33 protein-coding genes are annotated in these 42,920 nt (G+C 49.3%); 13 read left to right on the top strand and 20 right to left on the bottom strand.

Features of this window, described 5'->3' with window-relative positions; genetic code table 11:
• On the bottom strand, positions 1-2,979 hold a 2,979-nt coding region (locus AACZ40_RS09295; protein WP_339674174.1), incomplete at its 3' end, for a cadherin domain-containing protein.
• A 918-nt stretch (positions 2,980-3,897) separates the two neighbouring features.
• On the opposite strand from AACZ40_RS09295, the gene AACZ40_RS09290 reads away from it, so the two are divergent.
• Positions 3,898-4,767 (top strand): hypothetical protein, encoded by an 870-nt coding sequence (locus tag AACZ40_RS09290; protein ID WP_291169265.1) that lies wholly within the window; start codon positions 3,898-3,900, stop codon positions 4,765-4,767.
• On the opposite strand, the gene AACZ40_RS09285 is transcribed toward AACZ40_RS09290, so the two are convergent.
• On the bottom strand, positions 4,768-5,961 hold the full coding sequence (locus AACZ40_RS09285; protein ID WP_291169268.1) for an enolase C-terminal domain-like protein: 1,194 nt from the start codon (positions 5,959-5,961) through the stop codon (positions 4,768-4,770).
• Positions 5,962-6,099: 138 nt separating this feature from the next.
• On the opposite strand from AACZ40_RS09285, the gene hpnH reads away from it, so the two are divergent.
• The 5 genes from hpnH to AACZ40_RS09260 all read left to right on the top strand — a co-directional run bounded on the left by hpnH (position 6,100) and on the right by AACZ40_RS09260 (position 14,543).
• A complete protein-coding gene (gene hpnH / locus AACZ40_RS09280; protein WP_291169270.1) occupies positions 6,100-7,260 on the top strand; it encodes an adenosyl-hopene transferase HpnH in 1,161 nt (386 codons plus the stop codon).
• A 244-nt stretch (positions 7,261-7,504) separates the two neighbouring features.
• Complete coding sequence (locus AACZ40_RS09275; RefSeq protein ID WP_291169273.1) at positions 7,505-9,172, top strand: DUF1559 domain-containing protein; 1,668 nt, start codon at positions 7,505-7,507, stop codon at positions 9,170-9,172.
• A 142-nt stretch (positions 9,173-9,314) separates the two neighbouring features.
• Positions 9,315-9,713 (top strand): BlaI/MecI/CopY family transcriptional regulator, encoded by a 399-nt coding sequence (locus AACZ40_RS09270; protein ID WP_291169275.1) that lies wholly within the window; start codon positions 9,315-9,317, stop codon positions 9,711-9,713.
• Positions 9,713-12,514 carry a DUF1559 domain-containing protein gene (locus tag AACZ40_RS09265; RefSeq protein WP_291169278.1) on the top strand — a complete coding sequence of 934 codons (2,802 nt, stop codon included), beginning with the start codon at positions 9,713-9,715 and terminating at the stop codon, positions 12,512-12,514. Before AACZ40_RS09270 ends, AACZ40_RS09265 begins: the two co-directional genes overlap by 1 nt.
• Before the next feature lie 655 nt (positions 12,515-13,169).
• A complete protein-coding gene (locus AACZ40_RS09260) occupies positions 13,170-14,543 on the top strand; it encodes a DUF1501 domain-containing protein (protein ID WP_291169280.1) in 1,374 nt (457 codons plus the stop codon).
• Positions 14,544-14,593: 50 nt separating this feature from the next.
• Here the strand turns inward: AACZ40_RS09260 and AACZ40_RS09255 are convergent, their stop codons facing one another.
• The 13 genes from AACZ40_RS09255 to AACZ40_RS09195 form a co-directional block, all read right to left on the bottom strand.
• Complete coding sequence (locus tag AACZ40_RS09255) at positions 14,594-15,754, bottom strand: hypothetical protein (protein ID WP_291169282.1); 1,161 nt, start codon at positions 15,752-15,754, stop codon at positions 14,594-14,596.
• Positions 15,755-15,783: 29 nt separating this feature from the next.
• Positions 15,784-16,272 (bottom strand): hypothetical protein, encoded by a 489-nt coding sequence (locus AACZ40_RS09250; protein ID WP_339674166.1) that lies wholly within the window; start codon positions 16,270-16,272, stop codon positions 15,784-15,786.
• Positions 16,273-16,452: 180 nt separating this feature from the next.
• A complete protein-coding gene (locus AACZ40_RS09245) occupies positions 16,453-16,653 on the bottom strand; it encodes a hypothetical protein (RefSeq protein ID WP_291169286.1) in 201 nt (66 codons plus the stop codon).
• 107 nt (positions 16,654-16,760) lie between these two features.
• On the bottom strand, positions 16,761-17,162 hold the full coding sequence (locus AACZ40_RS09240) for a F0F1 ATP synthase subunit epsilon (RefSeq protein WP_291169287.1): 402 nt from the start codon (positions 17,160-17,162) through the stop codon (positions 16,761-16,763).
• A gap of 101 nt (positions 17,163-17,263) precedes the next feature.
• Positions 17,264-18,715, bottom strand: coding sequence for a F0F1 ATP synthase subunit beta (atpD, locus tag AACZ40_RS09235; RefSeq protein WP_291169290.1), 1,452 nt, complete (start codon positions 18,713-18,715; stop codon positions 17,264-17,266).
• Positions 18,716-18,789: 74 nt separating this feature from the next.
• Positions 18,790-19,665 carry an ATP synthase F1 subunit gamma gene (atpG, locus tag AACZ40_RS09230; RefSeq protein WP_291169292.1) on the bottom strand — a complete coding sequence of 292 codons (876 nt, stop codon included), beginning with the start codon at positions 19,663-19,665 and terminating at the stop codon, positions 18,790-18,792.
• 54 nt (positions 19,666-19,719) lie between these two features.
• The gene (atpA, locus tag AACZ40_RS09225; protein WP_291169295.1) at positions 19,720-21,237 is read right to left on the bottom strand and encodes a F0F1 ATP synthase subunit alpha; all 1,518 of its coding nucleotides are present in this window, start codon (positions 21,235-21,237) and stop codon (positions 19,720-19,722) included.
• On the bottom strand, positions 21,188-21,841 hold the full coding sequence (gene atpH, locus AACZ40_RS09220) for an ATP synthase F1 subunit delta (RefSeq protein WP_291169297.1): 654 nt from the start codon (positions 21,839-21,841) through the stop codon (positions 21,188-21,190). Before atpH ends, atpA begins: the two co-directional genes overlap by 50 nt.
• A gap of 70 nt (positions 21,842-21,911) precedes the next feature.
• The gene (gene atpF, locus AACZ40_RS09215) at positions 21,912-22,538 is read right to left on the bottom strand and encodes a F0F1 ATP synthase subunit B (RefSeq protein WP_291169298.1); all 627 of its coding nucleotides are present in this window, start codon (positions 22,536-22,538) and stop codon (positions 21,912-21,914) included.
• Positions 22,539-22,641: 103 nt separating this feature from the next.
• Positions 22,642-22,929 carry an ATP synthase F0 subunit C gene (locus AACZ40_RS09210; protein ID WP_291169299.1) on the bottom strand — a complete coding sequence of 96 codons (288 nt, stop codon included), beginning with the start codon at positions 22,927-22,929 and terminating at the stop codon, positions 22,642-22,644.
• A gap of 83 nt (positions 22,930-23,012) precedes the next feature.
• The gene (gene atpB, locus AACZ40_RS09205; protein ID WP_291169302.1) at positions 23,013-23,873 is read right to left on the bottom strand and encodes a F0F1 ATP synthase subunit A; all 861 of its coding nucleotides are present in this window, start codon (positions 23,871-23,873) and stop codon (positions 23,013-23,015) included.
• A gap of 65 nt (positions 23,874-23,938) precedes the next feature.
• The gene (locus AACZ40_RS09200) at positions 23,939-24,334 is read right to left on the bottom strand and encodes a hypothetical protein (protein WP_291169305.1); all 396 of its coding nucleotides are present in this window, start codon (positions 24,332-24,334) and stop codon (positions 23,939-23,941) included.
• Positions 24,335-24,426: 92 nt separating this feature from the next.
• A complete protein-coding gene (locus AACZ40_RS09195; protein ID WP_291169307.1) occupies positions 24,427-24,711 on the bottom strand; it encodes an AtpZ/AtpI family protein in 285 nt (94 codons plus the stop codon).
• A 924-nt stretch (positions 24,712-25,635) separates the two neighbouring features.
• Here AACZ40_RS09195 and AACZ40_RS09190 point away from each other — a divergent pair.
• Positions 25,636-26,745 (top strand): DUF4912 domain-containing protein, encoded by a 1,110-nt coding sequence (locus AACZ40_RS09190; RefSeq protein ID WP_291169310.1) that lies wholly within the window; start codon positions 25,636-25,638, stop codon positions 26,743-26,745.
• Between the two features lie 48 nt (positions 26,746-26,793).
• Here AACZ40_RS09190 and AACZ40_RS09185 read toward each other — a convergent pair whose 3' ends face one another.
• The 3 genes from AACZ40_RS09185 to ilvN form a co-directional block, all read right to left on the bottom strand.
• Entirely contained in the window at positions 26,794-27,663 is an 870-nt protein-coding gene (locus AACZ40_RS09185; RefSeq protein WP_291169312.1) for a radical SAM protein, read from the bottom strand.
• 181 nt (positions 27,664-27,844) lie between these two features.
• A complete protein-coding gene (gene ilvC / locus AACZ40_RS09180; protein ID WP_291169314.1) occupies positions 27,845-28,849 on the bottom strand; it encodes a ketol-acid reductoisomerase in 1,005 nt (334 codons plus the stop codon).
• Positions 28,850-29,015: 166 nt separating this feature from the next.
• Positions 29,016-29,531 (bottom strand): acetolactate synthase small subunit, encoded by a 516-nt coding sequence (gene ilvN, locus AACZ40_RS09175; protein ID WP_291169316.1) that lies wholly within the window; start codon positions 29,529-29,531, stop codon positions 29,016-29,018.
• A 344-nt stretch (positions 29,532-29,875) separates the two neighbouring features.
• Here ilvN and recJ point away from each other — a divergent pair, with 344 nt between their 5' ends.
• Positions 29,876-31,639 carry a single-stranded-DNA-specific exonuclease RecJ gene (gene recJ / locus AACZ40_RS09170; RefSeq protein ID WP_339674154.1) on the top strand — a complete coding sequence of 588 codons (1,764 nt, stop codon included), beginning with the start codon at positions 29,876-29,878 and terminating at the stop codon, positions 31,637-31,639.
• Between the two features lies 1 nt (position 31,640).
• Here the strand turns inward: recJ and AACZ40_RS09165 are convergent, their stop codons facing one another.
• Together AACZ40_RS09165 and AACZ40_RS09160 are read right to left on the bottom strand one after the other, a co-directional pair.
• Positions 31,641-35,912: a PQQ-binding-like beta-propeller repeat protein gene (locus AACZ40_RS09165; protein WP_291169320.1), complete on the bottom strand. Its 4,272-nt coding sequence runs from the start codon at positions 35,910-35,912 to the stop codon at positions 31,641-31,643.
• Between the two features lie 165 nt (positions 35,913-36,077).
• On the bottom strand, positions 36,078-36,299 hold the full coding sequence (locus AACZ40_RS09160) for a hypothetical protein (protein ID WP_291169322.1): 222 nt from the start codon (positions 36,297-36,299) through the stop codon (positions 36,078-36,080).
• A 413-nt stretch (positions 36,300-36,712) separates the two neighbouring features.
• On the opposite strand from AACZ40_RS09160, the gene AACZ40_RS09155 reads away from it, so the two are divergent.
• From AACZ40_RS09155 to AACZ40_RS09135, 5 genes are all read left to right on the top strand, one after another.
• Complete coding sequence (locus tag AACZ40_RS09155; RefSeq protein ID WP_291169324.1) at positions 36,713-38,266, top strand: DUF1549 and DUF1553 domain-containing protein; 1,554 nt, start codon at positions 36,713-36,715, stop codon at positions 38,264-38,266.
• A complete protein-coding gene (locus AACZ40_RS09150) occupies positions 38,266-39,960 on the top strand; it encodes an EF-hand domain-containing protein (protein ID WP_291169327.1) in 1,695 nt (564 codons plus the stop codon). The genes AACZ40_RS09155 and AACZ40_RS09150 overlap by 1 nt, the downstream gene beginning before the upstream one ends.
• A 36-nt stretch (positions 39,961-39,996) precedes the next feature.
• On the top strand, positions 39,997-41,619 hold the full coding sequence (locus tag AACZ40_RS09145; RefSeq protein WP_291169329.1) for a hypothetical protein: 1,623 nt from the start codon (positions 39,997-39,999) through the stop codon (positions 41,617-41,619).
• Positions 41,616-42,659, top strand: coding sequence for an extracellular solute-binding protein (locus AACZ40_RS09140; protein ID WP_291169332.1), 1,044 nt, complete (start codon positions 41,616-41,618; stop codon positions 42,657-42,659). Before AACZ40_RS09145 ends, AACZ40_RS09140 begins: the two co-directional genes overlap by 4 nt.
• A partial coding sequence (locus AACZ40_RS09135; RefSeq protein ID WP_339674146.1) for a hypothetical protein occupies positions 42,656-42,920 on the top strand: 265 nt, incomplete at its 3' end. The genes AACZ40_RS09140 and AACZ40_RS09135, both read left to right, overlap by 4 nt.

The following is a 42,920-nucleotide window of genomic DNA, read 5'->3' as shown; positions in this document are numbered from 1 at the left end:
GTCCAGCCGCAGAATATTATTGCTGCTGTTGCCGGTAATCTGCACATCGGTCACATTCGCAAAATTATGAGCGGGAACGATTTCGTTGGAAGTCACTGTTTCCAGAATGCGTAGCAGACTGCCGTCTCTGATAATCGTAATATCATTGACTGACCAGTCTCCCGGATTAAAGACCAGCGTTTCAGCCAGGTCGTTCAGGTTGATCGTGATTGTGGCAGTGGCCGTAGCGCCGTTATTGTCATTAACAATGACATCGAGTGTGTAGGTGGGATTGGTTTCGAAGTTCAACAGACTCTGGTCAGCGACAATAATCTGACCGCTGGCAGTAATATCAAATGCGGCAGCGCCGGTGCCATCAGATTCGGTGAATGTGAGTGTATCACCGGGCAGATCGGCGTCGGTAGCCACGATCACAGCGCCGACACTGGTACCATTGGTCGAATTTTCATCAACCGAACGTATCTGATTTGCGATGACGGGAGCATTGTCATTCAAAGGATTCAGATTGATGGTAATTGTGGCGGTATCAGTCGCGCCTGCACTGTCGGTAACCAGGATTTCAAGGTCGTAGGATGTCGCTGTTTCGTAGTCAAGCTGCGTCTGATCCAGAACGGTGATTTCACCTATGGGACTGACAGCAAAAGCCGTCTGACCGGTTCCGCCCGTGACACTGAATGTGAGACTGTCTGGCGGCACGTCAACATCCGCAGCGATAATCGTTCCGACAGAAGTGGTGTTGCTGGTATTTTCATCCACATCGAAACTTTGATCACCGGCAACAGGGGGGCTGTTCACAATCAGGACCACATCGTTGCCGTCGCCTCCCTGGTAGGTGATATAAACCTGATTGCCATTAAAGGTAAACAGCGTTCCTTCCGCGCGATCGACAAATTCGCCTGTAACCGAATCTATGTCATCGTTAGCAATCAGCAGAAATTCGGTTCCTGCGGCAGCTGTAAAAGTGCTGGAGATATTGAGCGTCGCTCCGGTGAGATTGACCTCGCCGGTAACCTGCACCTGATCGTATTCAGAACCGGCGGTTGTGCCGTTGATTTCGACATCCAGTGAAGAACCAGCTTCCAGAGTCAGGTATTCCGTGCTGATAAAGCCGGGACTTGAACCAGGGGTAAAACTTCCATCGCTGTTGACCGTCACATCGGCATTGATTGTTCCCGAACCACCGAGAACCGCATCAGCAGAGACAATCACTTCGGCAGTCGTCAAGGAGCCTTCAATTTTCAGGATTCCATTTTGTACGCTGGTGGGACCGGCATAGGAATTCGTTCCGGACAGGATCAATTCCCCCTCGCCCGTTTTGATCAGACTGCCATCGCCGGAGATATCTCCAGCATAGGTTGCGGAAGTAGCCATTGGGGAATTCACGCTGAGTGTCCCTGTCGCACTTCCCAGCAGAACGTTTCCCGTGCCTGTCAGAGAAGTGATCGAAAGCTCGAAACCATCCAGGTCAAGAACGCTGGCAATCGAGGTAAGATCAACGCTTGAGGAGCCGGGGATGGCATTGGACTGTGCCAGCTTCAGGGTCCCCTCATTGATAATCGTCTGACCTGTGTAACTGTTGACGGCATCCAGCAGCACTGTTCCGGCACCGTTTTTCACCAGATCCGTCCCGCTCAATTGTGCCTGAACTGTTCCAGAGCGGAGATCCAGATTCGACTGGGCACTCAGCACGCCACTGGTGGCGATGACTGTTCCTTCTTCCAGAACAAAGTTGTTGACGGTTTCGTTATGGCTGTCCAGATCCAGAGTCGCTCCGCCAGTCAGCGTCAATGATACCGTATCGGCCAGTAGATCACTGGCCGTCAGCTGGTAGGTGTCCCCGGCATTTCCAGAGAGGATCAGATCGGCGGGAGCAAAAGAGACGTCAAAGGAATCCAGTTCAACGACGGAACTGCCACCGGACGTATTGATCTTCAGCGATTCGGAAGGGACCGCGAAAGTGGTCAGCTCAAACGCGGATGAGAGACTGCGGATCTGCATTTCACCTGGAATGGCTGAGTTTTCCAGAACGGCATCCAACGTGCCGGCTGGAAGATTGATGACAATATTATCTGCAGTGCTGTCTCCACCGAAAACAGGTTCCAGGCCACTATAACTGATCTCGGTAATTCCATTTCCACTGATGTCAATCGAACCTGATCCGGGACCAGTCAAATTATGCGTTACGGTATCAAAGGAGCCACCAATAAACTCCAGCGCATCATTACCGCCCGCTCCACCTGCGAACATCATGGCAATCTCGGTCAGTGCCGGGTTGCTGTAATCCAGGGTCAGCAGATCCGATTCTCCATCAGCGCCAATGAACTGGATGGAAGTCAAGCCCGCCGCCGGCGTCGAGAAGAGCAGGGGAGTTGTCTGGTCAGGATCCAGTATCTCCAGGTTTGAACCGTTGATCTGAACCACGAATGCATCATCGGCGTTCAGCTGGTTTGGCAGAATCACATTAAGCTGATCTCCGGTCAGTTCGAATTGCCCCAGATAAGTTACCGTGGATTCAGCGCTGAACTGGGGAGGCGTGCCGGGATCAACCTGCAGTTGAATCCCAATATTGACATCGCCCGAGAAGCCCGTGAGATCCATCGAACCCGATAACACGAGCGGTTCCTGTCCCAGGAACTGCACGGTCTGGGAAGGATCGGTGCCTGTTACCAGAATTGAGGAGATCTGCGTGAGATCGAACTTCAGAATGCTGTCAGGCATTCCCTCACCATTGTTAACCTGGAGAGTCTCGCCGCTATTGACCACAGAGACAGTGGCTTCGTCGTTGGCTGTATTCAGGTTCAGTTCAAGTACACCGCCAGAGGCAACGTCCAAGGCTGCAGTGACATTCAGAACAATACGATCTTCCAGGCGGATCAGTTCCAGATCCGCATTTCGGTCCTGCCTCAGACTGTTAAACTCAAGATTGGGAGAAGGGTGAGATTTGCCCAGGCATCGATTCAGCCATTTTATAAATCGCACGTTTAAGATGCTCCTTTGAGTTTTCGCCTGTGACCAGGTTCATGGTTGTGTCTTCAAGTATGTCTGCCGTGCAGGGAATGCATGAAAACACGCTTATGTAATGGATCGCGCTCTAAATAACAGTCTATATCAGAAAAATGGCAACCTCATTGGGAGGGACCATTCAAATATCTCAGTTTAGAGGGGGATCAGGTACAGGTATGGTGTAACGCAGGACCGGCCCTGAAATCCTGGCTTAACAGTGACAATGCAATTTTCCCGGTGCACTCAGGACGTTGCATGTGTCATGGCAGAACATCTCCCCCATATTATCTTTACTCACTAAATGTTATGTCAACGATTTTTAACGGTGCAGAATCATCTGATAAAAATTGAAAGCAGATGTCTGCACAAACGTTATATACAGTCTAATCAGTTAAAAAATTGTGGTTTTGACACTGAATCCAGTCTCGCTGTCTCCAATCAGTTTAACTGTTGTACGTATTGTAACTGATAAAGTACGAAACCTGTTCGCCTGGATTTCGTAGATGAGACACAATTCAGTCCATAATATTGTAACAGACCTTGAAAGTGTGTCACTGTGTCCACCTTGTTCTGGCAAAGCATTTATAGCGTATCAGTCAGATTAGGGGTCTTACAGTGACCTTGCTGCGATACAGGGTGGTGATGTTCCTGACAGAACCAGGGAGCCGATAATTGAAATGAGTACTCCCCGATTTCGAAATCGAATATTATTTTTATCTGTTTTCAGCCTGAAACAGCAGACTTTCATGTGGAGCGACTGATTCAATGAGGTTGCTATCTTATCATCCAAATATTTTGACATGCATATGCTGTCTGTTCCTCAGCGGCTGTGCTGTGAATCAAGGCGCTCATTTCTCAGTCGCACCTGAGCTTGATCACAGCAGGTATACTGCCATGTCGAAAGCATTGGACGCCAGAACTCAAAGCACACCACAAAAGACGATTGATGACGTAAAAGCTGACAGTTTCAGGGTTACCGGTTTTAATAAATACGAATATTCACCGAAAAAACAGGTTCAGAACATACCCGCTGAGTCGATTCAGGCTGACAGGCCAATTGTTCAAGAACTGGATTTTGATGAAATCGCTCAATTTCAATCCATTGAGCTGGTAGATTCCAGCATGGAAGTATTTGAGGAACCAGTTGAAGCGCAAAAGCCGGCGCGGGAAGCGCCTGAGATTCAGCTTATTCTGGATCCTCAGTCCCAGCCGATGACTTTACCCTCGGTTCCACCAGCACCGGAATCAGGGGCAGCAGTCACTGATCCCAATCAGGTGAAACAAAAGAAACGGTCGCCACATCTGGTTGAACTGGGATTGAAACCTCTCACTGAGTTAACGTTGAACACGAAACCATCTACGGGCGATTTACCAGCAAATACAGCCGGCGAACAACTGGAAAAGTTACCCGTTCAACAGGTCGTAATGGGAACGACTCGTGACTGGACTCTGACGACCAAAGAATGGGAAGCCCCGGCGATTCCCTATAATCCACTGTATTTTGAAGAGCCTTACCTGGAACGCTACGGCTATAATTACGGTCCAGCGATTCAGCCATTTGTATCTGCAGGCCGTTTCTTCGGTCGCGTCCCGGCTCTGCCTTACATGATCGGCGCTGATCCGATTCATGAGTGCCAATATAATCTGGGCTACGAACGTCCGGGAGATTGCCCCCCCTACCAGGTGGAGCGGTTACCCTTCAGTGCACGCGGCGTTTTATTTGAAAGCCTGACCGTAACAGGCCTGGTCTTCCTGATTCCCTGATCAGGAAATCAGTTGAAGCTGCTTTCGTGTCTGCAATCTGAGTCGCTCCTCATTAACGGTGATTCCCAGCCCTGGTCCGGAAAGGGCGGGTGCAAGTCCTCCTCTGCCGAATGAGATCTCTTCGTTAATGATATTCTCAGTGAGTAAATAGCGGTCGAAACTCCCCTCCAGAAAAGCGATTTCACACACGGCTGCGGCAAAATGTCTTCCCGCAGCGCTTAGAATTCCCGTTTCACCTACCTGGCAGCCCAGTTGATATTTGAACCCCGCCTGTCTGGCGCGTTGTGCAATGAGAAGTGTGGGTATCAGCCCTCCCAGTTTCGAGATACGCAGGTTGAAGTAATTGCAGTACCCCTCTGAAATCGCGGTCTCTGCGTCATCCATACTGCATAATGACTCATCAAGCATCACAGGAATCTGCTGTAATCGATTGATGTTCTTCAACGAGGTGATGTCGGTGTGCCTCACTGGCTGTTCGATGGCACTGATTCTGAAAGAAGCCAGTTGTTCTGTTTTTCGATCCAGGATTTCCCGTGTCCAGGCTTCGTTGGCATCCACCCGAAGGTCCATTTTTCTTCCCATGATGGAGCGGATTCTTTTCAGGAGTGCACGATCATCGCTGCCCGGCAGCCCCACCTTTACTTTGCAGTGCTGAAAGCCCGTCAGGCGATACAGGGCAGCCAGTGAATACTGTTTGATCGGACGCATTGAGGTCAGAACGGCACTGTAGCGAACCGATTTCTGTGGTTGCAGAAGTTCCTGAGCAGAATCCAGGTGCGTAAAGATCGCAGACAAAGAAGTCTGCATGGCCCGAGTCGCTGCATCCAGCAGACTGAGTTCGATTGCACACCGGGCGGCATTTCCGAAACAACCACGCTTGACGTATTCCGGGGGAGCTTCCTTTAATTCAGGGAGTTTCCACTGCTGCAGGAGAGAGTGCAACTCCGGTAATGTGTTCCAGCTGGAAGATAACGGAGATTGCGCGTTCAGCATCTCATATTGAGAGAAAACGGATAGGACTGATTCACCTGTAACGTATTCACGAGGAACCGATTCCCCCCAGCCTGTCGTACCATCATCCAGTTCACAGCGGACGATAATCGATTGCGATTCAGAACGACTGAAAGAAGCATGCTTGATTTTTCGACGTAAGGGAACAGCTACCTGATACGCGGAAAGACGGGCGATTCTCATGAGGCCAGTATTAAACCTTCATTAACTCTTTACTCTGTTGAGACATAGGTGAAAATTGGGGGTGACAGAGGATTCAGAAAGTACTAAGATCGCCCTATTCTGAACGGATTCTGATATTTTCGCAATATGGAGGCGATCGTGGGTGTTCCCCTTTCTCAAATGTGGACTGTAGCTAAGTATGTTCTGACACAACGCATTAAAGGTGTTGACCGCTATCCTCTGGTCCTGATGCTGGAGCCTTTATTCCGCTGTAACCTGGCGTGTGCCGGCTGTGGCAAGATCCAGTTTCCCTCTCATATCCTGAAGCAGAATCTGAGTCCCGAGAAATGTTTCCAGGCGGTTGACGAGTGTGGTGCACCGATCGTTTCCATTCCCGGCGGTGAACCGTTATTACATCCGCAGATGCCCGAAATCGTGGCAGGTCTGGTTCAGCGAAAAAAATTCATCTACCTGTGTACCAACGCGATCTTACTGGAAAAGCATTTAGAGAACTATCCTCCTTCAAAATATCTGACGTTTTCGATTCACCTGGATGGCATCCGCGAAGATCACGATGCTGCCGTCTGCCGGGATGGGATCTACGATAAGGCGATCAGCGCAATCAAAGCAGCCGTCAAAGCAGGACATCGGGTGACGACAAACTCCACGCTGTTTGAGCATGCCGAGCCGGAGCGGGTCCGTCAGATGTTCGACGAACTGGCCGAGTTGGGTATCGAAAGTATGATGCTTTCACCAGGATATCAGTACGAAAAAGCCCCGGATCAGGAACATTTCCTGAAACGTAATCAGACGATCCAGAAGTTCCGCGAAATCTTGTCTGCCCCCAAAAAAGCCTGGAAATTCAATCATTCCCCGCTGTTTCTGGAGTTTTTGAAAGGCAACTGGGAACTGGAATGCACTCCCTGGGGTAACCCGACCTATAACATTTTCGGCTGGCAGAAACCCTGCTATCTGCTGGAAGAAGGTTATGCCGAAACCTTCGCAGAACTGATGTCTTCCACGCGCTGGGAACAGTACGGCAAAAAGAGCGGTAACCCGAAGTGCCGCGATTGCATGGTCCACTGTGGGCACGAACCAACGGCCGTCGACCAGACCTTTTCTTCCTGGAAAGGCTTCCTGAAAGTGGCAGCATTAACCCTGTTTGGTTCAAAAGAATCCAATCAGCCGCTCCCCAACACTGCCAGGGAAAGCGTTGGGGCACCGCATTATACAGTCAGCGACGGGGAACTGTTTCAGTTGCCAGCATATTCTGAAGGAGCCGCTAACGAAGAAGTCGAGGCGCTGAATCTCTCGAATTGAGTGATCGGAACAGCCCAGACATGATTCTCAGCGTTCGTAAATGAGATGAGCCTCCCTCGGACCGCGCTTGACTTTCCCAGTACTGGCGACCACCATTATATACTGTTGCGCAGTGTTTTAGGTCAGTGTGTCTGGCACTCAGGTCAAATGATGCCAGCTGATCGTCAGGCTCTTTCCCTCAATAAGACTAGCTGAAATCTTGTCCTGAGCTCAGTCGCGACCGGTTTCCCACGAGGAGTTTTTAATGCATTTCAATACCCCCCATGACTGGCGTACGCTTTCTCATTGTCTGGTAGCAGCTCTACTTTTAGCGGTCGCTATTGGTGAACGCAGCGCTGTTGCACAAGACAAATCTGATCGCGGTCCGAAGGATCAAACCGTTTTACCCGCGTTTCCATTTGATGCGGTCCCTGATACGGCATTCGGAGTGATTGCCGTACGGCCTGCACAGATTCTGTCAGAAAAAGCAATGCAACCTGTTCGGGAACTGACTCAACAGGAAAAGAAGCAACCTCAAAATTTTGACTTATTGGGGATCGACCTCACTCAGTTGGAAAGCATTGTACTGATTTATCTGCCATCAGATACCGGTAAGCAGGTGAATCCCCTCGTCAGGTATGTCAGTGTCATCCGATCGAACAAGGTGATTGATCGCCAGCAGGCCAGAACGAAATTCAGCAAACTCGAACTGAAACCGGTTGACTACAAAGACAGGCAGATTCTGACAACAGGGGCTCTTGATGGTGATGGCTTATGCTTCCTGGATGACAAAACCCTGATCGCTTCAGACCATATCAGTGCGGTCATGCAGATCATCGACCAGCTGGAGAGCACAAAGGGGAAATCCTGGAGCAAACAAATGCAACCTTGGGGACAGTCTTCTGTTGCCGCTGCTATCGATTTACAAACGACCCGCAAACTTGCCGTCGGCCAACAGATGCATGCGCTTGCTGAAAGAATTCCCTTCTGGCCAGTGCTCTCCCCCCTCTGGGAACATCCCGATCTCGCTTCTTTCAGCTTGAAGCTGGATCGAGAACTTTCAGTCAAAATGATTTTTGAACAGAAAGAAAACCGTGACCAGGTCAAACATACGCTGGAAGGAGTCCTGTTACTGGGACAAAACTTGTTCGCCCAAATACAGGAAACTGCCAGGAAAAATCCCCAGCGCGTTCAAAAAGACGATCTGGAAAAAATGAAAGTCATTGAATCTGCTTTGCAGGCTGCCCGGGTAACACAGGATGCAAACCAGGTCACATTAGCAACTTCGCTGAATGATGATGACAGCACTCAACTGCTTGCCAGTCTGGTGCCGGGAATAAAACAAGCCCGGGCAGCGGCCCGGCGGTCGGTGTCCAAAAATAATATCAAACAGATCATGCTGGCTCTGCATAATTATCATCAGGTTCACAAGCATTTTCCGCCGGCTGTCGTGCTGGGGCCGGATGGAAAAACTCCGCACAGCTGGCGTGTCGAACTCCTTCCCTTCCTGGATCAGAAGGCGTTGTATGATTCCTACAAAATGAATGAGCCCTGGGACAGCGAACACAATAAAAAAATCGCTGAGACCCTGGTTCCCGTCTACTACAATCCTAATTCAGAGAATACCGCAAATGCTTCTTACTTCGTAGTGGTAGGAAAGAACACTCCCTTCGGTACCGAAGAGGGGGTCTCTTTTGCTGAGATGACGGATGGCACATCCAAAATCATGGCCATTGTTGAAGCCAAGCGCGATGTCCCCTGGACAAAACCGGAGGACATTTCCTTTGATGGCAAAAAGTTACCAGAGTTCGGCGGATTTCATGACGGGGGATACCAGACTGGTTTCTGTGACGGCTCAGTCCATTTCATTTCCAGCCGAATTGACCCGGAAACCCTGATCGGTCTCTTGACCATCAACGATGGTAAACCATAAGTACCGTTTGCCGCCGTTTAAGAGTAAGGTCTGAATAAAGTTTCAAATTCTATTTGACATTTTTGCATCACCGATTACTATAAAACCAAATCTAATTAACCAAATATCTGAGTTTGCGTGAAGATCACTCAAGGAGCAGGGGATGGCCAGACCGAAAGCGAAAGAGCTCACGGCACGTGAATTAGAAATCATGCACGTATTCTGGGAGCGTAGTGGTACTGAATCGACGACAGAATTAACTGTGGCGGAAGTGCGTGATGCCCTGGAACAGGCAGGCAGAGAGCTGGCCTATACCACAGTCGCAACTCTGGTACGCATTCTGGTAGAGAAGTCATTTCTGAAGCAAACGAATGACGAACGCCCTTTTTTGTATTGCTCAATCCGATCCTTTGATGATGTATCCGGCAGTATGCTGGGGGACATGATCCAGAAAGTATTTGGGGGTTCACGAGAAAAGTTGCTGCTGCGTCTGCTCGAAGAACGTCAGCTGAGTCCTCGCGAGCTGGAAAAAATCAAAGAAATTCTGCAGGAGAAGTCCTGATGCACACATTCGGAATCAGTCTGCTCTGGTTGGGTCTCCAAGTAACGATTGTCGCGTTGTCTGCCTTGATGATTTACTGGAGTACAAATCGTCTCGGCCCCCGCACACGATCCCTGGTCCTCTCCTGTTCTATCGGAATGACATTGCTGCTGGCACTGTTTGCTTTCAGCCCCTGGCCACGCTGGCAGGCAAGCTGGAATGCAAATAGCACTAAAATGAAAACAGAAACGGCAAAACAGAATCCCGCAGCACCGACTACTTCCTCTCCGGATTCTGAAGTACCGCTTCTTGAGAAGCCGCGTCTGGAATCGGAGTGGGGCACCATCTGGGATGGTTTTCTGAAAGGTTTAAAACAGGAACCAGTCCTCAATCAGCCGAATTCCATTCCCACCCCGGCCGGCGTAGTGGGTTGGATGTTTGCAGGTGGATTTCTGATTGCGATGCTCCGTCTCTTCATCGGATTTGGGTCCGTGAATCGAATGATTCGTCAGGCGAGCACACTGAAAGGTTCTGTTGCAGAAGAAACACTCGACATCCTCGCAGCAGAGCAACAATTGAACCGACCTCTGAAATTAATGGAACACGGACAGCTGACAACGGCAGCTGTGATAGGCTGGTGGCGACCGAAAATCCTTTTACCCACAGTCTGGCATCAATGGAGCCGGGTACAACTCCGCGCGGTCCTGGCGCATGAACTGGCACACATACAGCAGCGCGATTACCTGACCATCCTGGGAGCAGAACTCAGCCGGTCACTCTATTTCTATCATCCGCTGATTCACTGGCTTGTCTCACGGTTACGTCTGGAACAGGAACTGGCGGCTGATGAGGCCGCTGCCGAAACCAGTGGTGGAGCTGAACCATACCTGATCGTTCTGGCTGAGATGGCTGTCTCTCAGACACCCCATCGACTGACAGGCCCGGCGCGTGCCTTTTTACCGACTCATTCGACATTTATGAGGAGAATCGAGATGCTCAAACAGAAACGATCCCTGAGAACAGTTATCTCTCGCCCTGTCCGTGTCATGGTAATCTGCTCCCTGCTGGCTGCCGGTCTCGTGGCGGCAGGATTTCGAGGTCCTCAGACAAGTCTGGCCCAACAGGCTGAAGAAGTCCCGATGGCACAGCCTGCAGAGGGCCCCGTTGATTTTAATGAAATCATGCGAAAAAAGCATGAAGCCTTCAAAATCAACTCTGTTCCCAATGATGCACTGGGCGTGCTGGCGCTCCGGCCTGCCGAACTGCTGAAACAGATTTCACTGCAGTATGCCAAGTCTCTGATAGAACAGGCAGCAAAAGAAAATCCCCGCCTCTACCCTCTTGGCATCCCGTTCACGGAAATTAAAACATTAACGGTGATCTTTCTGGCTCCCGAACCAGGCCAGCTACGCAGTCAGCTTCTGAATTATGCGGCTGTGATCGAGACGACGAAGAAGATCGATCTCAAGCAGGTGGCAACGACCTTCAGTGGGGGAAAAGTATTTTCCCGTGATGGAATCATGCACTTGCATGACAAGCACAACTCCGGAGCCCAACTGGTAATATTGAATGATCACGAGATGATGTATGCTCGACATCCAGAATCTCTTGGTCAGATCCTGGAAGTGCGCAAGACAGATCAACCGGGACGCTGGACAGAACAGTGGAAGCCAATCGAGAAGGATTCCATCGCAGCGCTGTTCAACTTGCGACATCTGCGCGAAGTGACCTGGAAGAACCAGTGGAAGGTTGACTTTAACGAATCTGTCTGGAGAGCTTCGCTTTCACCTGTCTGGGAACATACCGATGTGATCACGCTGGGAGCTAATATCAGTAATCAGGCTTCACTGGAAGCGACTCTTTATCAGCAACAGAACAGCAATCAGATCTATAAAACTCTGAACGCCGCACAGATACTCAGCGCCAACATGCTGCAACAATATGAACAGCAGACTCTTATCGAAAAAGAGAGAGAGCAGCTTGTGATACTTCCCCTGTTGAAATTTGCGCACCAACTGGTCAATTCAAGCCAGTTGGAACAGCAGGGTAACAATGTCCGTCTGGCCGCTTCCCTGTCTAACCTGAATGATTTGATCGACAGCACGGCAGTCCTCATACCGGCGATGGTCGAAGCACGTCAAGTTTCCTTGCGACTGGAGTCAATGCGCAAACTTAAACATCTGGTCTTAGCCATGCATTACTACTTAGGTGAACATAAACATTTTCCTCCCGCTGTCGTGTTGGGGCCTGATGGCAAAACTCCTCACAGCTGGCGTGTGGCACTGCTGCCTTATTTGGACGAAAACGAACTCTATAAGGAATACCGACTCAACGAACCCTGGGATAGCGAGCATAACAAAAAAGTGTTAGAGAAAATGCCGGCTGTATTTAAAAATCCTCAGGACAACCGCCCTGGTTTTTACACGTCTTACTTCGCAGTCGTGGGGCCAAACACTCTCTTTGGAAAATCAACACCGCTCGCAGATATGGAAGCCGGTATGGGTTTAGCCGGGGGTTTTGGTGCAGGCAGAAGTCCTGATACAAAACACGAGCCAGCGGCAGGCATTCGAATCAGGGAAATCGTGGATGGCACATCGAACACCATAGCGATTGTCGAAGCCAGACGTGAGATCCCCTGGACGAAACCGGAAGACATCCCATTTGACGGAGAAAAACTGCCGAAACTTGGTGGTATTTATGAAGGTGGCTTCAATGTCGGACTCTGTGACGGCTCCGCGCGTTATTTTACAGATCAGCTTGATCCGAAGACACTGAAAAACCTGCTGCTGATCAATGATCGGAATGTCATCGAATTTCCCTGACTTCGACTGGGGTATTACTGAAGAGAATGAACTGGACTCTGTCCAGTTTTACTGTATTGTCTTCAATGCTATTTAAACCGAGTACAATCGGTTGAGAGACGCTCTGGTTAAATGTGATTCGCTTCAGGCTACAAGCTGGTTTGAAGAAGCTTTAACTTCAAATGTTTTATGCCGGTCAATGCTGATTCGCCTGTTTTAATCAGGCAGTTCTCCCAATGGCAGGCATAACCAAGCTTTGTCCATTTCTGACGCAGAGATGAGCGAGGAAAGCTGAAAGATGCGGTTTATGAGTCCAGATCTCTGGCCCATAACGCCTGATACGCATGTGAAAGTGCTGAACGAGAAGTAGCAGTTTGAGGTATGGAAGTGAGAATTTCATCTAAATCCAGCGGTTTTATATAGGGTAGATCTCAACAGTGGAGTCGATTTATCAGTAGACGGAAAAACCGACCACGCGCGCGACGCATAACCAGCAGGATAAGCAAATGCGTCAACCATTCAAGTTGAATATCAGGAACAGGGAGTGCCAGATATTCAGCTGACTGAAAAGTCAGGTATTCGGTTTGCTTCGCTGGATTAACTTCGCTATCATATCAACGACAGTTTATATTGATTCGATGGTGCTGCGGATCAGAGATTCCAGGGAAGAGATAAAATGCTGACGATTCTTGGCAAACCGACCAGAAAGAACGGCCAATTCTGTGATGGCGTTTCCCGTCGCAGCTTCTTGAAAATCGGGGGGATGGCGCTTGGCGGGATATCTCTGCCGGGCGTATTGCGGGCTGAATCTGAAAATCAGTCAGGCAGTCATCACAAAGCTATCATCAATATCTATCTGCCAGGCGGCCCCTCACACATTGACTTGTGGGATCCCAAACCGGATGCCCCGAAAGAAATTCGCGGGGAATTCAACCCGATCAAAACCAATGTACCTGGCATCGAAATCTGTGAGCTGTTTCCGCGCATGGCTACGATGATGGATAAGTTTATCCCCGTCCGAACCATTTCTGATGCGGATGGCCGACACGATGCTTATCAATGCATGACAGGTCGTAAGTTTGGCAGCCGTCAACCTCCGGGGGGATGGCCCGCTGCGGGGGCTTTTGTTTCCCGACTGCAGGGACCTGTCAATTCCGCTGTTCCCGCAAATGTTGCCTTGATGTACAAGACGGGAAATGGAACCTGGGGGGAACCCGGTACGGGTGGCTTTCTGGGGGTTCCGTATGCGCCGTTCAATCTTGTGGGACGTAAGGCCCGCAGTTCACCGGATAATATGATTCTGCAGGGAATCACGCTGGAACGATTGCGAGACCGCGTCAAGTTGCAGCACGCATTTGACACGTTTCGTCGGGAAGCGGATACTTCAGGTCTGATGGAGAGCATGGATGTTTATTCTGAACAGGCCATGAATATCCTGACCACATCCAAACTCGCGGATGCATTAGACCTGTCGAAAGAAGACCCTCAGGTTCTGGCCCGCTATGGTAAGAGCAGCGAAACGTTCCAGCGGGACGGGGCACCGCCCATGATTGAGAACTTCTGCCTGGCCCGCCGTCTGGTTGAAGCGGGTGCCCGGTTTGTTTCGCTGAATTACAGCCGCTGGGACTGGCATGGGCCGGACGGAATGAACTTCCCGAAATCCCGTGAAGAATTTCCCCGTCTTGACCAGGGACTGTCAGCGCTGGTGACTGATCTCCATGAACGGGGGCTCGATAAGGACGTCTCCGTTGTAGTCTGGGGCGAATTCGGGCGCACTCCCAAGATCAACCAGAATAACAGCCGCGATCACTGGCCTAAAGTCTCGTGTGCCATGCTGGCGGGTGGCGGCATGCGAAGCGGACAGGTTATTGGTAAAACCAATCGGAAAGGCGAATACGCGAGTGATCGCCCCGTAAAATTTCAGGAAGTCTTTGCCACTCTGTATCAGAAGGCAGGCCTGGATCTGAACGGAACACGCATCTTCGACACCAGTGGTACGCCACAATACCTGGTGGACCAGGGAATTGAACCGATGAGGGAAGTGATCTGAACTAAGTGGCTGAAAACAGTGCCGAATGAGTCGGAATGACGCGATCTAACTTAGAGTTTGACGCGTCCGGGTGCTTCTTCTGGCTCTTCATCAAATGAACCAGGAGGACGGAATGGGTTCTGGTGGTCGGGCAGGGGAACGGAGTCATTCGCCGGAAAGGTTTCCGCCTCTTCAAAACCGACATTCGCAGGCTTCCATTGGGGAACCGTATCTGTCGGCTCAGACCAGTTTGGTTCTGCCCGTTCTGCAATCCGGGAGTCAATCCGCATGGGGCGTGTTTCCTCCAGGGAAGCCTGTCCTGATGGTAGATGCGCTCCCAGATCCAGAACCGGATAGCCTGGATACTGTGGCACTTCCCAGACTTCGGTGGGGACATTCGCAGGGTTCACATCAATGTTGGCCATCGTCATTGTTAACACGATTCCGGTTTGAGGCCAGTCGAGCTTAATGACATGAGGCAAAATGGCGTTCGTATTACTGCAGTTTCGATATTCACCAAAGGTGGCAGTCGCAATGCGTTGTCCCTGACTGTCATACAGGGATTGTTCGATGATGTAGCCAGTACAGAGGTTGACGACCAGAATTTTCTGAACCAGTTTTCCATTTGGTAACAGACGATCAGAAATCAATTTGACATTTGGTGAATTCTGTCCCTCTTTCTGAATCGAAAGTTCTTTTTCATTCAGCGGAACCACGCGTAATGCTTCCAGCAGCCAGTCTGGTTCGAAAGGGATATTCAACTGCGAACCCATCGATTCATAATGATCGTGCCTGAGCGTGAAGACCTGCTTCGGTTCATTACGCTTTACCCAGAACCAGAAACGCTCGTTGTTTGAGCCAAAATCGACTTCTGCTCCTAAAGGTGAACTGGCACGTAAACGAAAACGTTTGGGCTGCTCGACAATCAACATGGCGTTCAACGCAGGCATGGGGAGCCCGCCTTTTTGACGGGCTTTTATTTTGACAGAAGAGGACTGCCAGCCATATACGCCGGCAGTTTGTGAGTTTAAATGATTGACGATTTGCGTATAACTGGCATTAGGAGGTAATACACAAACGGGAGCCTGCTGAGGTAGAAACGTACGCACGGAAGCACAAGCGGGGAGGAACATGATCATGCTGAGCAGGAGCAGAATATTTGCGGTTGAGAAACGCGTGCGCAGCAGTTGCGTTGATCTGCTGATTTCTGTTCTTCCTTGAACATGTGGCATAGGTTTAATCCATCTTCGGGGCGGACCCCTTATTCCCACTCTTCGAGAAATTGGGTATTCAATTGCTGCTGTAAGGCTTCAATCTCGGCTTCATCCAGGTTCTGATCGCGGATATCAAAGTTTCCTTCGCCATGAGTTCCCGATAGCTGTAGATACGATATCTGATCTTCTGAACGAGAGCCTTCCAGTTTTAATCGTCGTTTCTGCACGAGAAATAGAGCCAGGACGTAAAGAAACTTTTCCTGTACCTGATTAGGGGTTTCATACAGTTGCTCGAAACACTGCATCAGGGCATCGGGGTCAATTTTTTTCGGACCTGGAGCAGCAGCTTCAGGGACCTGTAATTTCCATTCTCCCACAGCCCCCTCCGGTGCCCCTGTCCAGGCTTCATCAGAAAAATCCATTCTGATCAACTGTCCATTTTTTTCGATAATGACAGAATGAACCAGTTCACCAGGGACAAAGTCTTTGCCTGTTGAAGAGCAGGATTTACCTAAGGGCTTTAAATGATAGTCCATTTAAAATGCTGATCCTGTAGTTTCAGATCCAAATTTCAAGACGCGGAGAATGAATTTGTACACACGGCGAATCCTAGAGTAATCGTGAAATCACCTCAAGATGATTCTGGGGAGATTCGCCTGATTCCTGTGTTGATCCTGAAAATAAAAATCAACGGTAAAGGCAGAGGATGTAGAGAGTTAGGAACCGGTAAAGAATCGACTCGCAGAACCACCCTTATCCACGATGGGGATTTCAATCCGCGTAGCACACCGGGGGCAATGGCCTGCATAGGCAGTCCCTGTATGATTCTGATAAATAGTGACATAGACATTACAGCATTTGAAATGCACACCAATAGTGGGGCGAGGTTGATGAGGCGTCGGGATTTGATCCGTCATCCTGTGACTCCAGATACAAAAATAAGCTGAAACGCACGGTGCCGTTTCAGCTTATTTATGAAATTCAAGGTTGCAGATCAAGGTGAGTTTTTGCACTCGCAGATCGTTTATTTCTTTTGAGCCAGGGCCAGCATCGCCCGAGCCCGGGTTTGATCTTTTTCACGAGTGTTACTTTGTTCCTCGCCCACAGCAGTTCGGTTGAGTGCTTCTTCAAGCAGTTTTTCAGCTTCTGCAGCATCCAGCTTGCTGACGGGGACGGCCTGTTCTGTGAGTACGGAAATCACAGATCCCTGGACCTGCAGAAAGCCGCCATCAACGAAGTATCTGCTTTCCGATCCATCTGTCGATTCGAAGGAGAGTTCACCGTAGCCCAGACGACCAACCATCGGCATGCGACCAGGCAGAATTCCGATTTGTCCGTCGAACAGGGTACAGCGCAAACTATGAATCGGCTGATCCAGCAGAGTCGTTTCCGGAGTGACTAACAGCAATCGAAAATCTTGAGCCATTGGTGCTCTAACCACATTTAAAACAGGATTTCAGATAAAAGCTGTGACTGGCTATATCGATGACAGTCACAGCTTTGTCGAATAACTATACTGACGAAGTACTATTCAGCCATTCTTTTGGCTTGTTCTTCCGCTTCTTCCACAGAACCGACATACATGAAGGCCGATTCAGGAAGATGGTCCCATTTACCGGCACAGATTTCTTCAAAGCTGCGAATGGTATCTTCCAGTGGTGTAATTTTACCTGCTTTACCGGTGAAGACTTCCGCTACGAGGAATGGCTGTGACAGGAAGCGTTCAATACGACGGGCACGATGCACGATCAACTTGTCTTCTTCGCTTAATTCATCAACACCAAGGATGGCGATGATGTCCTGCAGTTCGCGATATCGTTGCAGAGTCTGCTGAACTTCGCGGGCCACCCGGTAGTGCCGTTCACCCACATACTGCGGGTCAAGAATACGACTGGAAGAAGCCAGTGGGTCAATCGCCGGATAAATCCCCTTTTCAGAGATCTTTCGTTCCAGGTAAATGAACGCATCCAGGTGGGAGAACGCGGTAGCGGGAGCAGGGTCAGTCGGGTCGTCTGCAGGTACATACACGGCCTGCACGCTGGTGATCGCCCCGTTCTTAGTTGAAGTAATACGTTCCTGCAATTCCCCGAGTTCGGTACCCAGTGTGGGCTGGTATCCCACAGCACTTGGCATACGTCCCAGCAATGCAGACACTTCACTACCAGCCTGCGAGAACCGGAAAATATTATCGACGAAGAGCAGGGTATCGGTTCCGGTTGTGTCACGGAACCATTCCGCCATGGTCAAAGCGGACAGAGCGACACGCAGACGTGCGCCTGGAGGCTCGTTCATCTGACCAAACACCATACAGGTCTGTTCAATCACGGAGCGATCAGTCTGACCGATTTTGGTTTCCTGCATTTCCAGCCAGAGATCGTTGCCCTCACGGGTACGCTCACCCACGCCGGCGAACACCGAGTAACCACCGTGGGCACTGGCGATACGTGCAATCAACTCGGTCAGAATCACGGTCTTACCCAGACCAGCTCCACCGAACAGACCGGCTTTACCACCACGAACGAAAGGAGTCAGCAGGTCAACCACTTTAATCCCGGTTTCGAAGAGTTCGGTTTTAGCACTCAGGTTTTCGAGCAATGGTGGCTTGCGGTGAATAGGCCAGCGTTCGTCAGTTACAACTTCGCCACGACCATCAACGGGGTCACCCAGCAGGTTGAATACCCGTCCCAGGGTTCCTTTACCGACAGGAACTGAAACCGGAGCTCCCGTGTCGATCACGTCCATGCCGCGGACCATCCCATCGGTAGATGCCAAAGCCACGCACCGGACACGTCCACCTCCCAGATGCTGCTGGACTTCTCCGGTGACATTGATCTCAATACCTTTGTTGTTTGTCTTCACAGTCAAGGCGTTGTAGATTTCCGGCAGCTTATGCTCAGGAAATTCAGCATCAAATGTAGAGCCAATGATCTGAGTAATTTTGCCAACGGTATGTGTTGTGCTGGCTTCGGTTGTCGCCATTGATATGTCTCTGCTTTCTGATATTGATCAATCTGTAAAAAACCATAAAGTGCCCACATAAGGCATGACGGAAATTACTCCAGGGCAGCGGCACCACCAATAATTTCGAGGATTTCCGAGGTGATCTGTGACTGTCGTGCCCGGTTGTATTGAGCTGAGAGTGAGCCGACCATTTCGTTGGCGTTCTCCGTTGCTCCTTTCATCGCCACCATTCGGGCAATCTGTTCGCTGACTGCTGCATCCAGAAAACATTTAAACAAACGTGCTTTAAATGCTGTCGGGACAATCTCTTCCAGGATCTCCTGGGCCGAGGGCAGGAATTCATAATCGTACTTCTGAGTTGCGGGAGACTCTGCGGCTGCTTCGAGTGCCCCGATTGGCAGCAGGGAATGTACTGCTGGCTGCTGACGTGACGCCGAAACGAATTCCGTATAGGCCACATCCAGGCGATCGATCTTACCTTCGATATATTCTGTGATATAGCGACTGGCAAGATCATCGACTTCATCAAAGGTGGGGCGATCTTCAAAGTGGGTATAAGTATGTGATGGCTCAATTCCCTGAAACTTCAGAAAACTGATCCCCCGCTTACCGGATATTTCCAGTCTCACATTCTGACCACTGGCAATCAGCTCTTTATGACGTCTTAAAGCTGCCTTTAAAACACCCGAGTTATAACCGCCGCACAAACCACGATTGGAAGTTAAAACGAGTAGCACAGAGTTTTTCTCTGTTTCATGCTTTTCCAGAAGCGGATGATGAAATTCCAGATTTGCCTGAGACAGATCCGAAACAAGTTCAGAAATCTTTTTGGTGTACGCAGCAGCCTCCGAAGCACGGTCCATGGCTTTCTTGAATCGCGCAGTAGCGATCAATTCCATGGTCCGTGTGATTTTACGGATGTTTTTTACCGCTTTTAATCGTTTTACGATGGCACGTGCTTTGGCCATTAGATTCTGAACCCGTTTTAGATTATCTGTTCAAACAATTAAATCAAAAGTTGATTACGCATTCTTTCGCAGAAACTGTTCTACAAAAGTTTTTAATACCGGTTTCAACTGTTCGATCGTTTCATCTTCGAGTTTACCCGTTTCAGTGATCTTGTCGGTGATCTCCGGATACTGATCGTGGATAAACTGCAGCATTTCAGACTCTGCCTGCTGGATCTGATTGATGGGTACTGTATCGAGAAACCCTTTCGTTCCCGCGTACAGACTCACCACCTGATCGGCCATCGACATGGGATTGAACTGCGGTTGTTTCAGCAGTTCTACCATACGATAACCGCGATCGAGCTGTGCCTGGGTGGCTTTATCCAGTTCCGTACCCATCTGCGCGAAAGCTTCCAGTTCACGAAACGCAGCCAGGTCCAGACGCAGACTCCCGGAAACACTCTTAGTCGCTTTGGTCTGAGCGTTGCCCCCCACGCGGGATACACTGATCCCCACGTTGATCGCAGGGCGAATCCCGGCGAAGAACAGGTCCGGCTCCAGATAAATCTGACCATCGGTAATGGAAATCACGTTGGTCGGAATGTAAGCCGAGACTTCACCTTCCAGAGTTTCGATGATCGGCAGGGCTGTCATTGAACCTCCCCCCAGTTCATCACTCAGGCGGGCCGAACGTTCCAGCAGACGGCTGTGGCAGTAGAATACGTCACCAGGATACGCTTCACGTCCGGGAGGACGTCGCATCAACAATGACAACTGGCGGTATGCCTGTGCCTGTTTGGAAAGGTCATCATATACAACCAGGGTATGTTTACCCTGATACATGTAGTGTTCTGCAATCGCAGCACCTGCATACGGAGCAATGTACTGCAATGGAGCAGGGTCACTGGCAGAGGCACTCACGACTACGGTGTAATCCAGTGCACCGTGTTCTTCGAGTTGCTTGATAATACCGGCGATCGTTGCAGAACGCTGTCCACAACCGACATAAACGCAGATTACATCTTTACCTTTCTGGTTCAGAATGGTATCGATGGCAATCGCGGTTTTCCCGGTTTTACGGTCACCAATAATCAGCTCACGTTGACCTCGACCCACGGGAGTCATGGCGTCAATCGCCTTGATCCCGGTTGCCAGAGGCTGTTTCACAGGCTGTCTGGCAGCGACGCCGGGGGCGGCCATTTCCAGCGGTCTTGATTCCGTTGCCACAATCGGGCCTTTCCCGTCCAGGGGAATCCCCAGAGGGTCAACAACCCGTCCCAGCAGTTCATCACCCACGGGGATGGAAAGCAGGGTACCTGTACTGCGCACTTCATCTCCTTCAGCAATTGCCAGATAATCGCCGAAGATGATGATACCGACGGAATTTTCTTCGAGGTTGAAGACCTGTCCACGCACCCCGTTCGAAAATTCCACCATTTCACCAGACATTGCAGAAGAAAGTCCATAAACGCGTGCGATACCATCGCCCACTTCAAGGACACGTCCTACTTCGCTGGTCTCAATTTCGCCGCGAAAGTCTTCAATTTCCTTCTGGATAACTGAAGCGATCTCGTCCGCTTTGAATTTCATGAATGCTCCTATTGCTCAACCGCCCGCGCAACTGTTTGAGACGCGTTCGAAGAGAACCATCGTATACTGTGTCATCAACCTGAATAACCAGACCGCCAATGACTGACTGGTCTATGGATGTTTGTAGTACTGGAGAAAATCCCAGTGTGTCGCTCAATCGCTGCTTAATGCTTGATAATGTTTCATCCGACAGTTCAAAGGCAGAGCGAACGAGCACTGATTTTCTACCGGATTCTGTATCACGTAACTGAATTACCTGGCTCATGATCTGTTCAAAGAGCTCCAGCCGGTCATGCCGGGCCAGAACTCTGAGAAAGTTTGTCAGGAGTTCAGAAGCATGGGGGGCAACGACACGATCAATCAGACTGAGCCGTTCATCTTTGTTTAATGAATGCGAAGTCAGGATTAATCCGAAGTCGGGAAACTGAGTGGTCACCGCGTGCAGAAATTCAGAAACCTCTTCGATTGCTGAATCTTTATCAGACTCCTGAATCGTCCCCAGAAACGCTTTGGCGTAGACCTTGGCAATTGAAATTGCGCTGGGGTCTTCCATCACACTGGGGATATGAGCTTTTACTTTTTTCTGATCGTTCACGCGGATCATAACTCACAGCTAAAGGATAAATAAATTCAAACAAAACAACAGCGTTTGAATAATTCGTTATTACTTCAAATCAGTTTGAACTGCCTGAAATCTGAGACAGCGCCTCGTTAATCAGCCGATCACGATCTGATTCATTCAGAGCACGTCCCAGGACATGCTCGGTGGCATCAATTACGCGTCCATTCATCTGGTCGAACAGATCCTTCAAAGCCAGCTCACGTGCCCGTTCAATTTCGCTGATGGCATGAGTCTTGATGGACTCAGCTTCCTGACGAGCCTGTTCGAGTACGTCCTGTTTGATCCGGTCTGCATCTGATCGCGCTTCGACCATCATTGCCTGGATCTCATCCTGAGCCGCCTCGATTTTACGTGCGTGTTCCTTAACTAATTCTTCTGACTCTTTCTGCTTCGATTCTGCTTCATTGATTGCAGTAATCACTCGCAGCTCCCGATCATCCAGCGCCTGGATCAGTGGACCCCAGGCAAATGATTTGAGTACGAAAATGAAAACCACAAACACAATGAGAGACCATAGTGCCAGGTCTGTTTTCCAGTGTAAAGGAGCTCCCGTATGCTGTTCCGCTCCGTCAGCTGCATATAATGAAGCTTCAGAACCAACCAGCCCACTGCCCCACATCACGCAACTGACAACGATCAGCATGATGATACACCGGGTTGTAAAAAGGCTTTTAAACATGATCAGAATTTCTCACATTCAAGTCAGAATTATTATTCGCTCACACGCACTCATACAAAGAGGGCGGCTACTCTGGTAGTTATGTCTTACTGTTTCGTTGCTGTTAAGCAATGATGCAGATGATGAGAGCGAAGAATGTAGCACCTTCGATCAACGCGGCAGCAATAATCATTGCTGTCTGGATTTTACCACCAGCTTCGGGCTGGCGAGCGATGGCTTCTACAGCAGAAGCACCAATTTTACCAATGCCGAAACCGGCACCGATGATGGTGATTCCTGCACCGAGAGCCCCCAGTGAAATTGCACCACCTGCTTCCTGTGCCATTGCAGGAACAGCTGTGGCCAATACAACAACGCATGTCATGTACATAATCCGTAAAGCCTGGATCATTGTTTTTATCCCCTGACCTTTCTCAACGAGGAACACTCAAACTAGATATACAAAGCAAGTCTGCCAGAAAGCCCACTGAACCTCTAGTGAGGATTTACAGCCGCCCCAATAAACAGAGTCGCAAGAAACGCAAACACATATGCCTGCAGGAACGCAACAAACAGTTCCAGCAGACCAATTAAAACCTGTGCAAGAATACTGGAAGGCATAACAATCGCCCACATTCCGGATTCCGCGGTCAACGCAATGAATCCCAGGAAGACTGCGATCACGGTATGCCCCGCCATGATATTGGCAAACAAACGAATTGCCAGTACCGCATGTTTAATCAAAAAACCGGCCAGCTCAATTACCCAGAGCATTGGCACTAATATTATCTTCAGAAAAAAGGGAAGCTCCATCGGTGGTGCCAGGGACAGCCAGAATTGAACAGGCCCCTGTTCTCTTGAGCCATAGAACACAACGGCACAAAAAGTGGTAAATGCAAGAGCGATCGTGACATTCAATTCGCCAGTCGCTGAACCCATCCAGGGAAATACACCCAGCAGATTGCAGATCAGAACGTAAAAGAAACAGGAAAGCACAAAAGGGAGATATTTATCGGCAGGATGGCCTACCTTTGGTGTATGATCATGATGACCGTGGCCATGGTCGTCGTGGTGACCATATCCGATCGTGGGGCGGACGACTTCATCTCGCATATACAGGACAATGGATTCCCAGAAGTTCCACCAGCGTCCCTGAACGACCTGTCCCCCGGCTGCTCGTTTTGCCAGACCTCGAAACACCAGAAACAGAAACACAACGGCCACTAACTGCAACACCATAAATTTTGTGATCTGCAATCCGAAGATCACGGGTAAATCAAGATGATATTGCCCGGGGAGTTCGAAATGCCCAAAATCGCGAACATGATGAAAGTTATCACTGTGACCGGCGGCCATTGTTTAAGCTCGATTCAAAATAGTTTCTGATCAATACTTCGTTAACTACAAACAGCTTCGGCAGATTACCGAATGATCAACAAGGTTTCAACCAATAGGGAGGCAAAGTAACAAATCAATAACCAAATCAAAAAATTCAAAAACTCTGCAGCACCAAAATCAGCCCGCAGCTTAATGATTACCAACGTACCGATACCCACAATCATTAATCGAACCAGTGTCGAAAGTCCCATCACGGTGACGGGTGCAGCATCGCGATAGAGCAAGCCCGAGGCTAAAAACACGATAATCCCAGGAACCAGGCACAAGACGACAGCATAAGTCAACCCTTCCACGGCCGTCACACCTACAAACATGCAAGCGGGGACACTCAGAAGGGCATACAGCACCAGCAGGCTGGCAGTAAGAATACTGCATTGCTTCAGCGGGTTTCTGGTTGGCGTATCTGATGTTGATTGCATGGAAAGTAATTTTATTATTGCGATTCAGCGATCATTGATTGGAACTGCCTGAACTGTAATTTGCCTGGAGCGTTCAATCAGATTTATTGACATCAGTTATCTGCGATCGCATCATCGGATTGATCCGCTGAACGATCTTTACTCTTTCGTTCTTTACGCTCCGCTTCTTTAGCCATATGCAGTAAATGTATCATGCCGGTTGCAAAACCGAGCAGGGCACCGACTGCTGTCAGCCACGGACTGGTACCCCATTTACCATCAAGCCAATGCCCCAGTAAAGCTGGCAATGCCATCTCCAGACTGACTGACGTCAGTCTACTGACCCATTGATGGGCTTCCGCTAAAGATGAGCGAGGCTGCCGATCGGGTCGCGGCATAAGGGGCTGCTTTCAGAAATGAAGCATTAACGCAAGTAACGTCTCAGATCTACCCGTCGACTTAAGCCGAGTAGACAGATCAGACACAGACTCTAAAGACAATCTTCCGGATAGTCAAAGAACAGTCCTGTGTAATTATTCGAAAACCAGTTTTCTCAATTTTGACATTGCCCTTGATCCGTACCTATTGGTCATAGGAATTGAAAATTGGCTTAAAGATCAATGCAACTGGCACTGATCGCAGTTTCCTTCGAGATTCGTAATATTACTGTATTACAATTTCTGTCCTGTCCGATTTTGCCTAGGTGATGTATCGTGAGTACCACAAAACCGACGAGCACCCCACTTTAATAATGGATATGAAATTTTGATGAGGCTAAATTTATAACCTCAATAACAGTAATACGATACAGTGCCATGCCAGGTGATTCTTCACAAATCAGAATACGCCGATCGTTGCTTTTTGTATTGTTTCATGTTAAAAGTAGTGCCACGTTTCAATAATGATTCATGCGTCAACTCGTCATAGTTGGCTGTGAATTTATGTCAGACGAAAATTGGATAATCTGGTTTTCAAATGGAGAAACTGGTTCTCCATCCTGTCTGAACGTTCATTGTTGAGGCATCAGGATGACATAACAGTGATTCATCAACTGTTTTATGGTTCCTGAAATTGAGAATAACTACTTAGTGGCTTTCTGTTCTTGAGGAGAGTAGCGTCCTGGTCGAAATTTAGATTTGACGTTTACATATTGTTCATCACATTACGGTCGTTCGAAATAAAGGACTTTTCATCTCAGACGGCTTGCTGATTGTGCTGGAACGGGGCAGATGTGCTAAAACTTGAACCTGAGTGTCATGGAAGACAGAAGCTAAATTAAGACGCCGACCAGTGTTTTGATTGATTTTTGGGAGTCATTCCTGATGTCCCCAACGATTCTAAAGTCCCTCGAGAGTCAAACTCGTCGTGATTTAGCGGTCACTGCAAAATCTCATGGTATTGCCGGTTGGCATGGCATGCGAAAGCAGGAGTTGGTTAAGGCCATTGCGAAAATTAAGATGGCAAAATCAAAGCCCAAACGCAAAACAACGACCACAACACAAAAATCCCCCCCTTCTGAGTCTCCCCGACCGGCATCTGTTCCGGCTTTCCCTTCTCAAAGTGCATCCAGCCAGACTCCTACGGAACATCAGGCACGCATTCAGAAACTGCTCAAATCAAACGGGCATACTTCTCATAGCGAAAAAATGCATCCGACTTCTGAATCGGTTGAAACCAAGATCAATGCACAGGTGAAAGATTCTCACTGGTTACTGGCGAACTGGACCATTACCCAGGGAAGTCTTGACCGCGCGAAAGCGGCACTGGGCGCCTACTGGTATCAGGCGGTCCCTGTAATTCGTGTTTATGATATTACCACGAATGAAAACAGCCGCACCAGTAAAGCTTATGTCAAAGATGTGGAAATCAAAATTGATTCCGGATTGTGGTATGTTCAGATTGACCAGCCGGCTCGTTCCTACAAGCTGCAACTGGGTTTCGTGACACCTCAGAATAAATTCTTCGGGCTGGTTTACTCACACAAAGTAACTCCGCCAATGCCTGAGGTCTGCGAAAAAGGAAGTAAAACCAAACGTGCTCTCGACAGTAATTATTCTGCCACACGTTCCCGCCGTTATACTTCCCGCAATGAGAATAATGGGACTCCGATTTCCCGACTCTCTCTGCCATTAACACTGGATGCAAACGGTGATTCAAATGGTTCGAAGAGCAAGAAGGCCAAAAAAGAGTTCCACGTTGAAACCGAACTGTTGATTCATGGAACTTCAGACCCACAGGCAGAAGTCACGCTGCTCGGAGAAAAGATCCCGGTCAGCAAAGAAGGACGTTTTGCTCTGCGATTGAGTCTGCCCAACGGCAGGCAGGTCATTCCTGCAGTAAATACTTCGTCCAATAAGCGTCGTCAGCAAACCATTGTGCTGGCAATTGAACGGAACACCAAAGATCTCGAGCCAGTTCAACTGGACGAGTAACGAAATTGCGCTCGCAACGCCAGATGACTGACAGAGAGCGCTTCTCTGTCAGTCGGCGTTTCCGTAGTACACTTCCACAGGCAGTTTTGTCTGTTCAATTACTTGACGTGCGATCTGGTCCACCTGCGTGGCGCTGAGTGAAGCAACATATTCTTCAGCAGTACGCCTGGCGATTGTATAAACCTGCACCAGCTTGATTTGTCCTCCAGACTTAACAATCTCATTCAGCCGTGAACAATACGCATTGATTTCCTCGACTGAGGGTGGCTGCTGATTTACCAGCATAAACAGACTCTGAATGACAATAGGACGCTGTTCTGCTGCCAGCAATAGATTATCAAGAACCTGAGAGAAGCGGATTTTGGTTCGATCAATCGTCTTGAAATAGTCTTCCGTACCCGCATCCAGCTTGGCCCAGATTTCCCCCTGGTTTTCATCGAAAATCGCCAGTGCTGCCTGTGTGCCTGCTCGATGAAACATACTGGCATTACTGATCAGGACCATTTTCACATCTGAAGCGGAATGCTTCCGCTTCAATGCAGCAACATCTTTGACGATCTGATCGAAGTTGCGATAAGTGGTCGGTTCCCCATCTCCCGAGAAGGCAATGTCATTCAGTCGCTTCAATTCTGTCGGGACATCTGAAAATTTCGGATCCTGATAGATCTCGCCGCTGAGCACAAACTTCAGCATATGATCCAGTTCCCGCATCAGCTGTTCGGTGCCGACAAAGCGGGTTTCTGACTCTTCCCGGCGATCTACCTGACAGTAGATACAGTCGAAGTTACAGATCTTATCGGGATTCAGATTAATCCCGATCGAAATCCCCTTACTGCGGCGGGACAGCACCGGATAGACGAACTTATTATCATGATAAGTTCGTTGATGCTGTGAGTGCAGAGGCAGTGATGAAGACATGTTCTATTTCCCGTTGAATGAAAAAGGTCGTTCTCTTTTTTATATGACTGTTTCACTCTAAAGACAAGTCGTGCTGGAAATGTTATCCCCGGCCCGAGTGAGGATCTATCAATAAAAAAACGTGGTAGAAACTTCATAAGCTTCTACCACGTTTCCGGTTATGAGTTATCTTTTAAATTGATTAGACTTCTTTGGAATCAATCCAGCTCATCATGCGGCGGAGTTCTTTTCCAACGGTTTCAATAGGATGCTGCCGATTCAGGTGGCGAATGGCTTTGAATGAAGCCTGATTCGCTTTGTTTTCAAGCAACCAGTTTTTTGCGAATTCACCAGTCTGGATTTCGGTCAGAATTTTCTTCATTTCCTGGCGGGTTTCATCAGTGATGATGCGGGGACCGCTGGAGTAGTCGCCGTACTCAGCTGTATTGGAAACACTGTAACGCATGTAGTTCAATCCGCCTTCATAGAACAGGTCTACGATCAGTTTCAGCTCATGCATACATTCGAAGTAAGCCATTTCAGGCTGGTATCCTGCTTCAACCAGGGTATCAAAGCCGGCTTTCACCAGTTCACTGACACCACCACAGAGTACAACCTGCTCACCGAACAGATCCGTTTCTGTTTCTTCAGCAAATGAGGTTTCAATGACACCACCACGTGTGCCACCAATGCCCTTGGCGTAAGCCAGAGCAAGTTGACGGGTACTGTCGGCGGCGCCATCGACCAGGGCGATCAGAGAGGGAACTCCGCCGCCTTTAACATATTCGCTGCGGACAAGATGACCAGGGCCTTTGGGAGCGACCAGGGCCGCATCGACACCAGCCGGTGGCACAACCTGGTTGAAATGAATGTTGAATCCATGTGAGCAGAGCAGCAGATTTCCCTTACTCAGGTTTGGCAGAATTTCGGTTTTATAAAGGTCACCCTGAACTTCATCTGGCAGCAGGATGTTTACCAGGTCACCCTGTTTTGTCGCTTCTGCGATAGAGACTGGTTCGAAACCATGGCTGACGGCCAGATCGTAGTTTTCGCTTCCCTTACGCTGCCCGATAATGACGTTACAGCCACTGTCGCGAAGGTTTTGAGCTTGTGCATGCCCCTGGCTTCCATAGCCAAGAATGGCAATGGTCTTGTCTTTCAACAAAGACAAATCTGCATCGTCATCGTAATAAATTGTTACTGCCATAATCCTGATCTCTTGTAATTTTCATGTAAGGCTGAGGGAAGCAGAACCGGATCTACTTCTATGGAAGTTGGGCCGTCAATCGTCGCTTGATGAGAAACAATATCCTGCCCTGAGAGAACAAAACAACCATGAGTTACCGCTGGCGTTGTTTGTTCTGGTGGATTGTTTAAACTGTTTCCACAGTCTCTGAATCCACGTCTGCTTTCATTGTTTCTGAGCGTAACAGGGCGATTCTTCCTGTACGAACGATCTCCAGTATTCCAAACGGCCGCATCACGTCAATGAATGCATTGATTTTAGATTCCTGACCGGAGATTTCGATCATCACGTTTTCAGTGCTCACGTCAACGATTTTCGCACGGAAAATTTCGACTAATTCACGAATTTCTGACCGTGTTTTGCCAGGCGCGGAAACTTTCATCAGCATCAGGTCACGTTCCACAAAATCCTGACCGGAAAAGTCAACAACCTTTACAACGGTAACCAGCTTTTCGAGTTGCTTTCTGACCTGATCGAGTTTGTTGTAATCGCCTACGACAAAAGTGATTCGGGAAAATTCAGGTTCTTCAGTTTCACCGACGGCCAGGCTCTCGATATTGAAGGCGCGCGAAGCGAGCATCCCCGAAATATGGGCCAGTACACCCGGTTGGTTCATCACAAGTGCAGAAAGAACGTGTTTCATCCCAAAACCTTAATTCGTAATTCAATCGTTTACAGAAGTATCGTGAAATCGATAGCAGCCCACAGTTTAGTCAGGAAGCAGGGTCCCGACAAGTCACGACACCGTTATCTCAGATTTCTACCTTGATGATCAGTTCGATTAGATCGATTATGCTGCTATCCTGTATGCAGCTCAGACAAAGACCGGGTCAATCAGGTTCGATATCAGTACAAAACAGCGGACGGTCTCACTTTTTGTACATTTAGAGAATCCTGCAGTTTTGACAGCCAGACCCGACTCTGTTTTAATAATTGGGCACAATACTTATAGATATTAAACTTTAATGCAATGAATCGAGAGCAGGGATGACTCAAAACTGGCGTTTTGCCCCCCACGATGAATCACAGGTACGCCGTCTCAGTTCGGAAATGCGCATCTCTCCACTCTTAGCGCAGGTTTTGATTGCTCGTGGCCTGCAGGATGCCACCGTCGCCCGGAGTTTCATCGATGCCCGGATGACAGAACTGCTGGAACCATGTTCCATGCCCGGCGTCGAATCCGCTTCAGATCGAATCGTTGCTGCCCTGAAAGAAAAACGTCGCATCACCATCTACGGTGACTACGATGTGGACGGGATGACGGCTACCAGTATCCTGCTGCAATGCATCACGCTGGCACAGGGACAGTGTGACTACTTTATCCCCAACCGCCTGGATGATGGCTATGGCTTAAACTGCGATGCCATCAGAGAGTTGTACGAAGAAGACCCACAGCGATTATTGATTACGGTCGACTGTGGCATAACGAGTGTGAAGGAAGCAGCCCTGGCGCGAGAACTGGGGCTGGAACTGATTATCACCGATCACCATCAGATGGCGGATGAATTACCGGCAGCCGACTGCCTGGTCCACCCGCGACTGCCGGACAGTGACTATGAATTTCCCCATCTCTGCGGAGCTGGTGTCGCTTTAAAACTGGCCTGGGCCGTCTGCCAGAAACTGGGAGACGGCCAGAAAGCATCGCCGCAGATGCGCGAGTATCTGAAGTGTGCGGTGGGACTGGCAGCCATTGGCACGATTGCTGATGTGGTACCCCTGGTGGGCGAGAATCGTATCCTGGTCCGCTATGGATTAAGTGCGCTGGCTGAACGAGCACCGCTGGGATTACAGGAGTTGATGAAGGTTGCAGAGATCAAAGCCGGGCAGATGCTGGATACAGAGGACATCGGTTTCGCGATCGCCCCTCGCCTGAATGCCGCCGGTCGACTGGGGCAGGCCCGTCTGGCTGTTGAACTGTTGACAACGAATAATAAGGATCGCGCGGCACAGCTGGCCGTGTATCTGGACGAACTAAACAAAAATCGCAGGACGGTAGAAAGGCGGATTTTCAAACAGGCCAAAGAAATGGTCGAAGAGAACGCAGACTGGGAAGATCATCACACCCTCGTACTGGCGCACGCAGACTGGCATCCCGGGGTGATCGGGATTGTTGCGAACCGGGTCTCAGAACATTTTGAAAAGCCGACAGTACTGATTGCCCTGGATGCGTCCACCCGCACAGGTCAGGGGTCCGCCCGCTCCTTCGCCGGTTTCGATCTCCATGCCGGCTTTTCTGCATGTGCCACTCACCTGGTACGTTTCGGAGGCCACCAGGCCGCAGCGGGACTCAAGATCGAAGAAGACAGTATCGAAGGTTTTCGGCTCGCCTTTGCGGAATACGCCGCTCTTGCACCAAAACTTTCTGATAGCGAACTGCTCGTCCGCATCGATGCCGAAGTCTGTCTGAATGAAATCACGAAACAGTCGGTTCGTGAACTGGACTGCCTGGGCCCATTCGGACAGGAGAACCCGCGACCACAATTTGTGGCAACGCGTGTGCAACTGGCGGAACCACCACGCACCATGGGGGAAGGGGGACGTCATATCTCACTGGTCTTCCAGCAGCATAACACCAAAATTCGCGCTATTGCTTTTGGAAAAGGGGAATGGGCCAGCCAGATGGAGGAAGATGGAGGCCCGTTTTCAATCAGCTTCGCCCCCGGCATCAATCGCTTTCGCGGTTTCGAAAACGTGCAACTGCAATTGAAGGATTGGGTTTCGGAAAAATCTAAAGCTCCCGTAACCTCCTGAATTATTGCTCGGCCCGATTTTCGCTGATCAACTCAATACCGGAAATGACAGGTAAATATTCTGATTGCTCCGTTGGAGTCAGTTCAATTTCAATCCGATCCTCAACGGGAACCTTTTCAAACTTCAGAACCTGGCTCTGCATGGCCTGTCCGGTTTGTTTTCTGATATCCAATGAGTTCTGTACCTGATCCCCCTGCAGATTGATATGAAACGATCTCTGGCCCGCTTTTACAGTTTCATCGGGCTCGGTAAATGTCAGTTTGACAGTGTAATAATGGGTGGCTGTTGCACCGAGTTGCTTTGTTTCCTGATTCTGATCTTCGGACGAATCGCCTTTCATTTTCAACACAAGACGTGCCGAGCCTGATGAAGCCCCCTTATAGGACCGGGCGATGCGGGTTCCTTTGCCTGTGATCAGAAAACAGATCGAATTACCTTTGGACCAACCTGGCTGAGACTGTATTTCCTGAAGCAGTGCCTTCAAATCAGGAGTAGCCTGATCTTCAGCATGCACATCCACTTTCATCCAGGCTGGGGGAGACCATTCGACGTTCGCTTTCGTTCGTTTGCGGCTGGAGAGGTTCTGTTTGGATTCGACAAAAGGCGCTGCATCAGAAGCCGCCTCTGCTTCAATTTTCAATCGGGCCGGTGATTTGCCTGTTTCATCTACCGTAAACTGAATCCAGGCAGACTCCACTTGATCATCGGCAGAGAGCGGGACGTTTGAAAAACGGACTCCGACCACCTGGGGATCCCCCGCGTCTAATCCCAGTTCCAGATCGCTGCTGTGGAGTTTGACTTCCCCTTTGGAATCTTCTTCTGCATCGTCATCCACGCCGGCAATCGGAATTCCGGGGAGCGGTTCGGCGTTTGCATCCTGCTGAATGGCAATGGTGATTTTCTGAGGATCGATAATTCCGGACGCAGCCACCCAGTTCATCCCGTCGTTTTTGGATGAATTCTGAATTTTCAGAGCGTGATGGCGAAAGACTTCATACTTTTTATTTGAGACGGTTACTTTCAGGTCAGGTGATCGCCCCCCGACACTGGGGTAATCGAGCCAGAGCGTACCGTTTTCGGAACTTCGATCCCCAGGGGCACCAAAATTGATGCCTGCCTGTTTGACCGTTCCTGTTGATTTTGCATCGCTGCCTAACTGGCTGTTCGTCCAGAATTCGATTTCAGGCATATGAATCAATGCGAGCGAAGTCTGGTTTTGATAGGAACAGCTGCAGGTACGCGTGTAATCGGGCGCATTCAATACTCCGTTTGCCACAACCAGATTCGACGTGCAACTTGATTTGAAGCCACCAAAATTTCCGGTACCACTCTGAGATTGCAGATCGTAAAAACCGGCGGCCCCGGAACGAAATGTCAGCAGGTTTTCGCTGGCTATTACATAATTACAGCCATAAGACCGTGAAAATTTCAGCGGTTCTTTCTGCCGGGTAATGGGATTGGTAATCGTGTAAGGTGTGCCATCCAGGATGTTGAATGCGCCTCCTGAGACTTCATAGGAATTCGCCGAGGTGATGATGAGATCATTATGCAGAACGCAGGGGCCTGTATATTTTCGCTTCTGGTTCTCCCAGCGAATTGATCCGTCTTTCGCATGGTAGGCGATCATTCCCTGGCCAATTTCATCGCTCAGGCGGTCTTTGGCCCGTGCTCCCGCCTGCAAGAGCAGATCGTGTTTTTCGGAATACCCCAGCCATGATCCGAAAATACTTTCCCGGGTCGACCAGAGTTCTTTACCGGTGAAGACATCGAAACAGACAATACGATATTTTGAGGGATCGACGAGTCCGCGTCGCGAGAGTTTTTTCTCGGCACTGGCAGGTAATTTATCCAGGCAGTAAATCCGGTTATTTCCTGCAACGATGGCATTATGTAGAAAAGAATGAATCGCATCGACCTGCCAGAGGATCTCGCCCGAATGACGATCGTAGGCGATTAAACCCTGGCTGGCGGAAAGATCTGTCGCAGACGGACCATCTTTACCCGGCTTTTCATCCACCTGTTTGCCAAAATGACCAAAGCCGTTCCCGGCCAGCAGTATGGCATCATAAACGGCTATGAAAGCCCATTCCTTCTGTGGATCAGGCAATTTGATAATCCGTTTTGTTGACCCGTCGCGGGCGTCCAACACATGACATTCATGTTGCATTGCCAGATAAACTTCGTCGGCTGTTGCAATATAATTTGTGCCACGGGCGTTTGCACCAGGAATATGCCGCTGGTTGTATTGGGTACTGAGGGGAGTATCTTCATAGGTTGAGTTGAAGTAAATTCCAAACGTTCCCAGATCTTCGAATTCCCTGCGCCAGAGTACCTGCCCGGTGTAGACATCACGTGCACTGAGGCTGTTCATCCCTTCCAGAAATGTGCGTCCGCCAATCACCTGTTCGGGAGGTCCATGCCCATGGCGTGGCAGAATGTCTTCGTGAGTATTTCCGCCAAACCAGAGAACACCCAGCGGTAGTTTCACGCGTTTGTCATTTGATTTGACGGTATTCGCAATATCGCCATATTGATGGGTCCAGTCTGCAGAATCGGGCAAGGCACCTTCACGGGATATCAGATGACCGGTTGCCGTGGTTTTCAATTGAGCTTGTGGCAGATCGGCCTCCTGCAATAGTCTACTGAGCTTATCAGTCAGACTCTGATCAGAATCGGGGACCCAGATCACGCCGCCGTAAGGTCGCACCGAACGGTAAATCTGCTCTAAATGATCTGCTTTTAATGTCTGAACAATCGAATTGCTGAGTAATGTCAAACGGGCAATATGTTGAGGGGCCTGAAACGATGCGGGTGTTCCACGATGTGCTGAAATCCGAGAACCATACAAGCCCAGCGCATCGTAACGAACTCTCAATCTATTAATTTTCTCAAGGTTCTCTTCAATCACGATCAGTTGTAAATCTGATTTTGCGAGAAGTGCATCAAACAGCGTTTCATGATCCGCGCCATAACAGATCACATACCCCAGACTGGACTGTGCTTCCTTAAGGAGTGCATCAGCCAATTGCGTGGTTTGCAAATCGGGAGGCGGGAGTGTTGCCGGTGCCGCTGTTATCTTTTCCGGAGCATTATCTGTAGTGCCCTCTGTAGTGCCCAGCGCCAGGATGTCTCCCTCTAACGTGACAGCAAACAACTTATTATCAGCCGACAGCAAACGCAAAATCCCCTCTGGTGCCGACTGTTCCCAGGCAAGTTCAGGTTTTTCCTCTGGCGAAGCTGGAAGCTGGATCGCAGCCAGCTTTTTGTCACCAGCTGCATAAAGTCGATTACCTGCACGGATAAGATCACCTCGGCCATCCGCGGCGATTGTCCAGAGAGGTTGGTGAGTGGTTTTGCTGGCCTGAATCAGAGGCTGCTTGTCTTTTTCGATAGCGGAATAGATCCGGTCTTCGTGGAGAACCGGTTCATTGTAAACAAACAGGTTCGGAAAACCGGTTTCCAGGTGATACGCACGAACGCCCCGGTAGCGGGTATGCACAAAGAACTCTTTCGCGCCAGCAATCACAAAAGAACCGCCGTTTCCTTTTCCTCCCAGGTGAAAATATTTGAGTTTTCCTGTTTTACGATCCAGTGCAGCAGGAACGGATCGACCGCCGGGAACCAGCAGTAGTTCTTCTGTTGCAACCAGTGTCCCTTGAGGAGCAACGCCTGCGAAAGAGGGGGCGCTGTGAGGCTGTTTGATATAACTGGCACTGGTCGAATCATTAACCCAGATAACATTTCCGGATTCTGCATCGAGCGCATAGATGAAAGTGCCCATAAAAGGCCAGATACTCGCCGCAAAATAGACGGTGTCATTATAAAGCACGGGACCGCCCCGCGCGGGCCAGGCTGAGATGACACGTTTATTACCCAGGGCTTTTTGTGCCGATGGTGCGCCACGAAACTTCCAGACCAACTTCCCAGTGGCAGAATCCAGGCAGTATAAGTAACCATCATCACTGACCAGGTAGACGCGTGCCTCAGTCGCGACCGGTGAGAAGCGGATGGGCCCCTCCGCGAAGAACGTCCAGAGTGTCCTGCCAGTCTCTGTATTTAAAGCGATCAGTTTGTCTGCATCATTAAAACCGACATACATTCGCTTGCCGACTACGACTGGTTCGAGAATCTTATCATAGGTCATCAGATCATTATTGAGTGGATCATCCCACACCTGTTCACGTGCACCAAAAGAACGGGACCAGAGAGGAGCCAGTTTGTGAGGCAGATCGTGTGGAGTCGAAGCAGTGTGACCTGCATCATATCGCCACATCGGCCAGTCTCCCGCAATGAGCGGATTCGGGAGCAGAGAGAGAACACAAAATACACACAACAGGTTCTGAATAAGTAGTCTGGGAAAAGGCATATGTGCTTCTATATCTTGAACAGCTGGCAAAGGAATGGCGTTAACATAAGCTTTCCTGTCAATGTTAGCGTATCAGGAGTCCGCGTTGCTACCATTTTGTTTCGGGTTTTCGCTGGAACGTAAATTCATCCATAAGGTTGCAATTCCCCAGATCAGTATGACAAATCCTGCGGAATTCCAGAACCAGCCCAGTTCCCTGTCGAGAGTGGCAAAATAAAGCATGCCTGCTCCGGCGACGATGACGAATAAATCATCCTTGTACTTCTTGATAAACAGCTTCAGGTAAGTCAGCATTCTTAAATCTGATTTCTTTGAGAAATGAGGGGCGATTTCAAATTAAATACGCAAAAAGCAGGATTAAAACGGTCTCACTGGTGAACCGGTCTTGAAAATTGGCCGTTGATGATCTTGAAGAGTCGCTATCAACGAACCAGAACGATTCTAACGTTCTGGGCTGCCATTGGGACAGGTCAGATCGACCTTGTATTCGCAATCAGGCGTTGTACAATTGACTATATAAAACAGAATCTTCCTTTCAAAGTCTCGACCGGGATGAATCGTTCCCTGAATCAGACAAAATCAATGCGATTGAGAATGGTTAAGCAGTGTTGAGAGAACTTACAAAACGGTGCAATTTTATTCATCCGACAGGCCACCTGGCGGCATTGATTGCGTCGTTGTTCACTCTGACAATGTTTCAATCGCCTATGGTAAACGCTGATTCGGAAGTCCAGTCGAAAACCGGTCTTCTGTCAGCTCAAATCGACAGGCTGGTGGATGAGGCACAAAAACGCGAAGGTATCATTCCTGCGCCCCGTTCCACAGATGCTGAATTTCTGCGTCGCGTTACGCTGGACTTAACCGGAAAAATACCACCGGTCGCCGAAGTGCGTCGTTTTCTTGCCGATCAGTCTCCCCGGAAACGGGAACAGTTGGTAGACCGCCTCCTCGCGAGCCCTGGTTTTGTCGTACATTTCACAAATGTCTGGCGTGATCTGCTGCTGCCTGAAATAACCTCAAATCTTCAACTCAGAGGACAGATTCCTGAATTTGAAGCCTGGTTGAGGTCCCGGTTTCAGGCTAACACTCCTTACGATGAACTGGCCCGTCAGATTCTCAGTACGCCGCTGGATGTCAATTCACAAACTCAACCGGGCGAATTAACCCAGGATCTGACACCGCGTGCCTATTATGTCGTGAAACAGCTGAAACCCGAGAATCTGGCTGCAGGAACTTCGCGTGCTTTTCTGGGCGTCCGAATTGAATGTGCCCAATGTCATGACCACCCCTTTGACAGTTGGAAACAGCAGCAGTTCTGGGAATACGCGGCATTCTTTGCGAACATTGAACAGACTCAGCCAGATCAGATTGCTGTCACTCTGAATCTGAGAGAATCCGGCGGACGACCCCAGATCAAAATTCCCGATACGAATCGGCTGGTTGATGCCATATTTCTGGATGGAATCCAACCTGAATGGGAACAGGGAGATACCGCCCCCAGAGTGCAACTGGCTGAATGGATCACAGCACAAGACAACCCTTATTTTGCCAAAGCGACTGCCAATCGAGTTTGGAGCCTTTTTTTCGGACGGGGAATCGTTGATCCGGTAGACGATTTTTCTTCGTCCAATCCTGCCACTCATCCGCAACTTCTCGAACTGCTGGCTCATGCTCTGCGGAAACAGGAATACGACCTGAAATTCCTGATCCGGGAAATTGTAAACAGCCAGACTTATCAGCGGACCAGCCGTCAGACCGATTCCAGTCAATCCCGTGTAGAATGGTATGGTAAAATGCCGACGCGGGGACTGTCGGCGGAGCAGATTTTTGCCAATCTGGTGCAGGCCACCGGATTCTTCCGGCAGACGACTGAAGTCGATCCCTTTTTGCTTTCACAGGGACCGAATACTCCCGAATCCGAAATGCGGGACCTGTTCCAGACGGATTCCGAGAATCAACTGGATCCCCGGGCAACCATTCTGCAGGCACTGGCTTTAATGAATGGCACCTTCATGACAAACGCCACCAGTCTTGAACAGTCGGATGTTTTTACGGCAATCGTGGAATTTCCCGGCTCTACCATATCAGACAAAATCGAAGCCTTTTACCTTTGTACTTTATCTCGACCTCCTTCTGAATCCGAAGTGAAAAAACTGAATGCGTATATTTCCTCTGCCAAAACAGAAGAGGAGCGGACACACGCCTATTCCAATCTGTTCTGGGCGTTGTTGAACAGCAGCGAATTTTTATTGAATCATTAATGATGAATCCTGTATCGAAAACGATCATCCTGGTTTTTGTAATGGGAATATTGGGAACTCTTTTCAAGTCCGATATTCAGGCGGGAGAGGTACATCCTGTTTCTGCCAATCAAGATTCGGCACAGAGAATCATCTTGCTCGCCCCTTCGGCACCGGTCATCCTGGAATTCACTCTGCTGGTGGATCAGTCCGATTTCCGTTCGATCAGCAATGATTACATTGACAGAATGTTTACCTCGCTCGACCAGGATGAAGATGGTGTTCTCGATTTAAAAGAATTGAAGTCTCTGCCTGCGTTTGGCATTCAGCGTTACGACACAGGGTCTGTGCAGTCTCGCCTCAAGCGGCTGGATTCAGATCCCGTCGATCAGCGTCTCAGCCTGAAAGAATTTGCAGTCTATCTTCACAGTGGGCAGGGTTCTGCTTTTCGGATTGCGGGTGTGCCTTCACGAAGTTCCCAGGTGATAGAACTGTTTCGTAAGCTCGATCAGGATCAGAATGGCACTCTCAGTGATGCGGAACTGCAAGCCAGCCCGCAGACACTGTTCCTGTTTGATCGCGATGAAGATGAAGTTCTGAATCTGGCAGAATTGCGCCCGTTTAACTCCGACCGAGCGAACATGGCGTCCCCGAATCCAGTCCGTCAGACGGAAGTGGAAACACCCTTTCTCCGCCTGGATCACGATCGTTCGGTTAACAAAGCCATTGATGAAATCTTAAAGAAGTACAGCGAGCATACTCGTTCAGAAATAGATGCAATTGCCATCAGCTGTTTTCAGCAGAAGCGACAGGATACCGGGCACTTGCCTGAGTCAGACAAAAATGCCGATGGATTCTTGAATCGTGAAGAACTGTTTGAATACCTGCAGAATCCGATTCCGGATGTACAATTAGAGATTGCGATACCGCGAGAACAGACTTTTCGACCTCAACTGAAGTTTCTTGACAAAACAACAAACCGGGTGCATGACGTTCAAGTCGTTTCAAGTTCAAAAATGGAATTCCACATTGATGGGCTGTTACTGGAATTGCGTGTCAAAAGTACGCGACACCTGCTGGCAGATAATGTGCGATTTTACCAGACAAGATTTCGTGTGGTCGATGGCGATAAAAATGGCTATCTGACACAAGCGGAATTTGCGCAGCTGAATTTGCCTGGAATAGAATATCAAAAAGTCGATAAAAATAAGGACGAGATGCTGTTTGTTGAGGAATTGACCGATTTTTTAATCAAAGATACGTCCGAAGTCCAAAATCAGGTGGTGATGACAGTCGCCAATGATGGAAAATCTCTGTTTGAAATTCTGGATACCGATCTGGATCGGCGTTTAAGCCCGCGAGAATTGCAGAACAGTATCCAACGCGTTAAAGATTACGACGGCAATCGTGATCAAGCGCTGGATCATAGTGAGTTGAAAGGGCATTTCAAAATTACATTTGAACTGGGAAAACCGGAATTATTTAAATTCGCACCACGATCTGATGCGATGTCGATGCAACAGAATATGCTGATCCCCAGAACCGTGAACGGGCCGCGCTGGTTTCAGCGTATGGATCGTAATCGGGATGGCGACCTGTCACGTCGAGAATTCCTGTTTGATCCGGCATTATTTGATCAATATGATATAGACCAGGATCAACTGATCAGTCCTGCAGAAGCGGACGCTATTGAAACGTCCGGAAACAAAAACTGAAAACGGCATTACTCCTCCCTGTTTGAGGCAAGACCCATGAAACAGATAACAAAATCCACTCGATTAATTGATCGCGTACAACAGCGACTGGCACTGGCGGTGTGGGGGCGGAAGGTTTTCGTATCCTTTTGTATTTCCCTCGGCATTTATCTGACTGCCATGCTGTTCAGCCGATTTACCGGGTACCTGACTGACTGGTTTACGCTGCCATCACTGGCAGTCGTTGCCGTCGGTACTCTTGTGCTGTCATTCATTCTGTTCCGTAAACCCGACAAAGAGCAGGCAGCCCGACTGATTGATCAGAAGCAGAAAACCAAGGATCTGTTTCTGACAGTCACGATGCTGGAGAAGGCGATTGGAAATTATAAGCCCCTGGTGATTCAGGATGCGGAACAGCAGGCAACGAAAATCCAACCGGCCCAGGTGGTACCTTTTGTGTGGGCCAAGCGCTTTTCCCTCTGCTGCTCTGCAGGACTGATCCTGTTTTTACTGCTGGAATATACCCCCCAGTATGACCCCTTTGGCAAAGTTCAGGCAGCAGAAGTCGAACAGGAAAAAGTGAAAGAGTTCCAGACTACGAAAAAGGCGACCAAGGCCCGACTCGCAGAATTGAAAAATAAGGACAACGGGGAAAATGACGAAGAATCGAAAGAAGTTAAACTGGCTGTTGAAAACCTGAAATCTGACTTTCGGAAAATGGTACCTGGTAAAAAGCAGAAAAACGCAGAGGCCCTCGCAGCACATCAGAAATCTCTCGGCGGACAATGGCGTAAACGGGCCGAAGAGAATATGAAAAGCATGATGATGAAAACGGATCAGGCGCAAAAATTCGGTGGCATGTCCAAGGCGGAGGGTATGCAGAAATGGAACAAAGAGCTGCAGGAGGGATCAACCCAGTCGCTCATGAAAGAAATGGAAGAGCTGAAAGACCAGTTGCAGCGACTGCAGAAGGAAACAGATCCGGTCAAACGGGAACAACTGAAGAATGAGATTCAGAAAAAAATGAAGGAGATGGAATCGTTTGCCCGTGAGCAGACGAATTCCAAACCAATGGCAGCCGCCTTAAAGCGGGCCATGAAGCAGATGCAGATGGCCCAATCCAAAGGCATTCCACAGGATGAAGCCCTGCGGGAAGCAATGCAGTCTATGGATCTGGCTAAGATGGAATTAAAAGAAATCGCCCAGTCGGCCAAAGATCTGAAAAAACTGGAAGAAGCGTTAACCGTTCTTTCCAAGGCAAAAAAAGCGAATGATAAATCAGGACTGGATGGCGAAGCCTGTGAAAACTGCCTGACTCTGGAAGACTACGAAGACCTGTATTCCCAGTTGATGGGCGACATGCAAGGCGAAGGAACCGGCGGTGAAGGGCAGGGTGGCGGAGGCAAAGTCGACGAAGATGATACCGGAGACAAGGGATTCAAAACAGAAAAATCAAAGTCTGCGATTACCGCTGGTAAAGTGCTGCTCTCCTTTAAAACCAAAGGTCTCAGTGATCGGGGGGAAGCTCAGAAAGATTACAACAAGCTGTTTACCGACCTCAAACAGGGAATGAGCGAAGCCATCATGCAGGAACAGATCCCCCCGGGATATCATGAGGGCATCAAAAAATATTTCAACTCGCTTGAGAAAAAAACTGAAGAGAACGCAACCGGCAAATGAATCAAATCAATGGTCGCAGGACCAGGTCCGGATGGTTGATGCTGGCGTTGATTGAGTTCGCTGTCATCCTCATGCTCGGACTGGTCTTCTATTTCCAGAATCAGGATGAGGCGCTGGTCGTCTATTGCGCGCATGATTCCGTTTTCTCAGAAAAGATTCTTAAGCAATTTGAACAGCAGACGGGCATCAAAGTCGAACCCCGTTTCGATACGGAAGCCACCAAGTCGCTGGGTCTGACAAATTTAATCATTCGCGAAAAAGACCATCCGCAGTGTGATGTGTTCTGGAATAACCAGGCATTGGGAACAGCTGCTTTGAAAGATCAGGGTTTGCTGGAATCCTACCAGGGGCCAGGTTATGACCGCATTCCCGCTGCATTTAAAGATCCGGATGGTTGCTGGACCGGATTTGCCGCACGACTGCGTGTTTATATCGCGAATACAGAATCCTATTCGTTGACTTATGAAAATGTGGAAACAACATTGGCGGGGCAGTTGAACCAGGTGGCAATCGCCAAGCCTCTTTATGGAACGACACTCTCGCATTTTGCAATTCTGTGTGACGCCTGGGGATTAGATCGCCTGCAGGAGTGGTACCATTCGCTGCAGGAACGCGGTATTCAGGTTACATCCGGAAACTCCAGTGTGAAAAACCTGGTAGCATCAGGTGCCTGTATTCTGGGTTATACGGACACCGATGATTATTTTGTCGCCGTCGATGCAGGACAACCTGTATCGGCCTTACCTGTTTTAGTTGAAGAAAAGGCGCTGCTGATTCCCAACAGTGTTGCCATCATCAAAGGCACGAAACGCCGAAAACAGGCGGAAGCACTGGTCGATTATCTGCTCTCGGCAGAGGTCGAGTTGGAATTATCCCAATCGCAATCACGCCAGATTCCCCTGGGAACAGTGAACTGGGATCTGGTTCCCGATGACGTTCAGAAATATCGACCCTATATTCAACAGGCATATCCTCTATCCGATCTGGTGCAACAGAGAAAACTGACTCTGGACTGGCTCAAGTCGGAGTATTTGAAATGAGCCTGACCACAATCTGTGGTGTGTCTGTCTTACGCAGTCTCATCATTTCGCTGACCGGAGTCTATCTCTGCCAGAGTCTGTCGAGTCTGATTGATCGGACTGAATCACGCATCTCATTCTTTTTATGGTTACTGATCCTGGCTCCTTTACTGGTTCCGGAACTGATTGTCGGTTATATCTGGTCACTGCTGACCACGCAGTTGATACATTATCCCGCACTGGCAGAATTCGTTTATTCCATGCTGGTTTTAATGAGAGTCG

It is taken from the genome of uncultured Gimesia sp. (assembly GCF_963972345.1).
Classification (GTDB): domain Bacteria; phylum Planctomycetota; class Planctomycetia; order Planctomycetales; family Planctomycetaceae; genus Gimesia.
The sequence above is the reverse complement of the archived record's forward strand: the minus strand, read 5'-3'. Positions and strand labels throughout refer to the sequence as shown.

Excerpts from the sequence above, each read along its gene's own strand:
- AACZ40_RS09290 (WP_291169265.1), top strand. The coding sequence starts at position 3,898 with ATGTCGAAAGCATTGGACGCCAGAACTCAAAGCACACCACAAAAGACG.
- AACZ40_RS09285 (WP_291169268.1), bottom strand. The coding sequence starts at position 5,961 with ATGAGAATCGCCCGTCTTTCCGCGTATCAGGTAGCTGTTCCCTTACGT.
- AACZ40_RS09275 (WP_291169273.1), top strand. The coding sequence starts at position 7,505 with ATGCATTTCAATACCCCCCATGACTGGCGTACGCTTTCTCATTGTCTG.
- AACZ40_RS09270 (WP_291169275.1), top strand. The coding sequence starts at position 9,315 with ATGGCCAGACCGAAAGCGAAAGAGCTCACGGCACGTGAATTAGAAATC.
- AACZ40_RS09265 (WP_291169278.1), top strand. The coding sequence starts at position 9,713 with ATGCACACATTCGGAATCAGTCTGCTCTGGTTGGGTCTCCAAGTAACG.
- AACZ40_RS09260 (WP_291169280.1), top strand. The coding sequence starts at position 13,170 with ATGCTGACGATTCTTGGCAAACCGACCAGAAAGAACGGCCAATTCTGT.
- AACZ40_RS09255 (WP_291169282.1), bottom strand. The coding sequence starts at position 15,754 with ATGCCACATGTTCAAGGAAGAACAGAAATCAGCAGATCAACGCAACTG.
- AACZ40_RS09250 (WP_339674166.1), bottom strand. The coding sequence starts at position 16,272 with ATGGACTATCATTTAAAGCCCTTAGGTAAATCCTGCTCTTCAACAGGC.
- AACZ40_RS09245 (WP_291169286.1), bottom strand. The coding sequence starts at position 16,653 with ATGACGGATCAAATCCCGACGCCTCATCAACCTCGCCCCACTATTGGT.
- AACZ40_RS09240 (WP_291169287.1), bottom strand. The coding sequence starts at position 17,162 with ATGGCTCAAGATTTTCGATTGCTGTTAGTCACTCCGGAAACGACTCTG.
- atpD (WP_291169290.1), bottom strand. The coding sequence starts at position 18,715 with ATGGCGACAACCGAAGCCAGCACAACACATACCGTTGGCAAAATTACT.
- atpG (WP_291169292.1), bottom strand. The coding sequence starts at position 19,665 with ATGGCCAAAGCACGTGCCATCGTAAAACGATTAAAAGCGGTAAAAAAC.
- atpA (WP_291169295.1), bottom strand. The coding sequence starts at position 21,237 with ATGAAATTCAAAGCGGACGAGATCGCTTCAGTTATCCAGAAGGAAATT.
- atpH (WP_291169297.1), bottom strand. The coding sequence starts at position 21,841 with ATGATCCGCGTGAACGATCAGAAAAAAGTAAAAGCTCATATCCCCAGT.
- atpF (WP_291169298.1), bottom strand. The coding sequence starts at position 22,538 with ATGTTTAAAAGCCTTTTTACAACCCGGTGTATCATCATGCTGATCGTT.
- AACZ40_RS09210 (WP_291169299.1), bottom strand. The coding sequence starts at position 22,929 with ATGATCCAGGCTTTACGGATTATGTACATGACATGCGTTGTTGTATTG.
- atpB (WP_291169302.1), bottom strand. The coding sequence starts at position 23,873 with ATGGCCGCCGGTCACAGTGATAACTTTCATCATGTTCGCGATTTTGGG.
- AACZ40_RS09200 (WP_291169305.1), bottom strand. The coding sequence starts at position 24,334 with ATGCAATCAACATCAGATACGCCAACCAGAAACCCGCTGAAGCAATGC.
- AACZ40_RS09195 (WP_291169307.1), bottom strand. The coding sequence starts at position 24,711 with ATGCCGCGACCCGATCGGCAGCCTCGCTCATCTTTAGCGGAAGCCCAT.
- AACZ40_RS09190 (WP_291169310.1), top strand. The coding sequence starts at position 25,636 with ATGTCCCCAACGATTCTAAAGTCCCTCGAGAGTCAAACTCGTCGTGAT.
- AACZ40_RS09185 (WP_291169312.1), bottom strand. The coding sequence starts at position 27,663 with ATGTCTTCATCACTGCCTCTGCACTCACAGCATCAACGAACTTATCAT.
- ilvC (WP_291169314.1), bottom strand. The coding sequence starts at position 28,849 with ATGGCAGTAACAATTTATTACGATGACGATGCAGATTTGTCTTTGTTG.
- ilvN (WP_291169316.1), bottom strand. The coding sequence starts at position 29,531 with ATGAAACACGTTCTTTCTGCACTTGTGATGAACCAACCGGGTGTACTG.
- recJ (WP_339674154.1), top strand. The coding sequence starts at position 29,876 with ATGACTCAAAACTGGCGTTTTGCCCCCCACGATGAATCACAGGTACGC.
- AACZ40_RS09165 (WP_291169320.1), bottom strand. The coding sequence starts at position 35,912 with ATGTGGCGATATGATGCAGGTCACACTGCTTCGACTCCACACGATCTG.
- AACZ40_RS09160 (WP_291169322.1), bottom strand. The coding sequence starts at position 36,299 with ATGCTGACTTACCTGAAGCTGTTTATCAAGAAGTACAAGGATGATTTA.
- AACZ40_RS09155 (WP_291169324.1), top strand. The coding sequence starts at position 36,713 with ATGGTAAACGCTGATTCGGAAGTCCAGTCGAAAACCGGTCTTCTGTCA.
- AACZ40_RS09150 (WP_291169327.1), top strand. The coding sequence starts at position 38,266 with ATGATGAATCCTGTATCGAAAACGATCATCCTGGTTTTTGTAATGGGA.
- AACZ40_RS09145 (WP_291169329.1), top strand. The coding sequence starts at position 39,997 with ATGAAACAGATAACAAAATCCACTCGATTAATTGATCGCGTACAACAG.
- AACZ40_RS09140 (WP_291169332.1), top strand. The coding sequence starts at position 41,616 with ATGAATCAAATCAATGGTCGCAGGACCAGGTCCGGATGGTTGATGCTG.